Below are 57671 nucleotides of genomic sequence, written 5' to 3'. Positions count from 1 at the left end.
CACGGCTGGCAGGTCTTCCACCCACTGCAGGCACAGATTGCTGAAGATCACATCCACGCTGCCGTCGGCGACGGGCAGCGCGCGCGCATCGGCACACACCTGTGCGAATGGCTTCCACCAGCCAGCGGCCTTGCGCGCCTGGCGCAGCATCGGCAGGGCTTGGTCGACCGCGATGACCTGCGCCTTTGGCCAGCGCTTCTTGATCGCGCCGCTGGCATGACCCGGGCCGGCGCCGACATCGAGCACCACCTTGGGCACCTGCTCGCCCAGATAGTCGAGCGATTCGAGCAGGCGCGCTTCCGCTTCGCGCTGGAGCGCGGCGGCGGCAGTGTAGGTGCTGGCGGCACGCGCAAAGGCGCGGCGGACGTGGCGGGGATCGAAAGTGCTATTCATGGCGCCGCTATTGTCGCCGCTGGCAGGGGCGGAGGGAATCGATGCGTCGTGCGCGGCCCTGCGCTAGAACGTGCCGGGATAGCTGCCGCCGTCGATCAGCAGATTCTGCCCGGTGATGTAGCCGGCCTGCGCGCTGCACAGGAAGGCGCAGGCTGCGCCGAACTCGTCCGGCTCACCAAAACGCGCGGCCGGGATGCCCGCACGTTTGCGCTCGGCGATGTCGTCGGCGGTGCCGCCCTGTTGTTGCGCGATGGCGGCGAAATTGCCGCGCAGCCGGTCGGTAAGGAATTGCCCGGGCAGCAGATTATTGATGGTGACGTTGTCGGCCACGGTGCTGCGCGCCAACCCGGCGACGAAGCCGGTGAGGCCGGCGCGGGCGCCGTTGGACAGGCCGAGGATGTCGATCGGCGCCTTCACCGCGCTGGAGGTGATGTTGACGATGCGACCAAAGCGGCGGGCGCGCATCCCATCGACGGTGGCGCGGATCAGCTCGATCGGCGCCAGCATGTTGGCATCCAGTGCGCGCAACCAGTCCTCGCGTTCCCATTGACGAAAATCGCCCGGCGGCGGGCCGCCTGCGTTGTTGATCAGGATGTCGACCTGCGGGCAGGCTGCGAGTGCGGCGCTGCGTCCTTCCGGCGTGGCGATGTCGGCGACCACGCTGCGCACTTCGCCAGCGCCGGGAAGCGCGCGCACTGCGTCGGCAGCCTGTTCCAGTACATCACGGCCGCGTGCGGCGATCACCAGATTGACGCCTTCGCTGGCCAATGCGCGTGCGCAGCCCAAGCCCAGCCCTTTGCTTGCGGCGCAAACCAACGCCCAACGGCCAGCGATTCCCAGATCCATGCGGTGTGTCCTCGATCAGCGATGGCGCATGATCGACGATCCGCTCATGGCACGGACGCAACGAAGCGTTGCAGCGCCTCGCTCACCTGATCGGCATGACCGAGAAACGGTGCGTGGCCCCCGCCGGCAATGGTGAGCGCCTGCGCGTGCGGGCTGAGCGCGGCGGCGGCATGCATGCCGGCGGCAGGCACCAGGCGATCGCGTTGCCCGGCGATCCACAGGCTGGGGCGTGCGAGTTGCGGTACGGCGCGACGCAGGTCGGTGCGTTCGAGCAGGGTGAGGCCTTGCTGCAATGCCTCCGGCGCCGGTTCGCCGCGCGCGGTGAGCGTCTCGCGCAGGCTGCGCAGTTCGCTGCGTGCATGCGCCGAGCCAATCGTGTCCAGCGCAAGAAAACGCTCCAGGGTGCCGCGGTAGTCACGCGACAACTCGGTACCAAATTGCACGAACACCTCGCGCTGGACGGCATCGGGCCAATCGCTGCCGCGCACAAAACGCGGCGTTGCGGCGATCATCGCCAGCCCGCGCACCTGCGGCAGGGTGGCGGCCGCATGCAGCGCAAACAGCCCGCCCAACGACCAGCCGAGCCACACCGCTGGCGGCGTGGCGGCCGCAATCTCGGCGACCACGTACGGCAGCGCCAGCGGTGTGCTGTCGTCGCGACTGAAGCCGTGCCCGGGCAGGTCGACCAGATGCAATTGATAGTGTGGTGCCAGACGCTCCACCAGCGGTGCGAACACCCCGCCGTGCAGTGCCCAACCATGCAGAAGAACCAGCGCAGGCCCGTGGCCGATGACATCGATATGCATGCGCGCATTGTCGCCGATTGTTGCGGGCCGGTACGCGTTGAGTGAGTCGAGTTGCTGCTGCGACAGGGTTCAGAAAGACGGGATGGTGGTGGCCTTGGCGTCGATTGCAGTCTGCCGATGGGGGCTTGGGTATGTCGGTACGGCGCTGCTGCGGCACGCCCGCGTCAGTGCGTGGCGGCTGCACGCAGCGCGCCGATCTTCGGGGCCAGCAACGCCCACTGCGTGCGCGCGTAACCGCGCCAGCGCCAGCGCGCAGGCCAGCACCAGCGACGTGTGCGCCGCGCCTGGATCTTGGCCGCCAACCAGTCGGGATCGAACCCGTCCCACACGCCGGCCACGCTGCGCAGATTGCCGATCAGGACCGGATGCACTTCGTGCAACAACATCCTGCGTAACGCTTCCAGGGTGAACGGTGAGGCAGCCAGCACGCGCGCAATGCTGTCGTCGTCGCGCCTGTCACTGTCCAGGTACAACCGCGATAACGCTTCCCACACGCGGTGTTGCGCCGCAGTGGCTGTGCCTGGTGTCGCTGGCGACATGTCAGTGCACAGATGGGATTGGATGCGAGCGCGTACCCGCTGCACAGTCGGTGCAATGCATGCGATCCGTGTCGCACCGAAACATCACCACATGGTTGTCGCCTGACATGCGTGTGCCTTGTGCAGTCAATGCATTGCTTGAGTGGCTCGCGGTGGTTTCAGCGCAGGCCATGCACGCATTGCGGCTCGCTTCAGGCAGACGCACGCAGCGGCTGCCGGCTGACCACATCGCGCGCCTGCACGATGGCGTCGATCAGCGCCTGCACCTGCTGCGGCGTATGCAACGCGGATAGCGTCACGCGAAGGCGCGCCTTGCCTTCGGGCACGGTGGGCGGACGAATGGCGCCAACCATAAAGCCTGCCTGTTCGAGTGCGGCCGACATCGCCATGACGGTCGCTTCTTCGCCGCACAACACTGGCTGTATCGGTGTGTCGGAGGCCATCAATTCGAAGCCGTGCTTGCGCGCGCCATCGCGAAACGCAGCGATCAATTCGACCAGACGCGTCCGCCGCCAGTCGTCGCGACGCGCCAGGCGCACGGCTGCCAGCGTGGCAGCGACCTGCGCCGGCGGCAATGCTGTGGTGTAGATGTACGGGCGCGCGGTTTCGGCCAGATGGCGGATCAGCGCCTCGTCGCCTACGACCACGGCGCCGTAGCCACCGAGCGCTTTGCCCAGGGTCACCAATTGCAATGGCACTTCGGCCACGCCCAGCCCGGCATCGGCCACGCAGCCGCGACCTTGCGGACCGAGCACGCCAACACCATGCGCATCGTCCACATAAAACAGGGCTTCCTGCATGCGAGCCACCAGGCTCAACGCGCGCAGCGGCGCGACATCGCCATCCATGCTGAAAACACCGTCGCTGACCAGCATCGCCGCACCCTCGGGCGAGCCCTTGAGCTGACGCATCGCGCCTTCCACATCCAGATGTGGATAGCGCCGCAGACGGCAACCAGCCAGCCGCGTGGCATCGAGCAGGCTGGCGTGATTGAGCCGGTCCTGCACGCAGACATCGTCTTCTTCGCTGAGCAGTGCCTGTTGCACCGCCAGATTGGCGATGAAACCGCTGCCGAACAGCAACGCCGACGGATAGCCCAGCCATTCGGCGATTTCGCGCTCAAGCGTTTCGTGCGCGGTGTGGTGGCCGCAGATCAAATGCGAGGCGGTGGCGCCGGCGCCATCGCGGGCAGCGGCATCCTGCAGTGCGGCGACCACTTCGAACTGTTGCGACAGACCCAGATAGTCGTTGGAGCAGAAACCGGTCAGCCAGTGCCCGTCGATTTCCAGCCGCACGCCATCGCGGCGGCCGACCTGTCGCCGCACCCGCACCCGTTCCTGAGCGACGCGCAACTTGCGCAGCGACGAAATCCGTTCGTGCAGATCGGGGCGGGCCATGGGGGCGTTCAACGGCAGAGAAGGGCCGCTAGCGTAGCGTGCCGTGCTCAGCGCGCCCAGCCGGCACCGACGACCGGTGCCGGGCCCATGCTCAGGCGGCGTGCTCGCAGGCGGCGCTGCGGGTGATCTCCGCATGCACGGTGCCGGGGTGATCATGCTCGGCCGCATCGACCGTGATCTGCATCGGACGCAGGCCCAGGCGCTGGAACAGGGCCTGGTCGCGCTCGGTGTCCGGGTTGCCGGTGGTGAGCAGTTTTTCGCCGTAGAAGATCGAGTTGGCACCGGCCAGGAAGCACAGCGCCTGCAGTTCGTCGCTCATCGCTTCGCGGCCGGCGGACAGGCGCACCATCGAACGCGGCATCGTGATGCGGGCCACGGCGATCATGCGCACGAACTCGAACGGGTCCAGTTGCTGGGTGCCGTGCAGCGGGGTGCCGGGCACCTGCACCAGTTGGTTGATCGGGACCGAATCCGGGTGCGCGGGCAGCGTGGCCAGCGCCAGCAGCAAGCCGATGCGGTGTTCGCGGGTTTCGCCCATGCCGACGATGCCGCCGCAGCAGGTCTTCAGACCGACATCGCGCACATGTTCCAGCGTGTTCAGGCGGTCCTGGTACTGGCGGGTGTGGATGATGGAGTCGTAGTAATCCGGCGCGGTGTCCAGATTGTGGTTGTAGTAGTCCAGCCCGGCGTCCTTGAGCGCACGCGCCTGGCCGGCGTCCAGCATGCCGAGCGTAGCGCAGGTCTCCAGGCCCATGGCCTTGACCTCGCGGATCATCGCGGCCACCTTGGGGATGTCGCGCTCCTTGGGCGAGCGCCAGGCCGCGCCCATGCAGAAGCGCGAGGCGCCGGCGGCCTTGGCCTGGCGCGCCTTGGCGACCACTTCTTCGGTCTCCATCAGCTTCTGCGCAGTCACGCCGGTGTCGTAGCGCTGCGCCTGCGGGCAATAGGCGCAATCTTCCGGGCAGCCACCGGTCTTGACCGACAGCAGCGTGGAGACCTGCACTTGCGCCGGGTCGAAATGTGCGCGGTGCACGCTGGCCGCGTGATGCAGCAACTCGGGGAACGGCAGATCGAACAACGCCTGCAGCTCTTTGCGATCCCAGTCATGGCGGACGACAACAGACATCGGAGTTTCCTGACAGTCAGCGGCTTGGAAGCCAGGCAGTCTGGTGAGCATGGAAGAGGCTGTCAACTTCAACGGGGTGCGCTCGGTTTACAGGTGGCCGCAGCGGGTGCTGCGGCTACTACTGCCGAGCCTGTGTTTGGTCTGTGCGGAAGCCGGCACGCCTGACGGCGATCTCTGCCCCGCGTGTCGCGCCGCCTTGCCCGATCATGGCCATGCCTGCCTGTGCTGCGCCACCCAGCTGTTCGCCTGCGATGGGGTGGCGTTGTGCGGGCAGTGCCTGCAGGAACCTCCGCCGCTGCAGCGGGTGCATGCCTGCTTCACCTATCGCTGGCCGGTGGATGGGCTGCTGCGGCGGTTCAAATTTCATCAGGACCTGGCGGCGGGTCGTCTGCTTAGCGACCTGATGGCCCGGCGCTGTGCGGGGCTGCCACGCCCGCAGGCGTTGGTGCCGGTGAGTCTGCACCGGCAGCGCCTGCGCCAGCGCGGTTACGACCAGGCGCTGGAGTTGGCCAGACCGCTCGGCCGCGCGCTGCGGCTGCCGTGCCTGCCGTTGCTGCGCCGTGTGCGCGCGACCGCGCCGCAATCCGAGCTGGACGCGATCGAGCGGCACCGCAATCTGCGTGATGCGTTCGTGGCCCGCGGCCCGTTGCCGGCACATGTGGCGCTGGTGGACGACGTGATGACGACCGGCGCGACGCTGTACGCCGCGGCGAAGGCATTACGCAAGGCGGGTGTTCAACGGGTGGATGCATGGGTCTGCGCGCGGGTGCCGTGATCGAGGTTGTTGCGGTCTGCGGGTGCGGCTGCGTCCGTACCCTCACTCCAGCCCGAACCCCGCTCCCGTAGGAGAGGGGCTTTGTCTAGCGGCAGCGCGGTGGATGGCGATGCTGCTTCGGCGGGTGGATGGCGGAGGACTCGACGAGGAGTAGAGCCGTCAACGATGCCTGCACGCGTTGAAGCCTCACGCGCAATCTCGACATCCGATCCGTAATCGACGGATTCCCGAATGCGAATCCGCGCTAACGCCCCGCCACCGCCACTGCGATGCCGACGAAGATCGCCAGGCCAACCCAGTTGTTGTGCAGGAAGGCGCGGAAGCAGGGGCCGCGCTCGCGGTGGCGGGCGATGCGGAATTCGTAGGCCACCAGTAGCGCCGCAACGCCCAGGCCGGCCCAGTACGCAGCACCGAGATCAGCGCGCAGACCAACCAACACCAGCGTCGCGAACATCAGCGCATACAAGACGCCTTGGGCCACCAGATCGAATTTGCCGAACAAGATGGCGGTGGACTTGCTGCCCATGCGGATGTCGTCGTCGCGGTCGACCATGGCGTACCAAGTATCGTAGGCGGTCGCCCACAGGATGTTGGCGGCATACAGCAGCCAGCCCAGCAATGGCACGCTGCCCTGCACGGCGGCGAAGGCCATTGGAATGCCCCAGCCGAAGGCCATGCCCAGATAGACCTGGGGCAGGTGGGTGTGGCGCTTGAGATAGGGGTAGCTGGCGGCCAGGAACACGCCGGGCACGCTCAGCGTCACGGTCAGCCAGTTGAGTGTGAGTACCAGCGCGAAGGCCATCAGCATCAACACCACGAACACCCACAGCGCCTCGCGCCCGGAGACCGCGCCGGTGGCCAGCGGGCGCGACTTGGTGCGCTCCACATGCGGGTCCAGCCAGCGGTCGGCATAGTCGTTGATGACGCAGCCGGCCGAGCGGGTCAGCCACACCCCGGCGGTGAACACGAACAGCGTCCACAGGGGCGGCAGGCCATCGGCGGACAGCCACAACGCCCACCAGGTGGGCCAGAGCAGCAGCAGGCTGCCGATCGGGCGATCGCCACGGACCAGCTTCCAGTATTGCCCCAGCCGCTGCGGCCACGTCAGCGCGCCTGCTGCGGGCAGTTGTTCGACACCATGCTTGCTCATGCGGCAAAGGGTAGCAGTGCGGCTCGGCCATGGTCATGTGGGCGCGGGAGGCGCTGCCCGCGCGGCGATCCTGGGAATGCCCAGCTTCTTCGACGCCAGGCTGTTCATTAGAGTGCGGCTGGCCGCAGCGATCGAGGTTGCGAGCGGCAAGGGCCGCGGTTGGTTCAGGTGGGCTGCGGCCGGTGGTACGGCTGCGACGCACGCTCGGCAGTGACCGCGCTCGGGCGCGTGCTCAACCTTGCTGTCAGGTTGGGGACGTCGAGCAGGCTTGCGCTCTGGCGACTGCCGCTTGAGGCGGCGACAGGTTTGCACGGCCTGGACCCTATGCGCTTGCACCTGGGCGTCCTGCTCGGGCCGACAGGCCGGTGTCATCACGTCTCGAGCGACGCCGTGGCTTGCCAGGTCCCGTGTCGCCCAGCCCCGTCACGCGCACGCGCACGCCGGCTGTTCTGGCATAATGCGCGGCCAGGCGCTCGTAGCTCAGCCGGATAGAGTAGTGGCTTCCGAAGCCATTGGTCGGGGGTTCGAATCCCTCCGGGCGCACCAATTCGAGTTCAGGCTTGTCCTAGGATGTCCAAAAACCCTCGAGAAATCGGGGGTTTTTGTTGTCTGTACATTCGAAGGTCCACCCGGATGCATTGGCACCCAGGCTGGTCGGGATATGGATGTGCCAGACCTCAATGCAGAAGCGCAGAGATGGATGCCCCACGCAGTCAAGCGGCTTCATGGAACGCGTCAACGACGGCGACCAACGCGGCGTTTTGGATATGCACGGGTTGCGCAGTTTGAGCGAAGCGAGCAAACAGACTGATCGACTCTTGCCGGCTGCCAACGGCCAATAAACACGGCACAGACTCGGCGAGCAGACACCCGCCGGTTCAGCGGCCAACATCATCAGACAGACCTGTCTGTTTTGACTGCGGGGCGTGACATCGCTGGATGCCAGGGCCTAACGGATGTTCCATTCTCCCAGCAGTACACGCGCCCGCTGCTCGATGAAGCGGTTCGCGTTGGCCTGCGCCTGTTCGGACTCCTGCTTGGCCTCTGCTTCCCCGATGACACCCTCCTGCGCTTCTTCGAAGTGCGCCATCGCCCACGTGGTCGCCGCTTCCTGCGCTGCCGTCCCCTCCACATCGTGCATGGAGATGTAGGCCTTCAGTGGCGGCCACATCTCCACACGCCCGGTGAGTTCATTCCTGCTGCGCAGCAGCCTCTCCCTGGACAGCCCCAGGTCGGGATTTTGTAGGGCTTCCTGCAGCAGGCCCAGTGCGGTCTGGTGGTCCTGCGTGTGCATGAGCTTGTGCTTGAGCATCTCGGCGAACGCGGTCTTGACGTCTCCTTCCACGGCGGGCCCCGCATCGCCCACCTGCGTCATGCCATCCATATTGAGCGTCTTGACGGTGTGGTCGCTCAAAAATTGGCCGAAGCTGTTTCGGAATTCAGGTGATCGAATGGCCTCGGCCACCACCTGGTCCAGCAAGGACATGTCGGCCGATGTGATGGATGCGCCGAAGATCCTGGCATCTTGCGCCAGGCCTTGCGTCCACTTCTCAAAACGCTCGCCCAGGTCGGCATCGACACTGCGCAACACGCGGGTGAATTCGGGGACGCGGTTCCACGATGCCCCGGCCTGTCGCACCGCAGGCACCGGCGCGCGTCGCCTTCTGTCGGCCAGCCGCCGTGCCTCGCGCTGCGCGCGCTCCGGGTCGCGGATCTGCAGCAATTGGCCTGCCAAATGATCCGGCACCTTGATATCGCATTGAGCGGGCAGCCGGGCCAGCGACTGCGGAAGGGTCTGCAGGCCGGTGCCGCGCAGGTCCAGCAGTCGCAGCTGGGCGAGATCTCCCACGCTGTCGGGCAGCTGCCGCAGCGCGGCGCAATGTTTGAGCGAGAGTTCCGTCAAGCTGCGCAGTTGACCGATGTCTTCAGGCAGGTGCGCCAGCCGGCGGTTGGAGGACAGGTCGAGTTTTTCCAACCGATGCAGCCGGGTGAGGCTGCCAGGAAGTTGCTCCAGCTTGGACTGCGATGCCACCTCCAGTGACCTGAGTCCCTGCATGAGGCCGATGTTTTCAGGCAACTCGCGAAAATGCGACGAGTGCGACACGCGCAATTCGGTCAATCGGCTCAGTTCAACGATGCTGGCCGGCAGGCGCGCATAGTGCCCGCCTCCTAGCGTGAGGTTGCGCAGACCTTGCATGCGCCCCAGGTCGGCGGGCAACTCATCCAACGGGATCAACGCCAATTGAAGGGTTCTTAGATCGGACAGGCGCGTCACCGAGGGTGGCAGCTTTTTCAGGCCCGGCGCGCCAATGACCTGCAGATGACGGAGCTGGCGCAGCTGCCCCAGGCTGTCTGGCAGCGACTCAAGCCCGGTATGCATCAGCCTCAATTTCCGTAGCGCGTCGAGCCGGCCGATCGCATCAGGTAGCGTCGTGGCAGGGAGGCCGTAGTCGAGGGCAAGCTCGGTCCTGCCGTGGGTCGCTGCCTGACGGATTGCCTCTGCAACGCTTCGCAGCACCTGCCGCGACGTATCTCTCTGCCCGTCGTGCAGGTTGAAGCCCGTTCGCACCCGCTCTGCGATCGGCAGGCTGCGCTCAAGCCAATCGTCGATCTGGTGCTCGATGGTGCGCGGTGGCGCAGAAGACGAAGCCCCCAGCTCAACCTGTTGCATCGACGGACGCAGCGGTGATCGCAAAAGCCGGCCATCTTCACGATTTCTTGGCGGCGTGGCGTCGGCCGCCGATGTGCTTCCGCGTCGCCGCGGCCGTGCGAGCAGAGGGCTGAGCACGCCCTCTGCCTCGGAAGATGTGCGTGAAGAACTCGCTTCAGCCGGCGCGTGGTCGGCGCTGTCGTTACGCGGACGAGAGCGGAGTAAGCGGTTTACATTAAACATAGAGATCCACCCGGCGTATTCAGCAGGCTGCAACGTTCCCAGGCTCAGGCTACTTCCCTTTGATCTGCATCGCTGCGCGCACACGAAGATGTGTCATCACCAAGCGAACAAGGCGCTTCTTTGCGTAGACGCCCCGATCCTGAGCGTCTACGCGCCTTAAGCGGCGAATCAGTAACGATTCGACCCGGCCGATGATCAACTCGATCAACCACCCAGGCGTCTAGTTCTCGATCACGCCATGCGTGGTCTGCATGCCTGGCAGGAAGCGCGATATCGCTGACGTGCATCGTGTCCACACGAAAGCCGTCAAGCGACAACGCGACGCATCATCCCAGCGCGTTGGTGCAGCACGGCGCGGCCAATTGACAGGCGTTAGCGTGATGCATGCCTTATCGATCAGCAACGCCGGATGCGATGCGTCGCGCGCAATGATCTTGCTGAGAGGACTCTTACCGACGCCGCCCCCGTACATTCCTGAGATTCTGCCGCAAGTCTCCTTCGAAGTTATCGGCGATACCTTTGGGAATAAACTGCTTACCCACCGGGACGCCGCCGGCGTTTTCCATCTTCTGGTGGATCTCTCCGTCTTTCTGCTTGTCCAGTTGATATTCTTCGTAATGCAAGCCCGCCAAGATGGGGGCTTTGAGCATCTCGACCGATTTACTGATCGCAGAGCCGCCGACATACCCTTTTGCGAACGCTGCAGCGCTTGGCCGCTCGGCCGCCGTTTTACCGGCTCCCTTGGCCACACCCTTGGCAGTTCCCTTGGCCGCGCCCTCAGCTGCTTCCTTGGCCGCGGCTTCGGCGACTCCCTTGGCAACCCCCTTGGCCCCGATTCTGGCCGTGGGTCCGCCGACTGCTCCAACCACTGCCCCTGCCATATTGATGCCGGCCAGCTTCAACGCAAGCGACATATCCCCGCCTTGAATTGCGGTGTCGACCACCTGCGCGGCCTGTGCCTCGCTCTCCAATGCAATCGACGCCGCATCGGCAATTTCGCCGATTATGGGGATTCCGTTCAATGCGCTCAGGCCAACGGACATCCAGTCCATGATCTTGCTGTCCCACTTTAGGAACTCGTGCAAGCCGTGCTGGAACGTACCGATGTCCTTTTTGGGTTTCTTGATCGCGGGCGGATCGGCCTTGCCCACCAGCATGTCCGCGACCGCCTTCTGCTGCTCGGGCGAGGTTGCCTCGTGCGTGGCCGGCGTGTCCACGGTCTTGTTGGCCGCGCTCATGTGGTCGTAGAACTGCCGGAAATCGTCCTGGCTGATCTTGCCCGAGTCGACCACATGGCCACCACCGAAGAAGTGATGCGGCTTTTTGTAGCCGGTGATCGAGTTATTCAACAGGCCGAACAGCAGTGGATCGGCCAATAACTGCGTTGCGGCATTTTTGACGGCGGGATCGGCCTTGTCGTCCTTGGAGATTGCGTCGAGCTTGTCGCGCGTCACCTCCTTGCCATCGCCATAGAACGCATCTTGATGCGTATTGATGGTGTCCAGCGTCTTCTGCTCGTCCGCCGTCAGGTGCATCTCGGAGGTGGATTTCTGCAGGAAGTCCGGGGTGCTCATCGAGCCCGAGTCGCCCGCAAACGCTTTCCACTCGTCGGGGTGGTCGCGGAAATACTGCGCGGCTGCGATTAGCTGCGGAGGGCACTTGCTGGTCTTGCTGTCGCCATCGACGATCTTGGCGAATTCATCCTCGCTCAGATTGCCGGACAGATAGTCGGAGTAGCGATACAGCTCGCGCAGGGCATCGCTTTTGGTCATGACCGATGCTTTGCTTTTGTCGGGGCTATCGGATGCGATGTAGTTCTGCGTGTAGTCCTTGGCTTTCTTGTCGTTGTACTCGGCAATCTGCGGATGGTAGTACGAGAAGTCTGTCAGGTCCTGCGCCTTGATCTTGCCGCCGCACTTGCCGTCCTTCTGCGAGCCGATGGCAAAGAACAACCGTGGATCCTTCTGCAATCCTTTCAACGCTTCCTTCAAGTCAGGCTGCGTCGACGGATCATTTATCTTTGCGTCCAGCTGATCGAAGGACAACGAGTCGACCTGGTCCTTATGCCGATCCAGGACCGAGACAATCTCCAATTCGGATTGATTGAGCTGGCCGTCGTTCCAGGTGACCGTCGAGCCCTCCGCAGCCGGTGGCGGATTGGACCCCTTGATGTTCTTGGGGTTGAACTCGTCGTTCTTCTCGCCCAGCTCCTTGACCTGCGGATGTGAATCAGAGAAATCCCAGAGATCCTGCGCGCTGATCTTGCCGCCGCACTTGCCGTCTCCCTGGGAACCGATCGCAAAGAACAACCGCGGATCCTGTTTCAGCCCCTGCAATGCAGCCTTCAGGTCGGCGGGCGTGGAAGGGTCGTTGATCTTGTCGTCGAGATTCTTGTACTCGAGCGGCATCTGATCCTTGTGTGCATTCAGCGTCGAAACGATCTGAAGCTCCGACTTGGTCAGCGTGCCATCGTTCCAGGTAACCGTCGAACCTTCCAGCGCCGGCGGCGCATCCTTCCCCTTGATGTGCTTGGGATCGAAGTCGTAGCCCAGGGATGGCCACGAGGTGCGCTTTTCAATCGGCTGAGTGGCGTCCCAATCGGATGCGGACTGCTGGGTGTTGGCATCGTTGCTTGCCGTATTCGCCGGCGCATTACCTGATGTGCTGCTTGGCGTGTTGGCTTGGAGGGCCGCCAGCAGCAGGTAGATTTGCTGGAAGATGTTATCCATCGTCGGTGGCAGGTCGGAGCCATCCTTGGACGAATCCGATCCGAGCAGCTCCGATGAAGACGAGTCGTTTAAAGAAGTGCCCAGCAGTTGGCTGGGGTTACTCCCGGTAGAAAGCGTGTTGAGCGACATATGGGCGGCCTCGCTAATGACAGAATTGGCAGAGCACCTTCGTATAAGTCGATTCTTATACGGCCGCACGGATGCGCCCATGCGGGGTAGACCTATGTTGCCAGTCTGCGCAACGTGCACCCTGACCGACGAACTATTTTGGCGAAAAAAGCGCAAAAATTGAAGGGTCGATGCGTCGCCACCGAACGGTGCGGTGCGGCGCAGATGCTTGAGCGGCGATTGTTCCTGGCGCGGCCCGGCGCACTCATACACATCGATACCACGTGCACTGCCAGACGCGGATCGTCATGGTGTTTCGAGGCATATGCAGCGGTCACCGGTTCTCTCTCACACGGCGGCCGAAACCCCGAGTATCAGATTGTGGGTGCTGTTCTGACCGGAGGCCTGGGCTTGCTGAAAAACCAGGGGGACTCAACGGAACCTGGTTGCATGACGGTTCTGTCATTGCCCGACTGGAGCCATGAATCACGTCCATGAAGCTTGTTGGGATCATCTGGGTCGCTAGATGGGATTTGCACTGAAGCAACGCGATGGCAAACGCTGAGGCTGACACTGATGCTGTGCGCAGATAGTTAATCTCTCGGTAATGCGCATTGCGCACGTAAGCCGCCTGGATCTGAGATTGCCGGGCGGCACCTGCAGATGCATTTATAAAGTCCTGGATCCTGCGCCGAATCAGGGTCGCTCTCTTCCGCTTGTGTCCGCTTTGCAAAGCGTGGCGCAGGTTTTGGTCGGACAATCTACCCGCGTCCAACTTCGTGTATGGCGCGGGTGGTTCGCACTGCTTCGTTCGGGCGCATGTTCCGGGGCAAAACAATGTGTCGCGCGCTCTGGCGCGTAGCAACCCATCGAAATTTCCTCACGGAGTACTTCAGATGACGTTGGAATCGCACAATCAGAAAGCAGCGAATACCGCTTTTTTTATTGGCCTGAGCGCGTGCCTCGGGTTACCTGGTGAGATTGCGCAGCGGCTCGGCGAAGGCGAAACCATTCTGGGCCCTGCCGGCATGCTGTGCCGTGTCCACACGCAGGGGCAGCCAGGCGACCTGATGGCCTTCCCGGAAGTAATCTTGCCCCTGGCGGCACATGAGTTTGGAGGCGAGGAGGTGGTGACCCTGCTGTCGCTGCAGGAGCAACTGCTGACCGAGTATGGCTGGCGGCTCACGCTCTCGGATCTCGGCCTGCTATGCGTCTGCCCGCTGTTGCTCGTGCGCACGCCTGAAGAGGTGGCCGCTGCACTGGACCGTGGGCAGGTGGTCGCACGTGTCGTGCTGGACGCGCTGGCGACGCAGGTCGATACGACGAAGGAGGTGGCCTCGTGAAACTCTCCAGCGATATCGGCACCGCTTCCAGTAGCCGCGCAGCCTCGCGTCTTCCCGAACAACCAGCGCAGGTCGAAGAAGTCACTGCCCCGCGGGAAGAACGGGCACCGACCGGCCCGCTTGCAGGCTTGGCCTCTTCCAGTGCGACGCTGCGCGGTCGCCGCGCAGGTGGCGCGAGGACAGATGCAGATGAGGATGGGGCCACACACGGCGGCTCACATCAGCCCAGGTCTTCGCAATCGTCGGACGCAACGTTTTACACCGCGCACGTCGTGTCCTCACCTCCGGAAATCGAAACACCGGATGTGCCTGCCGCCGCCGCGACCTATGCCGAGCGCAGCACGGCGGCGGCCGCCGAGGTGAAAGCGCAGCTACGAACCCAACTGGACGCTCTGTCATTTGCTGCCCCCTCGGCAGAGCAGACTGCCCTGCAGGCCAGCTATCTGGAGTGGGCGGACGCACGCATACAGGAACGCATGACCGCCTTCGGGCCCGATGCCGGATATCAGGCTGTTGGTGACATGAAGACAGCGGGCAGGACAGCAACATTGCCGATCGCCTACGAATGTCTACGATCGTTCATTACCGGTGCGATGCGTAACCCGGTCGGTCTGGCCACGGGTACGGTCTACGCGCTCGCGCGCCCGGCTGGCGGGGAGGAGCTCAGTACAGCGATGGTTGCTGGTGCGGCCGCGGGGTCGGCGTCCTATACCAGCGAGACATTGTTGCTCCCGGCAATGGATCGACGCGCGCGCGTTGCCAACCTGCCGAGGTTTCAGGCCATCGACCCCAAGATCCTGGTGCCCGATCCACCACCGGTCATTCTGGAAGTTACCGCTGAGGGCAAGCGCTTCACGCGTCCGGGCGAGAACAATGCGCCCACACTTGCCGGACTCAAGGCCCAGACCTACGATCGCCGCCTGGCGATCACTCAACGCCAATCGACCTTGGAGGACAAGTCACTCGATACCTTGTTCCTCAAGCCAGTGATCAATGCAGGGTTCAATGCTGCGCGCCGGACTGGTAACCATCCAGGTTTACTGTCGCCTGGCGGCCAGCTGGGGTTGAGCGCGCTCGCCATTGGCGGTGCCGGGGTGGTGCAAAAGGCATTGCTTGAAACAGGCAAGGCCGTGGCACGTACCGGCCAAATGAGTGTCCCGGATCTACTTGGCGGAGAGCAACGGCTGAATCTGTTTGCATTGGCGTTGCCCGACAAAACGCGCCGGCCTGCGCAATGGTCAGACGCCGTGCATTTCCCGCCCAGATATTTACTGGAAACCGGAAAGGAAGCCTTGGCGTTGGCAAGGCAGGGTTTTACCAGCGCAAACGCGGTTGCCACGACGGCGCGCGACCTGCTGACCCGCCACATGCTGAGCAATGTCATGGCCAGCTTCGGCTCGATGGGGGCCGCGCGCATCATCACAGCGCCGTTGCGTGGGGGGAGCCACATCCGTGTTGCTGGCGAGCCAGCCAATTCCACGGCTGTGGTCGTGCAGCAGGCCGTGCAAAGCCTCTTTAACGATACGTTCTGGAATGCGCTCAAGGCCAGGAACGGCGCCAACACCTCTCAGGCGGCGCGTCTGGACAACGAACGTGCCGCGCTTGCAGCCGAGCATCAACGCACCATCGCACGAACGCTTGAGGCTCTGGCCGAGCCCGTCGACCAGGCGATCGCCAGGCTTTCGGGGCCGACTCTCGCCGAGACAGAGCGTGCCATGGAGGAGGGGGTAAGCGCTGCGCCTGGCCCTGGGCCGCATGGACAGACATTGCGTACGGCCCTGGAGACATTGCGTACAGAGATCGGCGCGCAGTCCGTCTCGATCGCGACCATCGATGCGGTACGCACTGCACTGCATGAGGGGTGGAGTCAAACGCTTGGCGGGGTCCCACGAGACGAGGCCACACAGGCACTGGAGGGTCAGCTGCAAACGCTCAAGCGTGCATTGAATGAGAGCGAGGAACTTCGCCAGTGGCAAAGCGGGCGAGCATGAGCGCTCAGCTGCCGCGTTGATCGTTATGCGTGATGCACTCCGCCGCTACAGACGTCGCTGTCGTCGCGTCTGTGGCTCGGTGGTGGTGCCTGGCAGGTTAGCCGTACCAGCAAGGATGGAATACCGTGGCCCCGTACCTCCAGCAGCCTCGCAAGCCGCTCGCTGCACGGACGCAGGCATTGCATCTGCGACTCGATTGCGCAGCTTCGGACCGCGTGAGATCACCGCGGAACTCCAACAGCGGAAAGAACTCGTCGCAAAGGCGGCCGTGTCCCTCGTCAGCGCCAACAGCATCGATGCATAAGGTATCGCAGCGGATGTGCGCGACGTGGAAGATCAGTCCGCGCCTGTGTTTTTTTCTGTGCAGTGTCGGCCATCGCGGTGAACTGGAAGGACAGACCCGCGATCGCTCCGCCAAGCGTATGCCGTGGAACACGCCAGGGCAGATGCAGGCACGTCACGCGCGAGATTCTCAAGTGAACTTACGTCAGAGCCACTGGTGCCATGAGGCAGCGAGAGTGCCAAGCCGGGTGGAGGTGGCTGACCAGCCGGGTTTCTGATCCATGGCAGATCGATGTCGCTGTCGCCCTGATTGACGCTGCGGCAAGCTGCCAACCAGCCTGCATCAGGCGCGTAACCACAGATAGTTGCCCGTTGCGATTCCTTCGAACATCTCGTCGTGCGCAACGAAGATATTATTGTTCCAGTAACGGCCATGCTCGGCATAGTGGGCAAGCAGATCGCATATCCACGCGCCATCCACGTCGTCGTCCAGTGGTACCCGCACGATCAACACGATAACGCCGTTATCGTTCAGTCCAAGCTGTGCCTGGTCCTGCGCATACACTGAGAGATTGGCTTCGAGCAAAAGCCTGAAAACGTTCAATGTCCGCCCGGCAGGTGGTAACCCGTAGGCGATGCGCAAATACAGCGCCTCTTCTTGCGCGTCGTCTTCGGACTGTGGCGTCGGCAGGTGCAGATAGACCTCAAAGCCTTCTACCCAAAGCACACGCCGGCTAAGCACCGACTCCACATCCGGCAGGTCCAGTGCCTCGCAGATCTGTCGAACGATGGTTTCGAATCGCGCGCCGCTCATCTTTGGTAAGGCATGCACAGGGCCCCCTACAAGCCCTGCGCATCCCTGTGCCGATTACTGGCCAACGAGCTGCTTAGCGTTGTCGCCCGCCTTGCCGATGAACTTGTTCAGCGCCACGTTGAAGTCCAGATCGTTTTTGAGCATCGTGATCTTGTTGTTCATGGCTTTCTGGGCCTCGTCCGAGGCAGCCATGTCGCCGAGCATCGAATTCATCTGGCCGCTCGCGCCAGACAATCCGGCAGCACCGGAAATTCCATTGGACAGACCTCCGGTAATGCCGTCCATGCCTTGGCCGAAACGCGAATTCATTGAGCTTATTTCAGGGAAAAGTGGCATACCAATACTCCTTCGTAGTGAGCGTGTAAGGGTGCGCCTGCCGGCGCGTTTTGCTTGGTCGGAGCGACCAAGAAATCGAATTACGGCATGCTTGCGATGTGCGCGACAATGTTGCGTGCTGCAGTGATGCCGTCATGCAGGACGTTGAAGTCATTGCGCGCAGTCTGGTCGCTCGCCGCAGACCAGTGCACGCGAATCTGTTGCGCAGTGGCATCGAGTGCTGTCTCTACGTTACGCAGCCGCTCCCCAGACAGATCCATTGCCTTGGTCTGCAAGATCTTGCTCATATCCTGGGTCACTGCATCGGTCATGGCATCGAACATGGTGGTCTCTCATTGCGCCGCTTGCTGCGGCAGGGATGTCATGTGTTTGGTACCGTCCGGCGTTTCGACATAATGCAGGCCGTCGGCGAGCAATGCCGCGTCGTAATTGTCCGGCGGTTTCACGGACGGGTCTTGCTGGCTGATCTCGACGTGCAGCGCGCGGACCTCAGGACCCAGGTCGCTGCGGACATCGGCAATACGGCGGCTTGCACGTTCTGCATAGTCGCTGCTGCCGGAAACCGAAAAGACGCCATTGCCCGCGTAACGTACGCTGAGTGCGGGGTCAGCCAGGGTGTCGCGCAGCGTCGCCACGACCTCGTCCACCACGGCCACATTGACGGCGACGCCTGGATGGTCGCGATGCACCTGCGTACGCAAGCGTGCAGCATCGGCGCTGCTGGGGACCAGGCCTTCGATCAGCACGCGCGTGCCCACCTGTTCTACATGCGCTTCGCGGAAGCCCAGCCGTTTCACCAAGGCCTTGGCCTGATTGACCGCATTTTCCGGATGTTGCCGGGTGGCAGCATCGGACAAAAACGCCGGCTGCAACGAGGGGAGCAACGCTGCAGCGGCAAGCGCTAGCACGGCACCCACCGCAGTACGCAAGACGTTGCGCCTGGACGTGCGCGGCTCCGGCGCGGATGCTGGGGAAAGCAGCCGCTCCAGCAGCGCCACATCGTCAGGCCAATCGGCACCAGCATCGCCAACGCATAGCACCAGGGGGCCGAAGCGGACTGGTTGAAACGCAACAAAGGACGTTTCTGGCACCGTGTCGTTGCTATAGCGGATCTGACCATCATGGTCTACCTCGATAATGAGTGAGCAACCAGGCCAATCGTCTATTCGGATATCGGTTTGGGGATCGCTACCCAGGGTATAACGACCCTGTGCCAAATCTAATCGCGCTCCTGCGTGGGTTCCTGTCAGTACGCGAAGCTGCATGGTCATGTGCGAACCTCCTGAGCCGCCTGTTGTGGTTGCTCAATCAGCAGTGTGTTCAGACGTGTGATGGCATGTGTACGATCGACCTGCCTGCGCGGTTTTTCCGCATTCAGCAGTATCAGTGGAAGCAAGAGATGAAAATTGCGTAGCGCTGGCACCGGTTCCAACTCCGATGGCATCAACTCCAGCAATCGGGCCCGCAAGGCCTGCAGGTTTTCCGCCGCGGTGGCCTTGTCGTACGAGCGTAGATGTTCGCGCATCAACCTCCAGACCGTCGCAGTCAACGGGGCCACGGCAGGATGCGAAACGCCGATGGCGCGCAGCTCGACAAGCGCAGCAGCCAGCGCGTGTCGCTTGACCATCGGATCGGCGTCGCGGCTGGTCACGTAGCGATCGAGAATTGCGTCGATGCATGTGCGTACGCTGTCGCTCAATTGCGCTGGAGCGGCGCCGTGCCACGGACCCGCCTGCGGATCGTCGGCATGCGCGTTGCGGTCACCGCCGTGCTGATCGCCCTGGCCATGCTCACGGCCCTGCGCCGGAGCGATTGCCACGCTCACCCGCCCGCGCAGAGCACACTCGCGTTTGGCTTCGATCTCTTCCTGCTCGGTGGCGTCGAATTCATCCTCCTGGCCGTCAAGCGACCGGATGCCGCGTCGTCGCCTGCGCGGTGGGGCAGGGCGCAGACGCAGAGTGCGTGCCGCAGCGTCGGTGGGCGGCCCTGCACTGGTACCTGCTGCATCGGCATGCTGATGCGAAGCGCCATGCTCAATCGAAACCGAGGGCCGCAAGGTGCCGGAAGAAATGCGACGGATCATGGGAACGCCGCCTGCATCAATGCCTGGCCGAACTGCATGATCGCCGAAGCACCCCACGGCGCAGTCACTGCAATGGCAGTCACCACCACCACCAACTTGAGCGCAAACGAAATCGATGCGTCCTGCAGCGACATCACCGCCTGGATGAAGGCGATCAACAGCCCGGCCAGCGCAGCGACACCGACCACCGGCAAGGAGACCTTGAGGCAGAGCAGCAACGCTTCGGAGGTGAATCGCACTAGATCGTCGTGGTCCATGGCGTCACCGATAGCTCAGAACCAGACCATGAATCAACATCGACCAGCCATCCATTGCGACAAACAGCAGCAGTTTGAATGGAATCGCCACATTGGTCGGGGTGACCTGTGAAAGGCCCATCGCCATCAGCGCGTTTGCCACCACCAGGTCGATGACGATAAACACCAGATACAACAGAAAGCCGATGCGGAAGGCTTCGGTCAATTCGCTGAGCGTGAATGCCGGTGCCAAGACAAGCAAGTCGTCCGACTTGAGCGTGGCGGCCTTGTCCTTGGGCCAAATCTGCTGTGCAGATCGCATGAAAAAGGTCTTTTCGCGTTCCCGTGTGTGTTTGAGGAGGAATTGCCGAAACGGCTCCCGGCAGGCGTCGAGCAGTACCACGACGCGGCTGTTATCCGACCCGGTACCGTAGTTCTGTGCGGCTTTGAATGCCTCCATGCCGACCGGTGCCATCACAAAACACGACACCAGCAATGCAACGCCATTGAGGACCATGTTGGGCGGCACCTGCTGTACACCGATCGCATTGCGTAGCAGGCCGAGCACGACCACGATCTTGGTGTAGGAGGTGACCACCATCGCTGCGAAGGGCAGCAGGCCCAGCATGATCACCACCAGCAGCAGCGAGCCAACGTCAGGCATCTGCATGCGTGCTCTCCGACATGCTGAGGATCTGCACACCAAGATGTTCGCCCACTGCCACCAACCTGCCGGTGCCGATGGTCTGGCCGTAAACGACCAGGCGGATGTCGGCTTGATCCACCGGCACCGACAACTCCAGGATCTGCCCGGGCTGTAAGCCCGACAACGTCGATAGGGACAGCGCAAGTTGATCCACTTCCAGCTGCACCGGCAGTTCCAGGTCTGCCACGTTGCTGGTGGACTGCGCGACTTCGGGCTCAAACGTATCGTGCTGCATGGTGGGGGTGGCCTCCAGAATCATCTGTTGCAGGTTCAGGCGCACCGGAGCGCGCAAGACCACGCCTCCCGCGATACCCCAGAGCACCTCGGCGCTGGTCACCGCAGCCGAGGCGATGCAATGCAGCAAGACATCGCCAGGCCGCAACGACTGCAGCAACGCCGCCGATGCGGTGCGCTCGCCGATGCGCAGGCGCGTATTGACGCGCAGCGCAGCCAGCCAGGCTGGTAGTTGCGCAGGCGCTGTCAGTGCGGCAACTACGGTCTGCAGCGTGGCCAGCAGCGACGCGCTTGCCGTCAGCGGAGTCGCATCAAGATCGCCCAGTGTCATGCCGACGCCGTGGCAGTGGTCTGCCTCTGCATCCCGCTCGAAGGCGATAACCTCGGCAGCGCCCAAGCCAAGCGGCGCAAAAGCGCCGAGGCGATCGGCCAGTAACATTCCCGCGATCGAAACGCGGAGTGCGTCGTCGTCCTCATTCAATAGCAGCGCCAGGCCGTCGCGCGCGGCAATCCGCAAATCCATCTGGCCGGTGTCAAACTGCAGGCGCAGGCGGGCCGCATCATTCGGTGAGATGGCACGGCAATGCGTGGCGAAGCCGCATTGCCGTGCTGCGCGTGGATCGCCGAGCACCCTGCTCAGCTGCGCGCACGGGGCAGGAACGCGCGTCAACGCCTGAGAGAGTGAACGTGCCGTTGGAGCCTGGCTCTGCTCGGTTAGCAAGATGGAGTCCTCCAAATGGCTTTCTGTCGCCAGTGCCGCGTTAGACGACCTCGATGCTGATCTGGAGCGTGCTACTCAGCGTGGACTTCAGTGCAGTCTCCAGACGCTGCCTTCCACACCAAAGTACCTCGCGGGCGTCTGGCGAACTGGTATTGAAGCGAAGCGATAGCTGGTCCGGCGAAAGCCGCAAGAACAAGGTCGTCTGTGCGACGACCTCTTGATCGATATCTAGCCACGCTTCCCAGCTACCTGCGCTGCGCACTGGCTTGGCGTTGCAGAACTCGGCCACCCGCAGCGCGATGTGGTCGATCGCCATCTGGGCCCGTTGCGTGCGTATCCACTCGGTCGCGATATGTCGCCCAACTGCGCCATTGTCGGTGCCTTGGGACGGCTCTTGGTGTTTCGTCCCATCGATACGTAATGACGGGTCCGTTTGGACTGGCGCGCCGTCATGCGCTTGAGTGAACCTATCCTCGGCATCAGGTTCCGGTCGATCCTCGTCGCACTGCGGTGGCAACACCATGCAGGGAAGCGCGAGCTGCGCGCTGCGCAGGCGCTGGCGCAGTTGCAGGAAGCTGGAGCGCTGCGCCGACCGAGCCGGCGTGGCTGGAGCCGCCGGCCGCTGCAGTGCGCCGCTGACCGGCAAGATGCGCACATGGCGGAGGGGCGGCTTGCGCATCACACCACCACTCTACCGATCGGCTGCAGCTGCACCTCCGAACCCAGCTCCTGGAACGAATAGACCTGCAGCCAACTCAGCCGTGCTTCGATCATGCGGCGCACATATCGGCGCACGTCCATCGACGCGACCACTGCCAGCGGATGCTGCGCCTGATCGCCCACGATGCGTTCCACCTGCTCGACAAGCTGGTTCGCCTGCTCGGGCGGAAGTGCCAGGAAATTGCCGGCGGCGGTCGCGCGAATTGATTGCCTGATCAGTTGTTCCACAGCATGGTCGAGCATCACCGCAGGCAGCTGCCCGGTGCCTGCGGTTGCGGTATGCGCAAGATAACGGCCGAGATCGCAGCGCACATATTCGGTCAACATCAGAAGATCCTTTTCCTTCGGTCCCCATACCACCAGACTCTCCAGAATGCTCTTGATATTGCGCACTGGAATCCTTTCTTCCAGGAGACGCCGCAACACATCGGCAATGCGCTGGGCGGGCATCGCCTTGTTGACCTCCGCAACCAGCCCGGGATAATCCACGGCCACCTGCTCCAGCATCCACTGTGTCTCCTGGATGCCGACGAACAGGTGCGCGCGTGCATGCAGGGGGGCGATGGCCTGCCGGGCCAGTGCTGCTTGCATGTCGTCGGTGTCTTCCAATTCGGCGCGTGTCTCGGGGACATCGTGAATCAACACCTCGTATTGCATGTCTTGCAGGGACTCGCTCTGCCATATCGCAATCCCGGGAAACGGCAAGCCCAGCAACTCGACCAATTGGCGGCGCTCGCTTTCGATCGCCTGATCCAGCCGTGCGGGGTCGAGCAGAGCGGCCAGCTGCGGCGACAGCCGCATCGACAAGGGTGAGGCGAAATCAGGGGCGTTTTTGCGAATATGTGGCGCCTCGCCTTTGGCGCCTTTACGGCTTGTTGAGGGCAACTTGCGCTGATCGTTGCCGCTGATGTCGCGTTGCTTGCGCCAAATCGTATAGCCGCCGGCACCGACGGCCGCTGCCAGCAGCAGGAACAGCACCGCTGGAAAGCCAGGTACGAACGCAAAGCAGGCCAGCAGTACGCTCGCTGCCATCAGAGCACGCGCGTTGCTGGTGAGTTGACGGCCGATATCGAGCCCGAGCGAACTGAGCCTGGTCTCGTTCTCATTGGCCACGCGGGTGATCATGACGCCGGCAGCCACCGATATCAGCAGTGAGGCGATCTGCGACACCATGGCATCGCCCACCGACAGAATCGCAAAGCGGTTAGCGGCTTCGCCCGCGCTCATGCCGTGGTACGTCACGCCGACCACGATGCCGGCCAGGATGTTGACCATGGTAATCACCAGGCCGGCGATCGCATCACCCTTGACGAATTTCATGGCGCCGTCCATGCCGCCATGCAGTTGGCTTTCAATGGCCAACCGTGCGCGTTTGCGGCGTGCCTCATCTGCGGTCAAGTTGCCGCCGCGCAGGTCGGCATCGATACTCATCTGCTTGCCGGGCATTGCGTCCAACGTGAAGCGCGCCCCGACCTCGGCAACGCGTTCGGAGCCCTTCGCGATCACGATGAACTGCACGGTGGTGATGATCAAGAAAACGACCAGGCCGACCACCAAATTGCCGCCGACCACCAGCTCGCCGAAGCTCTCAATAATATGGCCCGCTTCGGCATGCAGCAGAATCGATTTCGTCGAGGCGATATTCAGCGACAACCGCAGTAGCGTGGTGAACAGCAGCAGGGAGGGAAACGACGATAGCGAGATCGAGTCGGGCACATACATCGTGACCATCAACAGCACCACGCTCAGGGTGATGTTGATGCCCAGCAGCGTATCAATCAGTGGCGTTGGCAGCGGCAGGATCATCAGCCCGATGACCGCCACCACCAAGGCGGCGATGGCCACTTCGCCGCTATAAGCGAAATACCTTGTCGCTCGCACGCGATCTCCTAGCATGGCAGAGCTCCATCGCCGTCGTCGTGGTCGCGACCGAGTTCATCGACCCAGCGCAACACCACCGCAACCGTTTCGAACAGTGGCTCGGGGACTGCGTCGCCCAATTCAACCTGATACAGCGCACGTGCCAGTGGCGGATTGGCAACGATCGGAATGCCCTGGTTATGCGCGAAGGCACGCAGTTCCAGTGCGCCGTCATCCACGCCCTTGGCAACGACCTGCGGCAAGCCGAACTCATCGGGCTCGTAGGCCAATGCCACCGCGTAATGGGTCGGGTTGACCACCATCACCTTGGCCTTGGCGACGCGTTCGCGTGGGTCGCCAAAGACCAGTTCCTTGGCGAATTCCTTGCGTTTTCCCTTGATTTCGGGGTCGCCCTCGCTTTCCTTGAATTCGCGTTTCTGCTCGTCCTTGCTCATCCGTTTGTCGCGGATGAACAGCCAGTGCTGCACGCTCCAATCTGCAGCGCCGACCAGTACGAACAGCAATACGCCCAATGCGAATAGCATCCCCAAGATTCGCCAGGCGATTTGGGCGATGTCAGCTGGTGTCGCGTAGGCAAGCCCAATAATCATCGGCATGAGGGCGCGGATACCCAACCACAGCACCACACCAATCAAGATGGCCTTGATGATCAACTTCAGTAAATTGATGAGACTTCGCAACGAAAAGAGTTTCTTCACCCCGTTGGCGGGATTGAGGGAATCGAACTTGGGCGCCACCGGCTTGAGCGAAGCATTCAGGCCAGTCTGGAACGCACCTCCTACCACGCCCGCCACCAGGCAAGCAACCATGAATGGCAGCATCAACAGCAATCCCTGGATGCCGATATGACCGAGTGCGCGGTTGATTGCCGCTGCATCGCGTGTATTTTCCGAAAAATCGAAGCCGATCGTCATCAATGCGCGCATATGCTCGGAAAAGTAATCGCCGGCCGATTTCATCACCAATAGCGCGCCGAAGAGCACCGCGGCTGCAGTGACGTCCGGGCTGACCGCAACTTCCCCGTCCCTGCGCGCATCCCGCAGTTTCTTCTCGGTCGGCTTCTCGGTTTTTTCTTCCGACATTGCCCTCTCCTTCCGCGATCACTGCGCCCCCGATTGTGGTGAGCTGTGGTGGAGCGATCCGCTTGCCAGGCGAATGTGTGAGTGGCCTGGCGAAGCCGGAATGATTTGTTCGCCAGCGAATTCCGATATTCGCTTCCGAAAGGATCTGCCCAGCGTGGTGCGCGTAGTTTTCCCCACGTGTACGGTCCGCATGCCATTAAAAACGAGGTGCAGTGTGGAAAAGATTCAGTGTCCCGGAGCGGTCGTGAGTGGGCTCATCGAACTGATCACGGTCGGACTCACCCATGACAAGATTCATGACGCTGCCGCTGTCCTGGCCGCAGTCCGAGTCCTGCGGCCAGAGCTGAAGGCGCTGGACACGTTCGATGCATGGATTTCCATCAAGCGTGGAAATTACGTGGAAGGTGCACGTCTGTTGCGCGAGCTGGAGGGCGACGCTGGCTCCAAGCCGCTGTGCAGGGCCCTGTACGCCTGCTGTCTCTTCGCGATGGGGGACCCATCGTGGCATGGTGTTGCAGAGGGACTGATCGAAGAAGACGCCGATGCCGACGCCGTTGCCTTGGTCAAGGCGCTGTCCGGACGCAGCACCCCAACGTCCGTGCCGCCGGAAGTGCCGGTTGAATCTTCAGCACCGATGGAAGCTCCAAATTCGCAGTACCTGCGTGCCTGATCGACGCCAGCCCAGACCCCATAGGAGTATGCGATGACGCTCATTCCTCCTGTCCAAGCGATCGGTAGCACCAGTGCTGCCGCAACCCAGGCGCTGTCGCCGGTGGCAGCGCCCAACCAAGCGCTTGTGAATCGCTTTCAAGCGCTGATGCAGTCCTCAAGCCCTTTGCCGCCTGCCATGCAGCGGGTGGGCAACCCGAGCATGATGAGCCGGATGGTCGATGTGCAAGATGATGGCGTGCGCGCCATCTCCGAGCATATCGATGCCTTCGGCATGCAGGCACCGACCATGGGGCTGCAGGAAATCGCAGCGCAACAGATGAAGTTGATGCACGAGCTGACCATGGTCGGCTTCAACCTCAATGTCAGTGTCGGCGTGGCGCAATCGGGAAAGAACGCCGTGCAGACGCTGGTCAAGAACCAGTAGCATGCGCGCGCTGAGATATCTGGTGGTGCTGCTGGTGGCGTTGCTACTGTCTGCGTGCAGTCAGCAGCTGTATTCCGGGCTCACCGAAAATGATGCCAACGACATGCTCGCGGTGCTGCTGCATGCTGGCGTAGACGCGGCCAAAGTCACGCCAGACGACGGCAAGACCTGGGCGGTGAACGCACCGCACGATCAGGTGTCCTATTCGCTGGAGGTGCTACGCGCGCACGGATTGCCACATGAGCGGCACGCCAATCTCGGCGAGATGTTCAAGAAAGACGGGCTGATCTCGACACCCACCGAAGAACGCGTACGTTTCATCTATGGCGTATCGCAGCAGCTATCGCAGACCCTGTCGAATATCGATGGAGTCATTTCAGCCGATGTGGAAATCGTACTGCCCAACAACGACCCGCTTTCCACCTCGGTAAAACCTTCCAGCGCTGCGGTGTTCATCAAGTTCCGCGTCGGTAGCGATTTGACCAGTCTGGTACCCAATATCAAGACGTTGGTCATGCACAGCGTGGAGGGACTGACCTACGAAAACGTCAGTGTCACGTTGGTGCCGGGCGGAGCGGAGAGCGATGCGCAGTTCACGGCATTGGCACCGCCGAGACCTTCACCGTGGCCGTGGTTGGTTGGGTGTGCGTTGGCGCTGTGTTTGGCGGTTGCAGCGGCGCTGTATTGGTGGCCGAACCCGCAGGCGGGCCGTTGGGGTGGCTGGCAGCGCCTGCGCGAGTTGACGAAAGGCAAAGCCGGGTGAGCGCGGGATGGACAACACGCGGATCGACAATGCGGCACGATGTGTTCAGCGCTGGACGGACGCGTTGGCGCAACTGGCGGAATCGTTGGACGCCGCACGGGTGGCGCATTGGCTTGGCCCGGTGGCAGCGTCGGGCTGGGCGGCGGCGCCTGTCTACCGTCGTATGCGGGTGATCCAGGCGTGGTCAGGGTGGTCGGGATTGTCGCCGTCTGCACTCGGCCTGCATGCCAACCAACTCGCCCTGCTGATGCCCGCGCCATTGGCCAAGGTTCTTATCGCGCGTGCGCTGTTCTCGCGCGGGTTGGCGGTGCGCCGTTGTATCGAGCGCGACCGTCTGGACTGGCTCGAACAGTGCGTGGGGCCGGCCGTGCTTGAGCACGCGCGCCAGCACGCGTCCGCCGGCCGACCCTTGCCCCTGTTACCGCGTGATGCCGATCAAGCGGCGTGGGTCGGTGACGGTTGGCGTCGGATGCTGGCCGATGGCGTCTGGCCCAACCCGGTTGTTGCCAAGCTGCTGGCGCTGTCCTTGCCGTTGGGCGCCGCGCAGGTGGCGGCTGTCGCAGCAGACGGTGCGAGCGATGCATTCCTGACCGCGCTTCCCACCCTGATGCCGGAGGCGTCATGCGTCTCTGGTTGAGGTCAACGTCCGATGCGATCGGCCTGGATTGCGATGTCATCCCGCGCGAGACATTGGCCTCGGTGCTGGCACTGGATGCTGCCACTGCCGAGGTGCACGCACGCTGCGAGCAGGCCCTGAGTCAGGCGCAGACACGTGCACAGACGCTGATCGACGAGGCACAACAGCAGGCCGAGGCGATCCTTCACGATGCGCGCCAAAAGGCAGAGCGCAGCGCACGCCTGGGATATGCAGCCGGCCTGCGACGTCAGCTCGATGAGTGGAACGAATCCGGCCTGCGCCATGCCTTTTCCGCCGAAACGGCCGCGCAGCGGGCACGCGAGCGCTTGGCTGAGATTGTGGCGCGCGCCTGCGAGCACATCATCCTCGGACACGATCCTGCAGCGCTGTATGCGCGTGCGGCGCAGGCCTTGGAAGGTGCCCTGGACGAGGCCAGAGCCCTGCGCGTCAGCGTGCACCCCGACGCGGTGGACGCGGCGCGGCGCGCCTTCGATGCAGCCGCCGCCGAGGCGGGCTGGACCCTGCAGGTAGAGCTGTGCGGCGATGCCGATCTCGCTGTGGGCGCCTGCGTGTGCGAATGGGATACGGGAGTGTTCGAGACCGATCTGCACGATCAGTTGCGCAGTCTGCGGCGCGTCATTCGCCGCGTGTTGGCCGCACCCCAGGAGCCCGCGGATGCTGGCTGAGACGCCTCTGCTGGAGACAACGCTCGAGCGCGAGCTGGCCATGCTCGCGTTCGGCCGTCGCTATGGCAAGGTGGTCGAAGTCGTCGGCACGATGCTCAAGGTGGCCGGCGTACAGGTCAGCCTGGGCGAGGTGTGCGAGTTGCGCCAACGCGATGGCACCGTGTTGCAGCGTGCCGAAGTGGTGGGGTTCAGTCGTGATCTCGCGTTGCTGGCGCCGTTCGGGGAGCTGGTCGGGCTGTCGCGCGAGACGCGCGTGATCGGATTGGGGCGCCCGTTGGCGGTGCCTGTTGGACCGGCGTTGCTGGGGCGCGTGCTCGACGGTCTGGGCGAGCCGGCGGACGGGCAAGGAGCAATCGCCTGCGAAACCTGGGTACCGATCCAGGCGCAGGCGCCCGACCCGATGCGTCGGCGGCTGATTGAACACCCCATGCCGACCGGCGTGCGCATCGTCGATGGCCTGATGACGCTGGGCGAGGGCCAACGCATGGGCATCTTCGCCGCAGCAGGCGTCGGCAAGAGCACCTTGATGGGCATGTTCGCGCGCGGTACGCAGTGCGATGTCAACGTGATCGTGCTGATCGGCGAGCGCGGACGCGAGGTGCGGGAGTTCATCGAGCTGATTCTTGGTGCCGATGGTCTGGCACGCAGCGTCGTGGTCTGCGCAACCTCCGATCGCTCATCGATCGAGCGTGCGAAGGCCGCCTACGTCGGCACCGCCATCGCCGAGTATTTCCGCGATCGGGGCCTGCGCGTCCTGCTGATGATGGACTCGCTGACGCGGTTTGCCCGTGCGCAACGTGAGATCGGTCTGGCTGCCGGCGAGCCACCTACACGCAGGGGTTTTCCGCCTTCGGTGTTCGCCGAGTTGCCGCGCCTGCTCGAACGTACAGGCATGGGCGAGAGCGGGTCGATCACCGCGTTCTACACCGTGCTGGCCGAAGACGACACCGGCAGCGATCCGATCGCCGAAGAAGTGCGCGGCATCCTCGACGGGCACCTGATTCTCTCGCGCGAGATCGCTGCGAAGAACCAGTACCCGGCAATCGACGTGTTGGCCAGCCTGAGCCGGGTGATGAGCCAGATCGTCCCGTCCGACCACTCCCAGGCCGCCGGCCGGCTGCGGCGCCTGCTCGCCAAGTACAACGAGGTAGAAACCCTGGTGCAGGTGGGTGAATACCGTCAGGGAAGCGATGCCGTCGCCGACGAAGCGATCGAGAGAATCGAGGCGATTCGCGACTTTCTCAGCCAACCGACCGACCAGCTCAGTGCATACGAAAGCACGCTGGAACAGCTGGGCAGCGTGACCGACGATGCGTGAGTCTGGCCACACCTGGTCGGTGCTGCATCAGCTCAAGGCGCGCCGCTGCGAGCGTATGCAGGAACGTTTGAGTGATTGCAGGCGTGCATTGGAACAATGCGACCGTGAGCTTGCCAGTTGCAGACAGGAGGCGGAGGCTTGCACCACGCGCGTGGCCGATTGCGATGCCGCACTGATGGACAAGACCGGTGTGGGTGGTTCGATCGATATCGACACGATCCTGCAGCATGAACGCTTCCGCACGGTGCTGGTAGAGGCCTGTCGCGCTGCCGAGCAGGCGCAGGCAGCGGCGAGCCAGGCGTTGCAGAGCGCCCGCGATGAGCTCGCATCCGTGCAACAGGCACTGAGCAAGCTGCAGGCACAGGCGCAGGTGTATGCAGACAAAGCCGCCACTGCGAGACGCGCCCGACAGGCGCAACGCGACGCAGCGGAAGAAGAGGACGCGATCGAGGCGCTGGTCGCGCTGCGTTCGCACCGCGCCGCGCAGGGGGGCGCGCGATGAACGACACCACCGATGCCTTGCTGGCCATCTCCTCGCAGGGCGTGTCGCTGTTGACCCTGCTGGCACTGTGCGGCGTGCGTGTCTTCGTGATGTTCACGGTACTACCGGCAACGGCGCAAGACAGCCTTCCCGGAATTGCACGCAACGGCGTGATCTACGTCCTGAGCTCGTTCATCGCCTATGGGCAGCCGGCCGATGCGCTGGCGAAGATCCAGACGGTCGGCCTGGTCGGGGTGGTGCTCAAGGAGGCTTTCATCGGTCTGCTGATCGGGTTTGCAGCATCGACGGTGTTCTGGATCGCCGAGAGCGTTGGCCTGCTGATCGACGACCTCTCCGGTTACAACAACGTGCAGATGACCAACCCGCTCAGCGGCCAGCAAAGCACGCCGGTGTCCACGGTGTTGCTGCAACTGGCCATCGTGTCGTTCTACGCATTGGGCGGCATGTTGATGTTGCTCGGCGCGTTATTCGAATCGTTTCGCTGGTGGCCGCTGAACCAGCTGGGGCCGAACATGGGGGCGGTTGCCGAATCGTTCGTGATCCAGCAATCCGACGGCATGATGGCCGCCGTCGTCAAACTGTCCGCACCGGTGATGCTGGTGCTTGTGCTGGTGGATCTTGCGATCGGCCTGGTGGCACGAGCGGCCGACAAACTCGAACCTTCGAATTTGAGTCAGCCAATTCGCGGAGTGCTGGCGTTGTTGCTGCTCGCCTTGCTGACCAGCGTCTTCATCGCGCAATTTGGCGAAGCACTTGGTTTCCTGCATTTCCAGCAGCAGTTGCACGATGCCGCCAACGTGGGTGGCAAGGGAGGCGCGTCGCACTGATCTTTATTGAGACATTCCCGGCTTTGCACTTCCTACACTGTTCGCCACCGACTTTATTTTCACTTGCCTAGCAGAGGGAACGCCATGGCTCCTGCCTGTACCACAGCCCACCGCCGACGTGCTCCATTGGCCGCCCTACTGATGCTCAGCCTGCTGCCGCTGTTGTCGCCTCATGCCGACGCCGCCCAGGTCCCGTGGCATTCGCGCACGTTCAAATACGTTGCCGACAACAAGGATCTCAAAGAGGTGCTGCGTGATTTGTCCGCCAGCCAGTCCGTCGCCACCTGGATCTCGCCAGAGGTAACGGGGACGCTGAGCGGCAAATTTGAAACATCTCCGCAGAAATTCCTCGACGACCTGGCGTCCACCTACGGCTTCGTCTGGTACTACGACGGCGCCGTGCTCAGGATCTGGGGTGCAAACGAGCCAAAAAGCGCGACCTTGAGTCTGGGCACTGCATCGACGAAGTCACTGCGCGACGCACTTGCGCGCATGCGTCTGGACGATCCGCGCTTTCCGGTGCGCTACGACGAGGCCGCGCATGTGGCGGTGGTCTCCGGACCGCCAGGGTATGTGGATACCATTTCGGCGATTGCCAAGCAGGTCGAGCAGGTCGCCCGTCAGCGCGATGCCACCGAAGTGCAAGTGTTTCAGCTGCATTATGCGCAAGCGGCCGACCACACGACGCGCATCGGCGGTCAGGATGTGCAGATTCCAGGCATGGCCAGCCTGTTGCGCAGCATGTACGGCGCACGTGGCGCGCCCGTCGCGGCGATACCCGGGCCTGGCGCCAACTTTGGTCGGGTGCAGCCGATCGGCGGGGGATCCGCCAACACATTCGGCAATGTCGCCCAGCGTCAAGGTGGCGGAGCCAACGGCATTCTCGGACTGCCTTCGTCGTGGTTCGGGGGGGCATCGTCATCCGATCGCATGCCGGTCAGCCCGCCGTTGCCCGGTAGCGGAGCTGCTGCGGCTGCAGGGTCGCCCGCCAGCGTATGGCCGGAGCTCAGCAAGGGACGGCGCGATGAGTCCAATCCGATCGATGCTGGTGGTGGAGCAGAGCTGGCCTCCGATGCACCGGTGATCGAAGCCGATCCGCGTACCAACGCCATCCTGATCCGCGATCGACCGGAGCGGATGCAGAGCTATGGCACCCTGATCCAACAGCTGGATAACCGGCCCAAGTTGCTGCAGATCGATGCCACCATCATCGAGATCCGTGATGGCGCCATGCAGGATCTCGGTGTCGACTGGCGCTTCCACAGCCAGCACACGGACATACAGACCGGCGACGGCCGTGGCGGTCAGTTGGGCTTCAACGGCGCATTGAGCGGCGCTGCCACAGATGGCGCGACCACGCCGGTTGGCGGCGCCTTGACGGCCGTGTTGGGAGACGCCGGACGCTATCTGATGACGCGCGTGTCGGCGTTGGAGACGACGAACAAGGCCAAGATCGTGTCTTCGCCGCAGGTTGCGACGCTCGACAACGTCGAGGCGGTCATGGACCACAAACAACAGGCATTCGTTCGGGTCAGCGGATACGCATCGGCCGATCTTTACAACCTCTCCGCCGGGGTGTCGTTGCGGGTATTGCCCAGCGTGGTGCCAGGCTCGCCGAACGGTCAGATGCGTCTGGATGTGCGTATTGAGGATGGACAGCTTGGATCCAACACCGTGGACGGAATTCCGGTCATTACCTCCAGCGAGATCACGACCCAGGCCTTCGTCAACGAAGGGCAGAGCCTGCTGATTGCGGGATACGCCTACGATGCCGACGAGACCGATCTGAATGCGGTGCCGGGTCTGTCAAAGATTCCGTTGCTCGGTAATCTGTTCAAGCACCGTCAAAAAAGTGGGTCACGCATGCAACGGCTGTTTCTGCTGACCCCGCATGTGGTGTCGCCCTGATGGTCTTCTAAAAAGACATCGGTGAGCGGTGATGACGTTGCTGCGAGTGCCTGATACTCGGTGAATACCATAGGCCGAATAATGCCGGGATTGTTTTGGCAATCGTCAGACGGGCCATGCACTCGGCGTGTGCATGTGTATTCACCCAGAGCGCCTAAGACCACCACTTGGATGGTAATAGGGCGGTGCCGGGAACCAGCATGTGCCACTCGCACATGCTGGTTCTTATGCGTCGCCCGAGCCTGCTGGGTGATCACATGGCAGGCTTGTCACCTACGACAGGCGACTTTCTGGCAGTCAGTTCGATATCTGCGGTAAACGGTAAGAGGGCAGAGCGGCGTCTACGCCTTGAATTGGAAGCGGTTGCGCGTGATCTTGTCACGAGAGCCTAGGCCGGCCGGATTGCGCATGTCCGGTGCGTGGGCACAGAGGCTCTTGTCGAGCGACAATGGCGTAATGGTTTGCGATTGCACGCCGAACAAAAGTCACGCCAGCAGCGAAGAGCCACGTGAGAAGGCGTGTCCCGGAACAAAAGATCTGACCATTGACTGCCGCGTTGAAGCCGGAACGGCTCTGCTCGCATGCCGGTGGCTGCATGTCAGGCACCTGCTGCGCGAAAGAAACAACCGCGCGCCTGAAGTGGGTAGCGAATGTTCGCGGTTACAGCAATTAAGGGCGCCTGCAGGCTGACGCATGAAGCGGCAACCTGCAGGCCGTGGTCGGTAGGGGCGACCAACAGTTCGTTACTGCATCGATCCGCTGTCGCTCGCAAGGCTGGTGCCGAGGCCGCCACCAAAGCCACCGCCGAACCCACCACCATTCTGCGCCTGGAGAATGTCGCCGACGATATTCATCAGCATCTGGGTGTATTGCGAGGGGGAGCCATTGGACTGCCCAGCTTGCTGGTTGCCGCCCTGACCACCAGAGTCACCACCCTGGCCCTGACCCTTACCCTCATCAGCATTGTTGCTCTGCTGAAGCAGGGCCATGATGAGCTGGGTCAGCAGCTGGTCCAGCTGCTTTTCCGAGATGCCTTGATTGCCCTGGTTCGAACCAGATTGCGAACTCTGGCTGGGGTCGACCTGAAAGAAGGACGAGTTGGCGCCGATCTGTGTGTTCAAAGAATTCATCATGACGATTCCTCTCTGATTAACTGGAGTTTGTCTTTGTATCAACTGCCGTGCCTAGGCAGCGGCAGCTGCGGGGCGCGTTTTGCGCCCCGATCGAACAGTAGAAGCGGCAGTCCATTATCGTCAGGAATTTTGCGAAATTGCGCTTGTACGCGCGAAGAGGGTGGGTGAAAAAATTTTTTAGGATCGATAAGAAAATCCGCGGTGCGTTGTTGAAAAGGGGTTGTTTCGCTTGCCTGTTAAGTGTTTCGTCGGTTCCGAGTAAATCACGTACAGGTGGCGTTATGGTGCCGCCGTCGAGCGTCGTGAGTCGTTGTGTGCCGGCGCTCTACTCACCTGGAGACCTGTATTCAATTGAGATCGAGGTAACGAAAAATGATCGATTCAACGATCGCATACCAGTATGTCGATAAAAAATCCAATTGGCATTTGGAGCCCTGGTCCGAGCCATCGCCAAAGCGACACTTGCGCGCGAAAAGGTCCGGGTGTGGTCGTCGGGCAGGAGCCGGGCCGCAGCGTCTTTTGTTTGCAGTAGCTCTGGCATGCGCGGCGCCTTTCGCACGCGCAGATTGCTTTGAAGAGGCTGCCGGATATCAGCACGTCAACCCTTGGGTGCTGCGTGCCATTGCCTGGCAGGAATCACGCGGTCGTGCCGACGCAATCCATCGTAACAACAATGGCACCGTTGATTACGGGAAGATGCAGATCAACTCCATCCATCTGCGGCGGTTATCCAGCTATGGAATCTCCAGGGATGCATTGATGCATCCGTGCATCAGTGTGTATGTGGCAGCCTGGCGGCTGCGCGAGATGACCAACAAATATGGAAATACCTGGGCTGCAGTAGGGGCCTACCATTCCGAAACGCCGGGGGAGCGTGATAAATATGCGCATGCCATTCATTCGATTCTGATCAGGCGCGGTGTGATTGCTGAATAGCGTGGGTGCCACTGCAGGAGTGCGTAGATGTAGCCCAAGTTGTGTGGAGGGGCCCTGGCATGAAGTGAGCAGGATTGCGCAAGGTGGGAGCACGCTGACACGGAATTATCTGCGGAAATATAGTGCGTTTACCTTGTCGTCGCGCATGCGGTGATTGAAATGACGACTGCCCCGGCAGCATGCGTTACCACATGCCGACAACGTGCGTGACGCGTCTGGGTACCTGCTGTACTGAGGCTAGGTAGCCGCCACCTGAGACAGAAATTGGCAGGCCAGGCGTGGTTTGCGGTTAATCTGCGCCGTTCGTCGCCACGTCATGGTTTTCAGTAAGTGCCGAAGGCTGCCCGTGGAGTCATTGAGCACGCACTGCCGGTGAGCGCGCAGTGCGTGTACGCCCGTCGAATGCTGGCCTCACCGACGGTTGCTCGATAGCCAGCGCGGCTGGCGGTCAGGCTTACTCAGCTTGCGTGCGAGCTGCTTGGGCTTCGCGAACTGCCGCTGCAGCCTGCCAGGTGCCGGCAATGACCTTGTACTGCATACCGGCGGCCATGCCGGCCAACGTATTGGAGAGCAATGCGCTGCGTGCTGGCGACAAACCGAGCCAGTTGCCAATCATGTTGACCGCTGTACCAAATGCGATGTTGGAATTGATGGCGGCCGTGCGCGCGACCGAATGATCCATGACACGCTCATAGTCCTCGCGCCTGGCCTTCAAGGTTGGTTCCCAGATCTGCTGCGTCCCGGCTTCGTCGGCCTCGTGTTGGGTGACATTGATCCAGTCAGCCGTCTCCAGACCGACATTCAATGCCGCGTTCACTGCCGCTTGCTGAAAGACGACTCTGGTCGCCTCTCCCATGTTGAAGGGCGACATCAGTCCTGCCCAGCGTTGCCTGGCCGATGCAACGTCTGGCGCCTCCAGCTCATTCGATGCCAGGTTGATCAGGACGTTGGCCATGCCGTAGAACCTGCCTGCACTGGTGACGTGGGGATCGCTGACGCCACCGTTGGTAGGCGCCCGCATTCCGACCATGCGGAACGTCGCCTGGATGGCATCGCGGGCCGCAGCATAAGGGGCGATCTTGAGCTCACTGGCCAGCAGCCTGGCCGCCATCTCCGGTCGGCCAGAGGCCTTGCCTGCAGCGCCTACGGCGATATTGCTCAAGATGCCGGCCAGCGCGAGCCGGGTGACCAGATCCGAATAATGTTGCTGCTCGCTCCTCTTGTGATGACGTTCGTCTTCGGACAGCGCTTCCCATTGTTCAAGGTTCAGGTTGTGAAAACCTCGGGCGGCGGCGTCCGGATTGCGGTTCTCGCGGTTGCGACGCAGCGTATGCAGCGCCAGATGCAGCGTGCCCGACACCGCCTGCAAGGCGACGACCGCTTCGGGTGGGAGTTGGCGAAGCGCGGCAAACAGTCCTTCGCCCAGCAACTCGCGCACGAAAGTGGTTGGGCCCACGGAGGTGGTCTGGTGCACGAGATGTCCCAGCGCAGCGCCCAGGTATTGTTTGTCGAAGCTGATCGGCAGTACACCGCGCGCCGCAGCTGCGACCGCTGTCGCGGTGGGTCCAAGTAGGGTGGTGACTCCTCGTGTTGCACCTGCCCGGACTGATGCAGCCAGTGTGCCTAAGCGCGCAGCGCCCGTCGCTGAGGTGGATGCATGCGCTTGGGAACCGTGTTGTGCAGCGTGTTCTTGGGTAAGTGATGGTGGAGCTGATGGTTCAAAGGAGTCTTCAGCGTCATGGAATGGCTCGCTGCTGCTCTCTTCCCCGCGCAGGGAAGCATGCAGCCGTGGACTTCCATAGGGGGATCGGTCTGCGTCAGTGGCGGTTTCATGCCCGCTGTCGCTTCCTGCGCTACTGCGTCGTCCCGAAGGTCTGGGCGGCAGGGCGGATAGAGAAGAATCGATCCTGGGCGTCGATGTGGCGTGGCGTGTTTGTGCCGGTATATCGATCACAACGTCGCCGCTTGTCGCTTGCGGTTGCTGGGAGGTACTGGATGAAGGGATCTTCGTCACGGCATGTCCTCGCGTTGGTGGGATATCGGCATGCTTTCGCCCAGGCTTGCAGGGCGATTGATCGATGGCGCCGGACGATGGCTACCTCATCAAGACGGGTCTGGCGGCGAGAGTCCTGATTGCAGCGTGGCATCGCCAATCGCAGCGAGGCGCGTCGACCGGACAAATGCGTGATGTGCGGCACGCCGCACCGTCATGGTGCATATGCTGTGCTCACCTGCCCTTGCAACGACAGCGTGACTTCTTCGCTCGCAATCGAAACGCCCAGGCGTACCTGCTATCCACGGCCACCTTGCGTGGTATGTATCATCGTCGTAGGCGAGCTTGAAATTCGCATAAATCCAGAGAATCTGGACGCGCGCCGTGCGAAACGATCATTCTGCATCCGAACAATCAATTCGCGTGTGCGGGCCAAATATGTTTGCCTCTGCGGCCGTCTTCGCACGGCCGAATACCGTTGCGCGTGTGCGGGCAGCGCTGCGCGATGCATCGGTGGGCCGACGCCGGCGGCTCTGGTGCGGATTGATGGTGGAGTGGCGGGGTTAGCTTGTTTGAGCGATCGCCCAGGGCGCGTGGTGTGGACTTGAAAGCAGATGGCTGCATTCCCGAGTATGAAGATCACGAAGCCAGCAAGGTGCAACCTCGCCAAGGTTCCAGGGAGCTGTCTGGAGCCGCGCTTGGCTTCCCAGCGTTCCGATAATATGCTTGTGCGCATATCCTTACTTGCATGCAGCCACACGCCATCGAACCCCGCTGACCAGGTCGAGCTTCCCTGGATTGGGGGATCGAGCGAATGCATCGGTCCGCTGGCGACGCCGCTGTCGAGCGATTGCATTGCTGCGATCACGGAAAACCGCAGCAGGAGTTGGCGATGTTTTCCAGGCCTGCAATTACCGTCATCGCACCTGCCCGGAACCTGGACGGCCTGACCTACGCATCCACCGGCAAGCAATGGATATCGAAACCCGAACGGTTCAAGGCCAGTCCGATCCGCTTGCCGCAGGACTCACCACATAATGCAGTGCTGCTGTGGGCAGCAAACCAGACGCGTATCTTCAGCGATGCCGCGCAATGGGCGAAGGCATCCAGACATACGTTGCACTTGGCTGGTTCGGCTCAGCCGATCGCTGCGCGCGTTATCCCAGTCGCCGGTAAGTGGCCCGGTAGTCTGCCGCCGCTGGCGTAAGAGCCAGATTGCAGATCGACACGCTTTATAACAGCGCCTGGTGCTTGGGATTGCAATCTTTCCGCAAGCACCAGTAGATTTAAAGCATTCGGCCCGCCGCAGGGTGAGTGCGACGGGCCGATGCCGTTCAGGGTTACAGCTTTTGCGGGCGCTTCGCGTAGCGCCAGATGACGTACCGCGATGCCATCGCCGCAAACGTTGGCAGCGGCCCAGGCCATGTGCCAACCGCCAGATCAGATCAAAGCATGTCCGGCGGCGGGGCGGTGGCCTTGGAGTGCTGCTTGCCGCGTGCATGTTCGATGGCAGTGCGCAGCTTGCGCGCAGCCCCGGTCACGGCAGAGGCTGTCGTTTCGGCGCTGTTGGTGGCCGCGATCGGCGGTAGGCCGGCGACGTGCGCTTCGATGCTGCAGGTTCGATCCGCCGCGCCGCCGCGCTGACCGTTCTCATCGCGCAAATGCACTTCCACACGGGTGATGTCGCTGGCGAAATGCGCCAACTGGGCGGTGCAGGTCTTTTCGACATGCGCCACAACAGACGGATCGTGCGGCACGTGCTTGTCGGTCTGGATCTGAATCTGCATAGAGGATCTCCTTCGCGGTCATCCGCTGCGTCTGCCGCAGCGGTGGTTCGATTCTGCGTCAGCCGAGTGTTGTCGCAAAGTGACAACCCCGCAAGCCCATTCATGTGCTGGTCGGGTGGTCAGGTTGCGGTCTCCGACTCGGTCGCCGCCGGTGCCGATGCCGGATGGTCGATCCGTGCATACGCACGATCTGTCGTGGCTGAATCGCCGGCACCGGGCCATCTGCTGGATCAGGAGTGGTGCCTTAAGATGCCCGCACCCGCGGTGGTCCGCGCCTGTTCGATGCCTGCCTGTGTCCGAATTCCGATTTGTCTTGGGTGCCCATCGGGGCGTGCTGCAGCGCCTGCTGCTGCTTGCCGCGCTGTGGATGGTCTGCGTGGGCGCGGCTGTGGCCCAGGACGAGGACACGTTGCTGGAGACCGCGCAGACCGAACTGGACAGCATGCAAAAGGTGCTGACCCAGGCTGAAGCGGGGATGGAAAAATCCGATACCGACCAATTGCGCAAGCTCGCTGACGATGTCACCGGCGCGCAACGCCAGGCCCAGGATCTGGCGCGCTCGCTTGAGCCGCCGTTGAAGGAGCTGTCTGTCCGGCTGGCAGGGCTGGGCGAAGAACAGAAGACCGACCCGCCCGATCTACGCGACCAGCGACGCGCGCTCACGCGCGAGCGCAATGGGCTGGATGCCGAACTCAAGCGGGCGAACCTGTTGGCGCTGGATGCCAAGGATCTGGCCGACCGGCTCGAGGGCGAGCGTGCCCAGCGCTTCAGCGAGAAGCTCTCCGCGCGCGTGGCCTCACCGCTGTCGCCCACGCTGTGGAATGAGATCGCGCAGGAATGGCCCGACGACCGCGCGCGCCTGCAGACGCTTTCCGACAAGGCTGTACAGGCGGTGCGGACGGGCACATCGACCAACGGCATCGCCGGTCTGGTGATCGGGACGCTGGCGGCATTGGCGCTGGCGTTTCCGTTGCGCATCTTCCTGCGTCATCTAGGGCGGCGGTATGCGGCCTCGCGTGCGCCCGGTGGACGCTTGCGTCGCTCCGGCCTTGCGTTGTGGTTTCTGTTGGTGGGCACCCTCACGCTGGGCATGGCGGCATGGGCATTGGCCGAAAGCGTGCGCGCCCTGAGCGAGCTACCGACGGATCTGGAGCAACTGCTCAGTGCATTTGTGGTGATCAGTTGTGTGGCCGCCTTCGTCGGTTCGCTCAGTGCCAGTTTGTTGATGAAGCACCAGCCCACCTGGCGTCTGTTCCCGTTGGACGATGCCACCGTCAACCGTTTGCGCGTGCATTGCCTGGCCACGGCTGCGGTGAGTTGGTTCAGCGGCATGGCGATCAGGATCAACGATGTAGCGCGCAGCAGCGGCGCATTGACCATCGCCACCGATGCGGTTGCTGCGCTGTTGTATGCGGGTTTGATTCTGTCGGCGCTGGCTGGCCTGACCCTGTCGTTGCGCGCTCACGCCGCAAACATGGGTGCTGCCGACGCGGACAGCAGCGCACCGCCGCCAGTGGTGTCGCGCGGCGGCGGTTACATCGTGCTGATCCGTCTGCTGGGCCATCTGGCGGTGATCTTCGCGTTGGTGGCGGCGTTGTTCGGCTACATCAATCTGGCGCTGTTCGTCGAGCAGCAGATCATCTGGATCACCCTGGTCTGCAGCGTGCTCGCGCTACTGGTGATGTTTGCCGACGACCTGACGACCTGGGTATTCAAGCCGGAGAGCCGGTTCAGCCGTGCGCTGTCGCATGTATTGACTGTCGGCAGCGGACGGTTGGTGCAGGTGGGCTTGTTGATCTCCGCGGCGGTGCGGGTGCTGCTGGTACTGCTGGGCATCGCCGCGCTGGTGACGCCATACGGCGCAAATATCGCCGCGGTGACCGGCTGGCTGGAAAACGTGTCGCACGGAATTGCCATTGGCAAGGAGCTGGTCATCACGCCCAGCGATGTGGCCCGGGCGCTATGCGTCTTCCTGCTCGGCATGGGTCTGGTGCACGTGGTGCAGAAGTGGCTGGTCAACACGTATCTGCCCAAGACCGAGCTGGATGCCGGTGCGCGCAATTCGATCAGCACGGTGGCGCGTTATCTGGGATGGTTGATCGTGGCAGTGTGGGGGCTCACTGCGCTAGGTCTGGATCTGAGACGGTTGGCGCTGGTGTTGAGTGCATTGTCGGTGGGTATCGGTTTCGGTCTACAGGCGATCACGCAGAACTTCGTGTCGGGACTGATCCTGCTGGCCGAGCGGCCGGTGAAGATCGGGGACTGGGTACGCATTGGCGATCAAGAAGGTGATGTGCGCAAGATCAGCGTGCGCGCGACCGAAATCCAGGTGGGCGACCGTTCCACGTTGATTGTTCCCAACTCGGAGTTGATCACCAAGAGCGTGCGTAACATGACGCTGTCCAATCCGATGGGCCGTGTGCAGTTGCAGTTCTCGGTGCCGCTGGAAACCGATGTGGCCAAGGTGCGCGACATGCTGCTTGAGCTGTTCGCAGAGCATGAGAAGGTGCTGGCCGAGCCAGCACCATCGGTGTTCATCGATTCGCTGGCTGGCGGGCACGTCAATTTCAATTCGTTCGCCTATGTGAGCAGTCCGCGCGATTCGTATGGCGTGCGCAGTCAGCTGTTCTTCGCACTGCTGCAGCGCATGGAGACGGTGGGCATTGCGTTGCAGTCGCCACAGGAGATTCGCTTCAGTCGCGCAGGTGCGGCGGTGGCGCGCGACGCAGGCGACGGCACGTCTGTGGCGGAGCAGTGAAGTGGCGAGCGCTGCGTCGCTAGCGTAGTAGCGAGTAGAGGGTGGGTTGACAGTGGAGTGCGCTGATCGCGCGGCCATGTCTGACTGCTTATCTGGATGTAGGCAGTTGCTCAGTTGAAAGCCTGGTCAGTCGAGGGCGCGATGCCCTCACCGCTCGCGGGACACGCCGTGAACCCATCCATGCCGCCAACGACCACGCAATCGGTAAGGGCATCGCGCCAGCATGTCCACCCTCCACGGGAGTGCAGCGGCTCACATCAGGAGCGGTCTGCCACCGGTATGTCCTTGACCAAGGCCAGATCGTCCACGCTGACGTCTTCGGTGTAATCCAGCCAGGCGCGGATCTCCAGATCTTCGACTGCATGTTCCAGGCCCACCGGCATCCGGATACGCCCGGCGGCGTCTGGCACCACCCATTGCTGTGCCAGCACGACTTTTCGTTCCGAGGACACCGCTTCGACCCAGAACGCGCGCGTGGGTCGGCGCTTGGCGTAGAGCTCGAGCATGTAGCGGCCGGCGTCGGTCTTGCGGGCAGCCTGGGTGAGCATGATCGGCTGGCGTATGCGTGGACGCGGGCCTTGCTGGGTGGCTTCCAGCGGCGCATCGACGGCGATGCCGCGCGTGAGGTCCGGATCGCGATACAGCTTCATGTTCTGGTGGCGATCCACCACCAGTGCGCACCAGTCGCCATCGGCCGAGCCGTCTTCGAATGCAGTGCAGCGATCCACATAGGCCAGCGTGCCTTTGGAATGCGTGCGATCGAATTGACGCGAGGTATTTTCCAGGTACACCGTCTTCAGGTTGGTGTCCTTGTCGTATTCCAGCAGCACCGGTGGGCGCACCTGTTGTACGCCGACCACGACATCGCCATTGCCGTTGATGCGCAGCATGCGCGTGCTGCGTCCGGTCCATAGTGTGCGCGCATACGCCAGATAGCGCGGATAGTCCTTCCCGCTGTCGCGGCTGGCGGCAACGCTGGCACTGGGCGGGGCATCGCTGGCTAACAGCGAGCGGCCAAAGCCTAGCGTGCGCATGCCTGGTTCCAGCAATTGCAGCAGCGTCGCGCCTGAATCGAGCGTGCTACCTGCACGCGTCACCACTTGTTGTGGGGCGATGTCCTTGCCCAGGAATAGGAGCAGGTTCTCGCGCTTCTGCTCAGCCAGCACGTCGCTCAGATCGTTGGGCATCGCCAGATGATCGGAGGCAATGACGATGATGGTGTTCTTGCCGTAGCGGCTGTTGCGAATGCGCGCGACCAGTTCGCCAATCAAGCGGTCGCTGCATTTGATTGCATGCAGCAGGCCGATATCGCCCAGTGCGCTGTCGTAGTGCTGGTCCTTGCATGCCAGCGGCAAGTGGCCGGCCGGATGATGCGTGTCCATCGTCAGCGTGGTCAGCATGAAGGGTTGGCCAGCACGTGACAGCGTCTGGAAGCTGTCCCAGGCATCGTCCAGCAAGACATCGTCGTGCACGCCCCACGCGGAAAAATGCTTCGGTGCGACGCCTCTGTCGTGGAAATAGTGCACATCGTGCACCACGTCGAAGCCATGGCTGGACAGGAAACGGCCCTTGCCAGCGAAGCTTGCATCGGCGCCGCCGACGTAATGATTGCGGTAGCCCTGATCCTTGAGGTAATCGCCCAGGCAGCGCGCTTCGGGCAGGAACATGCCCATGCGGTCCATGCTGTTTTCATCACCTGGCGCGGTGGTGAGCGGCACGCCGCACATCGAGGCAACCATGCCGGCGATGGTCCAGCCGCTGCCTTCGGTGGAGGTGAGATTGCGTACGTCCACCGCTTCGGTGGCAAGCGCGCGCAGGTTGGGCATCAAGCCTGGAAACACATTTTCGTCGAAGTAGGTGCGCTCCAGGCTTTCGCCATAGATCCACACGATGTTCTTGCGCTTCTGCAGCGGTTGCTGCGGCACCTGGTATTCGGGTACGACGGTGGCGTAATCGACCGGGCGCAGCTGGTAATACAGGCGCTTGCCATCGCGATACAGCGGGCTTACTGCGATGCTGACCAACAACATGCTCACGAAGCCTGCGAACACCGCACCACCACCGCGCGGACGTTGAAAGCGTCGCACCCGCACCAGCAACAGCGGGCTCAGCGAAAGCAGCAGCATGCCGACGAACACCGCGATATAACCGGAAAAATCGCTGACGCCGGCGCCATCCATGTCAGCGCGCAGGTGGTACAGCGTGGCCGCATTGATGCCATCGCCGCTGAATCGATCGATCAGTCCCCAGGCGCTGAGCAGCAGCAGAAATACCGACAACAAGCCAGCCTTGAGCCATGCCAGGCGCGGGGAGGCGGCCAACAGCCACAGCAACAGCAACAACGAAACCAACAACATCCAATGCATGCGCAGCGTCCGTGGGGGGATGATGCGAGCGCGTGCCGGACGCCTTGCTCGCCATGTCCTGTGCGCCACCTGCAATGTGACACCCGGATGACGGACTATGCCGCGCCGAAGCTGACTGAAATGTTTGTTGCCACTGAGATCCAGGCCCATCAGCCCGGTTACGCATCTGCCCGCATCCATCAGAGCGCCGATGCTGCAATGTGGCCGTGGGCAGGCGCAATTGCACCCATATGTGGTGTTGGGTGTGCTTGCTGCAGTAGCAGCGCCGTGAGGTGGGTGGGAGCGATGCGTCTGTGCACAGCGCGCGTGCAATCCACGATGCCGAGCGCCATACGACATGCGCGAGCGACGTTAGCGCTCGCTCGTACAGGCCGTTGCGTGTCGCAGGCTGCATGGAATGCAATGCACCCCAAGCGACGCGGCTGACGCGCGATCGCTCAGATCCGCTGACACGTTGTAAGTGACTGCCGAGAAGTAGCGGGCAGTCGGCCTTGAGCGTGGACGGCGCGCGGGAACCCGCGTGCGCACGTGCCGCATGCCGGTGCCGAGAGTCAGCTGCGCCCGCGCAATTGCTGCATCTTGATTTTCTTAGGCGCGCTTCTTTGCAGGCAGTGATGGCTTACGAAGGATTGAAGGTGCCTGGCTGCTGCCGACCATCGAGCCCCGATGGTCTGCCACAAAAAACAGCCGCTAGCGATGCCCGCGCTCTTCACGCGCACGCACGCGGCGGTCGAACAGCAGTGCGCTGACCACAATGCCGAGCCCCAGCACAACGCCGAGCAGGAATAGCACCATCGCAATGGCGGGATATCCCCACAGCTTCAAGCCGGTTTCGATACGCATCATCTGCGCCGATGCCATGATCAGCGCGGCAGTCACGATGCCTGCCGCAACGCGGTTGGCGATCTTCTGCAGGCTTTCCATCAGGTGCGATTCTTCCAGCCCGGTGACGCGCATCTGCAGGCGGTTTTCCGCAGCCAGCGACAGAATCTCCGACATGCGGCGCGGTCCTTCGCGCACCAGGTGCTGGAGTTCCATCGCCTCGCTGGCCAAGTTGGCGGCAGACAGAGACTTTTTCAGGCGCGCCCGCATCACGTGCTGCAGATGGCGCTCGACGATGCGGCGCGTATCCAGGTGCGGCGACAGCGTGCGGCACACGCCTTCCAGGTTCAACAAGGTCTTGCCGAGCAGGCTGAGCTCAGGCGGCGTCCGCAAGCCAGTCGAGGTGGCGATGCGCACCAGATCCAGCACCACGCGACCTTCGGAAGTGGTGTCGTGCGCGGCGTAGCGGGCGATCATCTGCCCGGTTTCGCGCTGATAGCGGTCTTCGTCGTAATCCTCCAGCCGCGTGCTCAGCGCGATGGTCTCTTCGGCGACTTCTTCGCCACGGCCGTCGACGGCGGCGAACAGCAGCTTGAGCAAGCGCTCGCGCAGGCGCGGCGGCACGTGCGCGACCATGCCCAGGTCGAAGATCGCCAGGCGCCCGTCCTGCAGCACGCGCAGATTGCCCGGATGCGGGTCGGCGTGGATCTCGCCATGCACGAACATCTGGTCCAGGTAGCCCTTGACCAGCTCTGCGGCCAGCTTGTCCATCGGCTGCTCGGTGCGGCGCAGGCCGGAGATCTTGTCCACGCGCACGCCTTCGGCCAGCTGCATGGTCAGCACCTTGCGGCTGCTCAGGTCCCACACCGGTTGCGGAATCCACAACAGCGGAAACGGCTTGAGATGCTTGCCGAAGCGCACCAGGGTCTCGGCTTCGTCTTCGTAGTTGAGCTCGGCGCGCAGGGTCTTGCCGAATTCGCCCAGCCAATCGGCAAAGCGCACACGCCGGCCGATGCCGGTGAGGCGGTCGGCCGCGGTGGCGAAGCTCTTGAGCACGTCCATGTCCGAACGCACTTGCGCGGCCACTTCCGGCTTCTGCACCTTGATCGCCACCGGCGTGCCGTCGCGCAATGCGGCGCGGTGCACTTGCGCCAGCGAGGCGCAGCCCAGCGGGACCGGGTCGAAATGCGAGAACGCCTTGTTGACCGAAACCCCGAGTTCTTCCTCGATGATCTGGCGAATGCGTTCCACCGGCACCGAGCTGGTGTTCTCCTGCATGCGCTCCAGCGCGGTGGCGAACTCCGGCGGCACGATGTCCGGCCGGGTGGACAGCATCTGGCCCAGTTTGACGAAGGTGGGCCCGAGCGATTCCAGGTCGGAGACGAACTGATCCGGCGTGCCTTCCGCGGGCACTTCGTATTCGTTGATCGCCGCCGGATCCAGATTCATGCCGGCGAACACCCCCGAGCCGCGATAGCGCAGCAGCAGGCGCAGGATCTGCGTGCGCCGGCTCATGCCGCCCACCACGGCATTGTCTGCCGGGCCTGCGGCCTGGGCCGGTGCGCGGTGCGGGTCGTTCTGACTCAAGGCCATCTCCGGGGCGTGATGCAGGCGGCGAGTGTGGCCAGCGCCGGGTCGTCGCGTGGTGAATCCGAGCGCTCCCAGATAACGCAGGCAAGCCTGCCCAAGGCTGGCACGACCGACCGCAGGCGCACACGCAGCGATGCGGGCATCGCCCCGGCAACGGCACGCAACATCCACGCAATGGCGGCTCATCACCCCACGCGGGCACCGGATCGGCGAGAATTCACCCACACCCAAGAAGGATCTCTGCATGGCCGGTGCCAGCCTGTTCACCCTGCTCGACGACATCGCCACGCTGCTGGACGACGTTTCCATCTTGACCAAGGTTGCGGCCAAGAAGACCGCAGGCGTGCTCGGCGACGATCTGGCGCTCAACGCGCAGCAGGTCACCGGTGTCACTGCCGACCGCGAGTTGCCGGTGGTGTGGGCGGTGGCCAAGGGCTCGCTGGTCAACAAGATGATCCTGGTGCCGGCGGCGCTGGCGATCAGCGCGCTGGAAGCCTGGCTGCGCGGGCGTGGCTACAACGTCCCGTTGGTGATGCCGTTGATGATGATCGGTGGCGCCTATCTGTGTTTCGAGGGCGTGGAAAAGCTGGCGCACAAGGTCCTGCACAACGATGAGGAAGAAGCGCAGCGGCATGCCGAACGCACCCGCGCGCTGGCCGACGAGAGCGTGGACGTGGTGGCGCTGGAAAAGGACAAGGTCAAGGGCGCGATCCGCACCGATTTCATCCTGTCGGCGGAGATCATCGTGCTCTCCCTGGGCGTGGTCTCCGAAGTGTCGTTCGGGCAGCAGGTGGCAGTGTTGGTGGCGATTGCGCTGGCGATGACCATTGGCGTGTACGGTCTGGTCGCGGCGATCGTGAAGCTGGACGACCTGGGTTTGTACTTGACCAAGCAGGGCGCCGGGCTGGCTGCGTTCGGTCGCGGCATCCTGGTGGCGGCGCCGTGGCTGATGAAATTCCTGTCGGTGGCCGGCACGCTGGCCATGTTCCTGGTCGGCGGTGGCATCCTGGTGCACAACATCCCGGCGCTGCATCACCTGGTGGTGGATCTGGCCAAGTCGGCCGGCGGCATGGGCTGGCTGGTCGAAGCGCTGGGCAACATGCTGGTCGGCGTGGTTGCTGGTGCGATCGTGCTGGGCGCGGTGATGCTGTTTCAGAAGCTGCGCGGGAAGAAGCCGGCGCATTGATGCCGCGTCACGGCCGCCGGGTTGGGAGGGGGCTCGGCACCGGTGTGGCATCGTTAGCTGGCGTCGGTCGAGCGCAATGGCGATGACGGTGGCTGCCAATGATTCGCCAGTGACCGTTGGCCGTTTGCGAGCGCCCATCTGCGCGATGGCGCCGCCGTTTCGGGCCGTGCGTCACGGCGGCTGCGTACCTGACGAAGCGAGGTTCTTGATTCCGATGTCGCGCGCGCGTTCCGGCGGTCGCCGTTGCTAGGGTGTGCCTGGTGGGTGGTATCGGAATGTGCCGGATGACGGCAGCCGGGCCTGGCATAGAGGCCCGGCCACGACTGCAGCAACGCGATGCAGGAGGGATGCGTGAAGAAGACCTCTGAAGAACACGACGACACGCGTGCGGCGTTGCCTGCCGTGCAGCAGACGGATCAGGCGCTCCAGGCAATGCCTGCAGCGGATCGGGATGCGGCACCGGCCAGCGGCTCCCCCGCGATTGGTCGGCGGCGCTTTCTGGGTTTGGGTTCGGCAGCAATGGCCGCGGCCATCGTGGGCGTTCCAGCCAGCGCGGCCACGCTCCCGGGCGTCCAGATGCGCGCAACCTGGATCACCAGCGTGTTCAATCTCGACTGGCCAAGCGCCGCATCCGCGCGGATCGTCGACCCTGCCGAACGCATCGAGGTGCAGCAGCAGGAATTGCTGGCAATCGTCGATCAGGCCCAGTCACTGCATCTGAATACCCTGGTCTTTCAGGTCAAGCCCTGTGCCGATGCGCTGTACCGTTCGCGCATCCTGCCATGGTCGCCGGTCATGACCGGCGTTCTAGGCAAGGACCCGGGTTTCGACCCGCTGGCATTCCTGCTGCGGCATGCACATGCGCGAGGCATCCAGGTGCATGCCTGGCTCAATCCCTATCGTGTTTCGACCGGCCTGGACCAGGCCACGCTCGATGCCTTTGCCACTGCGTCGACCGATTCGCCCCAGAGCGTGTATCTGCGTCACCCCGACTGGGTTGGCGTGGCGGCCAATCGGCTGGTGCTCGATCCAGGCATGCCGGCCGTGCGCCGCTGGATCTGTCGCGTGGTCGCGGAACTGGTGGCCTGCTACCACGTGGATGGGGTGCAGTTCGATGACTACTTCTATACCGAATCGGCGCAGTCTCCCCTCGACGACGCACAGAGCTATGCCGCCCATGGGGCCGGATTTGCCGACAAAGGGGATTGGCGCCGCGACAACACCTATCGATTGATGCGAGAGGTAGCCAGGACCATTCGGGCGATCAGGCCGGGGGTGGCATTTGGGGTCAGCCCGGCCGGGGTGTGGCGCAATCGTCAGGATGATCCGCTGGGCTCGGACACACAGGCCGGTGCGCCCGCATTTGATACCAGTTACGCGGATACCCGCCGTTGGGTCCGCGAAGAACTCGTGGACTACATCGTGCCGCAGATCTACTGGCCGCTGGCCCGCCAGGCTGTGCGCTACGACACCATCGCACGCTGGTGGGCGGACACCGTGCGCGGTCGGCGCGTGCAACTCTATATCGGTATGGCGTTGTACAAGGTCGGCACTGCCAACGCACTGGAGCCGGATTGGACAGTGGAGGGCGGTGTGCCCGAGATCGCCCGCCAGCTGGACGTGAATGCGTCGCTGCCTGAGGTTGGCGGCTGCATGTTGTTTCGCCACGGATTTCTCGCCGCGGCCCAGACGCAACAGGTGGTGGACTATCTCACGCTGCGCTGGCAGCACCCTTGAAGCGATTGGCAAGACGCCTGCCCCGCCAATGAGCCGGCGGAGGGCGCCGGCTCTGCCTGTCCCACGCAGGCGTCGGATCCGGGGCGCGGGCACTGACCTGTCGGCACCTGCCGCTAATCCGCGCTGATCACGCGATTCTTGCCGGCCGCCTTGGCGTCGTACATGGCGCGGTCGGCACGGCGGATCACATCGTCCTGAGCCTCGTCGAGATGGCGCAGTGCCACGCCGCCGCTGAAGCTGACGAACACGCGCACGTCCTCGTGTAGCAACGAGCGCTGGGCCAATGCGCGCTGCAGACGGATCACTGCCGCGCTGGCTTCGAAAATGGTCGAGTCCGGCAGCAGCAAGACGAATTCTTCGCCGCCGAAGCGGGCGATGGCGTCAGTGGTGCGCAGTACGGCCTTGGCCACGTCCACGGTGTGACGTAGCGCGGCGTCGCCACCGGCATGGCCGTGGGTCTCGTTGAGGCGGCGGAAGTCGTCCAGGTCCAACATCGCCACGCACAGCGGCTGACCGCTGCGCTGGGTGCGTACCGCTTCGCGCTGGAACAGTTCTTCGAAGCCGCGCCGGTTGAGCGCGCCGGTGAGCTGGTCTTCGCGTACCAGGCCGGCCACATCCTTGAGCTCCTGCTCGAGCGAGGCAATGCGTTGTTCGGAATCTTCCACCTGCCGCCGCGCCGCAAGCAGTTCGTCGCGCGCAGCCAAAGCCTGTGCCTGCACACCGGCGGTGTCTTGCAGCAGATCCTGCAGCAGCCGGTTGAGGTCGGGAATGCCACGTGCTTCGCCGATCGCCTGCGAATAACCGGCAACGCGGTCGTGGTATTGCCCGGTGCTGGTGGCCATGCCGTCGAGCCGGTCGACGAAGGACACCATCATCTCGCGCATGGCGGTCTTGGAGTCGGCGATGCCCTGCTTGAGCAGGCCTTGTTTGTAGATCACCTCCCGCAGGGTGCCGCGGGCTTGTTCGATGGAGCCGACGTCCAGCGGGCCGGAAATCAGCTGCCGCACGACCGAGATCTGGCCCTGCAGCCAGCTGCGATCGTCGAGAAGTTCGCCGACGTTCTCCAGCAATAGGTCGAATAGACCGAGTAATAGGTTCTGTTGCTCGCTGGCATCTTCAGCACGTAGGCCAATCTGATGGCTGAGTTCGCGCAGGCGCTGTTCCAGCGTGATCAGCTCGTGTCCCGGGCGCCAGTGGCGCAGTGCCGATGCCAGCGTCTGCGCTTCTTCGGCCAGCTCCGGGCTGCGTTGCAAGAGGGTGGCCAGCGCGTTGCCCAGCGCGTGTCGCAGCAGGTCGCGCAGCTGCTCGGCCTCGGTGCGGCCTTCGGCCAGCGAATCGCCGGTGTCGATGGTGCGGATGTACTTGTCGATCAGCTGGCGCAAGGCACGGCCATAGCCGGGCCAGTCGCCGGCCGCATACGCCGCGCTCAGGCGCACGCCCATGTCGCCGAGCTCGCCGTGCAGGCTGGCGATGCCTTCGGCGAAGGCGAGCAGCAGTGCCTCCGGATGCGCGGCATGCGAAAACAGCCGCATCAGCAATGCAGTGGCGGCAGCGGGATCGTGTGCGCCGGACTTGGCTTTGGCGGGCACCAGCTGATGCGCGGCCAGGCCCTGCGCGCTGCGCTCGCCGTTGATCACGGTGGGCAGGGTCGTGGCCATGCGCGCGGTGTCCGCGCCGCCCCAGGGCAGCAGGCGGCGCAGCCCGCCACGTGGACGGCTTGGGTGTTCGGGCTGGTCTGCCATGCGCCAGGGTCTCGAAAAGTCTTGTGCTAACGGTCGTTATCGGCGCGCCCATGGGGTGCTTGAGCAAGCCGGGCCGCAGCGCGTACCGACAGCATGCAGGCAATTGGCCAAGCAAGGTCGCGACAGAGGACGCGAAGGCATCAATGAACAAGTTACCCAGATGACGACGAACGCGGCTGCATTCTCCCGCATTCGGTGCATCTCACTGTCTTCGCACCGATACGGGGATGTCATCGCACTGCAATGTCGCGCTTATGCCTCCGTGCGCGCGCAACCGTGCGTAAAGGAATGTGGCCTGTCGCAGAAAAGTCAGCACGTGTTCACGCATATTTTATTTGGTCGGGGTGTAGATTCATCACCAAGGACGACTGTGGATTACCGCGTTGTCCTTAGCTCCTCATTCGTAGCATCTCGCCTGGCCACATCGGCAGGCGATGGTTTTCGCTTCGCCGTTTTCCGTCTCCACCCACTTTACGACGGACGTTTAGATGGTTGCCACGATGCCGCTTCACGCCAGCACTGCACGCCTAGAGCGCAGCACGATGATCCCCACGCTGAAGAAGAGCGGGCGTCCGCGTGATGCGCGCGGACGATTCATCCGCCATCACGAGCGTTTGCCGGTGTCGCTGGCCGATACACGCGGTGCTTTGTTCGTGGTTTCGGAGATGGCCGACTTCATCAAGGCGGGCGGTCTGGGCGATGTTGCGGCAGCGCTGCCGCGCGCGCTGCGCCATCGCTACGACGTGCGCGTGTTGATCCCCGGCTACCGTGCCGTGCTCGAGCGTGCCGGCAAGGTGGAGATCGTGGGCCGCGTGCTGGCGCATGCCGCGCTGCCGGCCTGCGACATCGGCCGCATCGTGCAGTCCGATGGGCTGCCGATCTATATCCTGCTGTCCAGGGAGTTGTTCGAACGCGATGGCTCGCCGTATGTGAGCACCAGCGGTTCGGAGTTCGAAGACAACGCGATCCGTTTCGCCACCTTGTCGCATGCCGCCGCGCAAATCGCTGCCGGTCATGCCGGTCTGGGCTGGAAGCCGCGCCTGCTGCATCTCAACGACTGGCCGTGCGCGCTGGCCGCCGGCTACGTGCGTTGGTCCGGCGGCACCACGCCGTGCCTGCTGACCATCCATAACCTGGCCTACCAGGGCCTGGTGCCGTATTCGATGGCGTCTGCGCTGGGCATCCCGGCCGAGCGCGTGGCCGAACTGGAGTTCTACGGGCAGATGTCGTTCCTGCGCGGCGGCATCGTCAATGCCGACCACGTCAACACCGTCAGCGTCAGCTATGCCAAGCAGATCACCGGCCCGGCGCAGGGCTGCGGGCTGGACCGGCTGCTGGCCGGACGCGCCGCCAAGGGCGCGCTGACCGGCATCGTCAACGGCATCGACGCCAGCTGGGACCCGCGCACCGACGAATATCTGGACACGCACTTCAGCGTGAACCAATGGCAGGGCCGGCAGGTCAATGCCGCCCAGGTGCGCAAGGCCCTGGGGCTGCGCGACAGCGCCGGGCCGCTGTTTGCGGTGGTGTCGCGGTTGGTGCATCAGAAGGGCCTGGACCTGATCTGCGAGGTTGCCCCGCAGATCGTTGCGGCCGGTGGCCAGATCGCGGTGATTGGCGGTGGCGAGCCGGAGATCGAACAGCAGGTCGCCGAGCTGACCCGACGCTACCCCGGTCAGGTCGGCGCCTTCATCGGTTTTGAAGAGGGCCTGGCGCGGCGCATGTTCGCCGGTGCCGACTTCCTGCTGATGCCCTCGCGCTTCGAGCCCTGCGGCCTGAGCCAGATGTACGCGCAGCGCTTCGGATGCCTGCCGATCGCGCATGCCACCGGCGGGCTGATCGATACCGTGGACGACGGCGTCACCGGTTTCCTGTTTCAGCATGCCAGCGTGGAGGCTTTGCGCCGCTGCCTGGAACGCGCGTTCCGCACCTTCCGCTTGCCCAGCCTGCTGTCGGCCATGCGCCGCGCGGCCATGCTGCGGCCCAGTGGCTGGGATGTGGCCGGCAAGAAGTATCTGTCCCTCTATGAGCACACCGCTGCAAGCGCACCTGCGCTTGCGATGGTGTCATGAGCGAACGGTTGGGCGTGCAAGGGCAGGCAGCGGAAGGCGAAGGTGTGATCAAGGAAGAAGTCTCCGATAGCGCGCCTGCCCTGCAGGCGCTGGCCGATGCAGCGCCCACCGATGCATTCGCGGTGCTGGGCCCGCACCTGCAGGCCGATGGCCGCCGTCGCGTTCGGGTCCTGGCGCCCGGGGCCGAGGCGATGGGCCTGATCGATCCACGCGGCAAGTTGCTGGCGCGCATGCAGGTCGGCGCGGTCGATGGCGTGTTCGAAGGCGAGCTGGCAGTCGATGGGCCGTACCGGCTGCGCATCGTCTGGCCGGACGTGGTGCAGGAGATCGAAGACCCGTACGCGTTCGCCCCGACCCTGGACGAATCGTTGCTGCTGCAGATCGCCGCTGGCGACGGGCAGGCATTGCGCAGCGCCTTGGGCGCGCAGCATCTGCGCTGCGGCGACGTGCCAGGCGTGCGCTTTGCGGTGTGGGCGCCGCATGCGCAGCGGGTTGCGGTGGTCGGCGATTTCAATGGCTGGGACGCGCGACGGCATCCGATGCGGCAACCCATCGGCGGCGTCTGGGAGCTGTTTCTGCCGCGCGTGGAAGCCGGCGCCCGCTACAAATACGCCATCACTGCCGCCGACGGCCGAGTGCTGCTCAAGGCCGACCCGGTTGCGCGGCAGAGCGAGCTGCCGCCGGCCACCGCCTCGGTGGTGCCCGATGGCGCCGCGTTTGCGTGGACCGATGCCGAATGGATGGCCAGGCGTGCGGTGCAGGCACCGTCGGCGCCGCTGTCCATCTACGAAGTGCATGCCGCCTCGTGGCGTCGCGATGGGCGCGACCAGCCGCTGGACTGGCCCAGCCTGGCCCGTGAGCTGATCCCGTACGTCCAGCGGCTGGGCTTCACCCATATCGAGTTGCTGCCGATCACCGAACACCCCTTCGGTGGTTCGTGGGGCTACCAGCCGTTGGGCCTGTATGCGCCCACCGCGCGCCACGGCAGCCCGGATGGCTTTGCGCACTTCGTCGACGCCTGCCATCGCGCCGGCATCGGCGTGATCCTGGACTGGGTCAGCGCGCACTTCCCAAGCGATGCCCATGGCCTGGCGCAGTTCGACGGCGCTGCGCTGTACGAGCATGCCGACCCGCGCGAAGGCATGCACCGCGACTGGAACACGCTGATCTACAACTACGGCCGGCCCGAAGTGACCGCATTCCTGCAAGGCAGCGCGCTGGAATGGATCGACCATTACCACCTCGACGGCCTGCGCGTGGATGCAGTGGCCTCGATGCTGTATCGCGACTACGGCCGCGCCGAAGGCGAGTGGGTCCCCAATGCGCACGGCGGCCGCGAGAATCTGGAGGCCGTCGCCTTCCTGCGCCAGCTTAACAGCGAGATCGCCACACGGTTTCCCGGTGTGCTGACCATCGCCGAAGAGTCCACCGCCTGGCCGGGCGTGACCGCGCCGATCAGCGAGGGCGGGCTGGGCTTCACCCATAAATGGAACATGGGCTGGATGCACGACACGCTGAGCTACATGCAGCGCGATCCGGCCGAGCGCGCGCAGCATCACAGCCAGCTCACCTTCGGCCTGGTGTACGCGTTCTCCGAGCGTTTCGTCTTGCCGCTCTCGCACGACGAAGTGGTGCATGGCACCGGCGGCCTGCTCGGGCAGATGCCGGGCGACGACTGGCGCCGCTTCGCCAACCTGCGCGCGTACCTGGCGCTGATGTGGGCGCATCCGGGCGACAAACTGCTGTTCATGGGCGGCGAATTCGGCCAGTGGGCCGACTGGAATCACGATCAGTCGCTGGACTGGCATCTGCTCGACGGTGCGCCGCATCGCGGCGTGCAGCAACTGGTGAGCGATCTCAACGCCACCTTGCGCCGCGTGCCGGCGCTGTATCGCGGCACGCATCGTGCCGAGGGGTTCGACTGGAGCGTGGCCGACGACGCGCGCAACAGCGTGCTCGCCTTCATCCGTCACGACCCCGAAGGCGCCGCGCCGCCGTTGCTGGCGGTGAGCAACCTCACCCCGCAACCGCTGCACGACTACCGCGTGGGAGTGCCGCGTGCCGGCATCTGGCGCGAAATCCTCAACACCGACAGTGCCCACTACGGCGGCAGCAACCTCGGCAACAGCGGTCGTCTTGCGACCGAGCCGATGGGCATGCATGGGCATACGCAACGTCTGCGCCTGACCCTGCCGCCGCTGGCCACGATCTACCTGCAAGCGGAGAAATAACGATGAACCAGCGCAACGACATCATCCCGGCCTGGGGCGCCTGGCCAGCGGGTGAGGGACAGGTGCGCTTCGCGCTCTGGGCACCGGCTGCCAACGGCGTGGATGTGGTGTTTGACAACGGCGCGCGCAGCGCGCTGCAGGCCGGGCAGGACGGCTTCTTCAGCGCGATGATCGACTGCGCGCCCGGTGCACGTTATCGCTACAGCATCGACGGCGGCGAGCCGGTGCCGGACCCGGCCTCGCGTTGGCAGCCCGAGGGCGTGCACGGCCCCAGCGCGGTACAGCCAACCGATGGCTACACCTGGCAACACACCCGGTGGCAGGGGCGGCCGTGGGACGAAGCGGTGATCTACGAATTGCATGTGGGCACCTGCGGCGGCTACGCCGGTGTGCAGGCGCAACTGCCGCAACTGGCGGCGATGGGCATCACCGCCATCGAGCTGATGCCGCTGAGCGCGTTTCCCGGTGCGCATAACTGGGGCTACGACGGCGTGCTGCCGTATGCGCCGGCCGACGCCTATGGCACCCCGGATCAATTGAAGGCCCTGATCGACGCGGCGCACGGGCACGGCCTGATGGTGTTGCTGGATGTGGTCTACAACCACTTCGGCCCGGACGGCAATTACCTGCACAGCTACGCCGGCCCGTTCTTCAACGACGACAAGCCCACCCCATGGGGTGCAGCGATCGATTTCCGCAAGCCGCCGGTGCAGCGGTATTTTCTCGATAACGCACTGATGTGGCTGCACGAATATGGCTTCGATGGCCTGCGCCTGGATGCGGTGCATGCGATCTCGCCGAATGCCTTTCTGGACACCTTGCGCGAGACTATCGAGACCAGCTTACCGGCGGGTCGGCATGTGCATCTGGTGCTGGAAAACGAAGCCAACCAGGCCTCGCAATTGCAACGTGGCTATACCGCGCAATGGGATGACGACTTCCATAACGCCTTGCATGTCCTGCTGACCGGCGAAGAGGAAGGCTACTACGCCGCGTTTGCCGACAAGCCCACCGACCACCTGGCGCGCGTGCTCGGCGAAGGCTTTGCATACCAGGGTGAGCCCGATCCGCGCGGGCATGTGCGGGGCGAGCCCAGCGGCGCGTTGCCGCCGCACAAGTTCGTGGTGTTTGCGCAGAATCACGACCAGATCGGCAACCGCGCACGCGGTGAACGGCTGAGCGTGCTGGTGTCGCCGCAACGCTTGCGTGCGGCCTTGGCGCTGACCGCGCTCACGCCGATGATTCCGCTGTTTTTCATGGGCGAGCCATGGGGCGCCAAGCAGCCGTTCCTGTTCTTCACCGACTTCGGCCCGCCGCTGGATGACGCAGTGCGCGAAGGGCGCCGGCGCGAGTTTGCGCATTTCGCTGCGTTCGCCGACGCAGCACAGCGCGCCACCATTCCCGACCCGAACAGCCATTCCACATTCGCGGCGTCGCGTGCGCCGATCGCCGACGCAGCGGACGGCGACGGCGCGCAGTGGGCGGCCTGGTTCAAGGCTTTGCTGGACGTGCGGCGTCAATGGCTGGTGCCGGGCTTGGCGCAAGCACGCGCCGTGCGTGCCAGCGTCCTTGCCGATGGTGCGGTGATGGCCACGTGGGAATTGCCGGGCGGGTTGTGGCATATCGCCTTCAATGTGGGCACCCGTGCAGTGCCGCTGCCACCGGTGCGCGGACGCGTGGTGCATGTTGAAAACGTCGTTGCCGACGCACGGCAGCTGCCGGTCGATGGCTTCATTGCCTGGCACGAGGCGCACTCATGAGTCCGCGCGCTCCTGGCAGTGAGGACCTCAACACCCTGGCCGCTGCAGCCGGGGTGATGGTGGATTGGGTGGATGCCAGTTACCAGCGGCGGCAGGTGTCCGAGCAATCGGTGCATGCCGTGCTCACCGCGTTGGAGTTGCCCGCCGCCACTGCGGCGCAACGGGCCGACAGCCTGCGTCGCTGCACCGCGCAGGCCGCCGAGCCGGCACCGCTACTGACCGTGCAGGTGGGCGAGCCGCTGCCGTTGCGCGTTGCAGCCAATGCCAGCGGCCGCTGGACCGACGACCGTGGTACCAGCGAAGACGCACGCGTGGATACGCAAGGGCACGTGCGCGCTCCGCAGCGTTTCGGTTACTGGACGCTGCAGATCGGCGCGATCACCCAGCAGGTGGCAGTAGCGCCATTGCGTTGTTTCAGCGTAGCCGATGCCTGCGGCCAACCATCGCCGCGTGCCTGGGGCATGGCGTTGCAGGTGTATTCGGCACGCAGTCTGGACGACGGTGGCATCGGCGATGCGGCCGGTACCGTGGAATGGTTGCGGCATGCGTCCTTGGCCGGCGCCGATGCCTTGGCCTTGAGTCCGGTACACGCCTCACGTCCGGTGACGGGTGGCTACAGCCCGTATTCGC

General features: G+C 63.5%; 47 protein-coding genes and 1 tRNA gene (2 of these 48 cut by a window edge). 22 read left to right on the top strand and 26 right to left on the bottom strand.

The genetic code is table 11. The features are described 5' to 3' along the window. From bioC to bioB, 6 genes are all read right to left on the bottom strand, one after another. A protein-coding gene (bioC, locus tag XpruCFBP8353_RS09725; RefSeq protein WP_101363013.1) for a malonyl-ACP O-methyltransferase BioC crosses the window boundary here: on the bottom strand, nt 1-393 show its 5' portion. It extends 492 nt beyond the left edge of the window; 393 of the gene's 885 nt are visible here — the first part of the coding sequence; the start codon lies at nt 391-393; the stop codon falls past the left edge of the window. 63 nt (nt 394-456) lie between these two features. Then, nucleotides 457-1239: an SDR family oxidoreductase gene (locus XpruCFBP8353_RS09720; RefSeq protein WP_101363012.1), complete on the bottom strand. Its 783-nt coding sequence runs from the start codon at nt 1237-1239 to the stop codon at nt 457-459. Between the two features lie 44 nt (nt 1240-1283). Next, nucleotides 1284-2045, bottom strand: coding sequence for a pimeloyl-ACP methyl ester esterase BioH (bioH, locus tag XpruCFBP8353_RS09715; RefSeq protein WP_101363011.1), 762 nt, complete (start codon nt 2043-2045; stop codon nt 1284-1286). 164 nt (nt 2046-2209) lie between these two features. After that, a complete protein-coding gene (locus XpruCFBP8353_RS09710; RefSeq protein ID WP_101363010.1) occupies nt 2210-2584 on the bottom strand; it encodes a DUF7079 family protein in 375 nt (124 codons plus the stop codon). A 191-nt stretch (nt 2585-2775) separates the two neighbouring features. Then, complete coding sequence (gene bioF / locus XpruCFBP8353_RS09705; protein ID WP_207759612.1) at nt 2776-4149, bottom strand: 8-amino-7-oxononanoate synthase; 1374 nt, start codon at nt 4147-4149, stop codon at nt 2776-2778. After that, nucleotides 4073-5107, bottom strand: coding sequence for a biotin synthase BioB (bioB, locus tag XpruCFBP8353_RS09700; protein ID WP_101363008.1), 1035 nt, complete (start codon nt 5105-5107; stop codon nt 4073-4075). The genes bioF and bioB overlap by 77 nt, the downstream gene beginning before the upstream one ends. Before the next feature lie 49 nt (nt 5108-5156). On the opposite strand from bioB, the gene XpruCFBP8353_RS09695 reads away from it, so the two are divergent. Further along, nucleotides 5157-5882, top strand: a complete 726-nt coding sequence (locus XpruCFBP8353_RS09695) for a ComF family protein (RefSeq protein WP_207759611.1) — start codon at nt 5157-5159, stop codon at nt 5880-5882. Nucleotides 5883-6126: 244 nt separating this feature from the next. Here the strand turns inward: XpruCFBP8353_RS09695 and ubiA are convergent, their stop codons facing one another. Beyond that, nucleotides 6127-7032: a 4-hydroxybenzoate octaprenyltransferase gene (ubiA, locus tag XpruCFBP8353_RS09690; protein ID WP_101363006.1), complete on the bottom strand. Its 906-nt coding sequence runs from the start codon at nt 7030-7032 to the stop codon at nt 6127-6129. A 469-nt stretch (nt 7033-7501) separates the two neighbouring features. On the opposite strand from ubiA, the gene XpruCFBP8353_RS09680 reads away from it, so the two are divergent. Continuing rightward, a tRNA-Arg gene (locus XpruCFBP8353_RS09680) sits at nt 7502-7578 on the top strand. Between the two features lie 403 nt (nt 7579-7981). Here XpruCFBP8353_RS09680 and xopAE read toward each other — a convergent pair. Together xopAE and XpruCFBP8353_RS09665 are read right to left on the bottom strand one after the other, a co-directional pair. Beyond that, nucleotides 7982-9613 carry a type III secretion system effector XopAE gene (gene xopAE, locus XpruCFBP8353_RS09675; protein ID WP_101363111.1) on the bottom strand — a complete coding sequence of 544 codons (1632 nt, stop codon included), beginning with the start codon at nt 9611-9613 and terminating at the stop codon, nt 7982-7984. A 761-nt stretch (nt 9614-10374) separates the two neighbouring features. Continuing rightward, nucleotides 10375-12783, bottom strand: coding sequence for an HrpF/NolX family T3SS translocon protein (locus XpruCFBP8353_RS09665; protein WP_101363004.1), 2409 nt, complete (start codon nt 12781-12783; stop codon nt 10375-10377). 875 nt (nt 12784-13658) lie between these two features. Between XpruCFBP8353_RS09665 and hap3 the strand changes: the two genes are divergently transcribed. Then, nucleotides 13659-14105, top strand: coding sequence for an Hpa3 family type III secretion system protein (hap3, locus tag XpruCFBP8353_RS09660; protein ID WP_101363003.1), 447 nt, complete (start codon nt 13659-13661; stop codon nt 14103-14105). Beyond that, nucleotides 14102-16096 (top strand): type III secretion system effector XopF1, encoded by a 1995-nt coding sequence (gene xopF1, locus XpruCFBP8353_RS09655; protein ID WP_101363002.1) that lies wholly within the window; start codon nt 14102-14104, stop codon nt 16094-16096. The genes hap3 and xopF1 overlap by 4 nt, the downstream gene beginning before the upstream one ends. Nucleotides 16097-16721: 625 nt before the next feature. Here xopF1 and XpruCFBP8353_RS09650 read toward each other — a convergent pair. The 11 genes from XpruCFBP8353_RS09650 to sctU all read right to left on the bottom strand — a co-directional run bounded on the left by XpruCFBP8353_RS09650 (nt 16722) and on the right by sctU (nt 25191). Beyond that, nucleotides 16722-17192, bottom strand: a complete 471-nt coding sequence (locus XpruCFBP8353_RS09650; RefSeq protein ID WP_101363001.1) for a CesT family type III secretion system chaperone — start codon at nt 17190-17192, stop codon at nt 16722-16724. Nucleotides 17193-17246: 54 nt separating this feature from the next. Continuing rightward, nucleotides 17247-17528 (bottom strand): HrpE family protein, encoded by a 282-nt coding sequence (gene hrpE / locus XpruCFBP8353_RS09645; protein WP_133126079.1) that lies wholly within the window; start codon nt 17526-17528, stop codon nt 17247-17249. Nucleotides 17529-17608: 80 nt separating this feature from the next. Further along, nucleotides 17609-17851: an HrpD6 family protein gene (gene hrpD6 / locus XpruCFBP8353_RS09640; protein WP_101362999.1), complete on the bottom strand. Its 243-nt coding sequence runs from the start codon at nt 17849-17851 to the stop codon at nt 17609-17611. A 9-nt stretch (nt 17852-17860) separates the two neighbouring features. Continuing rightward, on the bottom strand, nt 17861-18799 hold the full coding sequence (gene hrpD5, locus XpruCFBP8353_RS09635) for an HrpD5 family protein (protein ID WP_101362998.1): 939 nt from the start codon (nt 18797-18799) through the stop codon (nt 17861-17863). Further along, nucleotides 18796-19611 (bottom strand): 4-hydroxyphenylacetate catabolism regulator HpaA, encoded by an 816-nt coding sequence (locus XpruCFBP8353_RS09630; protein ID WP_101362997.1) that lies wholly within the window; start codon nt 19609-19611, stop codon nt 18796-18798. Before XpruCFBP8353_RS09630 ends, hrpD5 begins: the two co-directional genes overlap by 4 nt. Then, a complete protein-coding gene (sctS, locus tag XpruCFBP8353_RS09625; protein WP_089113261.1) occupies nt 19608-19868 on the bottom strand; it encodes a type III secretion system export apparatus subunit SctS in 261 nt (86 codons plus the stop codon). Before sctS ends, XpruCFBP8353_RS09630 begins: the two co-directional genes overlap by 4 nt. Nucleotides 19869-19872: 4 nt before the next feature. Continuing rightward, on the bottom strand, nt 19873-20517 hold the full coding sequence (gene sctR, locus XpruCFBP8353_RS09620; RefSeq protein WP_101362996.1) for a type III secretion system export apparatus subunit SctR: 645 nt from the start codon (nt 20515-20517) through the stop codon (nt 19873-19875). Continuing rightward, complete coding sequence (gene sctQ, locus XpruCFBP8353_RS09615) at nt 20504-21457, bottom strand: type III secretion system cytoplasmic ring protein SctQ (RefSeq protein ID WP_101362995.1); 954 nt, start codon at nt 21455-21457, stop codon at nt 20504-20506. The genes sctR and sctQ overlap by 14 nt, the downstream gene beginning before the upstream one ends. Nucleotides 21458-21548: 91 nt before the next feature. Next, on the bottom strand, nt 21549-22187 hold the full coding sequence (gene sctP, locus XpruCFBP8353_RS09610) for a type III secretion system protein SctP (protein ID WP_101362994.1): 639 nt from the start codon (nt 22185-22187) through the stop codon (nt 21549-21551). Continuing rightward, nucleotides 22187-24124, bottom strand: coding sequence for an FHIPEP family type III secretion protein (locus XpruCFBP8353_RS09605; protein WP_162300999.1), 1938 nt, complete (start codon nt 24122-24124; stop codon nt 22187-22189). Before XpruCFBP8353_RS09605 ends, sctP begins: the two co-directional genes overlap by 1 nt. Continuing rightward, nucleotides 24118-25191: a type III secretion system export apparatus subunit SctU gene (sctU, locus tag XpruCFBP8353_RS09600; protein WP_101362993.1), complete on the bottom strand. Its 1074-nt coding sequence runs from the start codon at nt 25189-25191 to the stop codon at nt 24118-24120. Before sctU ends, XpruCFBP8353_RS09605 begins: the two co-directional genes overlap by 7 nt. A gap of 214 nt (nt 25192-25405) precedes the next feature. Between sctU and XpruCFBP8353_RS09595 the strand changes: the two genes are divergently transcribed. The 9 genes from XpruCFBP8353_RS09595 to sctC all read left to right on the top strand — a co-directional run bounded on the left by XpruCFBP8353_RS09595 (nt 25406) and on the right by sctC (nt 32928). Next, complete coding sequence (locus tag XpruCFBP8353_RS09595) at nt 25406-25861, top strand: HrpB1 family type III secretion system apparatus protein (protein WP_101362992.1); 456 nt, start codon at nt 25406-25408, stop codon at nt 25859-25861. Nucleotides 25862-25894: 33 nt separating this feature from the next. Continuing rightward, nucleotides 25895-26287: a type III secretion protein HrpB2 gene (locus XpruCFBP8353_RS09590; protein WP_101362991.1), complete on the top strand. Its 393-nt coding sequence runs from the start codon at nt 25895-25897 to the stop codon at nt 26285-26287. Nucleotide 26288: 1 nt separating this feature from the next. After that, a complete protein-coding gene (gene sctJ / locus XpruCFBP8353_RS09585) occupies nt 26289-27050 on the top strand; it encodes a type III secretion system inner membrane ring lipoprotein SctJ (RefSeq protein ID WP_101362990.1) in 762 nt (253 codons plus the stop codon). A gap of 7 nt (nt 27051-27057) precedes the next feature. Continuing rightward, the gene (locus XpruCFBP8353_RS09580) at nt 27058-27687 is read left to right on the top strand and encodes a type III secretion protein HrpB4 (protein ID WP_101362989.1); all 630 of its coding nucleotides are present in this window, start codon (nt 27058-27060) and stop codon (nt 27685-27687) included. Beyond that, nucleotides 27672-28373, top strand: a complete 702-nt coding sequence (gene sctL, locus XpruCFBP8353_RS09575; RefSeq protein ID WP_101362988.1) for a type III secretion system stator protein SctL — start codon at nt 27672-27674, stop codon at nt 28371-28373. The genes XpruCFBP8353_RS09580 and sctL overlap by 16 nt, the downstream gene beginning before the upstream one ends. Continuing rightward, a complete protein-coding gene (gene sctN / locus XpruCFBP8353_RS09570) occupies nt 28363-29691 on the top strand; it encodes a type III secretion system ATPase SctN (RefSeq protein WP_101362987.1) in 1329 nt (442 codons plus the stop codon). Before sctL ends, sctN begins: the two co-directional genes overlap by 11 nt. Next, nucleotides 29684-30193 (top strand): type III secretion protein HrpB7, encoded by a 510-nt coding sequence (locus XpruCFBP8353_RS09565; RefSeq protein WP_101362986.1) that lies wholly within the window; start codon nt 29684-29686, stop codon nt 30191-30193. Before sctN ends, XpruCFBP8353_RS09565 begins: the two co-directional genes overlap by 8 nt. After that, nucleotides 30190-31020, top strand: a complete 831-nt coding sequence (gene sctT, locus XpruCFBP8353_RS09560; protein WP_101362985.1) for a type III secretion system export apparatus subunit SctT — start codon at nt 30190-30192, stop codon at nt 31018-31020. Before XpruCFBP8353_RS09565 ends, sctT begins: the two co-directional genes overlap by 4 nt. A gap of 84 nt (nt 31021-31104) precedes the next feature. Next, nucleotides 31105-32928, top strand: coding sequence for a type III secretion system outer membrane ring subunit SctC (sctC, locus tag XpruCFBP8353_RS09555; RefSeq protein ID WP_101362984.1), 1824 nt, complete (start codon nt 31105-31107; stop codon nt 32926-32928). Nucleotides 32929-33671: 743 nt separating this feature from the next. On the opposite strand, the gene xopA is transcribed toward sctC, so the two are convergent. Then, a complete protein-coding gene (gene xopA / locus XpruCFBP8353_RS09550) occupies nt 33672-34058 on the bottom strand; it encodes a XopA/Hpa1 family type III secretion system protein (protein ID WP_101363109.1) in 387 nt (128 codons plus the stop codon). Nucleotides 34059-34433: 375 nt separating this feature from the next. On the opposite strand from xopA, the gene XpruCFBP8353_RS09545 reads away from it, so the two are divergent. Continuing rightward, nucleotides 34434-34997 (top strand): lytic transglycosylase domain-containing protein, encoded by a 564-nt coding sequence (locus tag XpruCFBP8353_RS09545; protein ID WP_101362983.1) that lies wholly within the window; start codon nt 34434-34436, stop codon nt 34995-34997. A gap of 454 nt (nt 34998-35451) precedes the next feature. Here the strand turns inward: XpruCFBP8353_RS09545 and XpruCFBP8353_RS23405 are convergent, their stop codons facing one another. Then, nucleotides 35452-36471: a hypothetical protein gene (locus XpruCFBP8353_RS23405; protein ID WP_243391085.1), complete on the bottom strand. Its 1020-nt coding sequence runs from the start codon at nt 36469-36471 to the stop codon at nt 35452-35454. A gap of 1333 nt (nt 36472-37804) precedes the next feature. Here XpruCFBP8353_RS23405 and XpruCFBP8353_RS09535 point away from each other — a divergent pair. Further along, nucleotides 37805-38197 (top strand): hypothetical protein, encoded by a 393-nt coding sequence (locus XpruCFBP8353_RS09535; protein WP_101362981.1) that lies wholly within the window; start codon nt 37805-37807, stop codon nt 38195-38197. A 238-nt stretch (nt 38198-38435) separates the two neighbouring features. Here XpruCFBP8353_RS09535 and XpruCFBP8353_RS09530 read toward each other — a convergent pair whose 3' ends face one another. After that, nucleotides 38436-38777, bottom strand: a complete 342-nt coding sequence (locus XpruCFBP8353_RS09530) for an HPF/RaiA family ribosome-associated protein (protein WP_007974834.1) — start codon at nt 38775-38777, stop codon at nt 38436-38438. 157 nt (nt 38778-38934) lie between these two features. Between XpruCFBP8353_RS09530 and XpruCFBP8353_RS09525 the strand changes: the two genes are divergently transcribed. Continuing rightward, entirely contained in the window at nt 38935-41535 is a 2601-nt protein-coding gene (locus XpruCFBP8353_RS09525; protein WP_207759610.1) for a DUF3772 domain-containing protein, read from the top strand. A gap of 257 nt (nt 41536-41792) precedes the next feature. Here XpruCFBP8353_RS09525 and XpruCFBP8353_RS09520 read toward each other — a convergent pair whose 3' ends face one another. After that, entirely contained in the window at nt 41793-43901 is a 2109-nt protein-coding gene (locus tag XpruCFBP8353_RS09520; protein WP_101362980.1) for a phosphoglycerol transferase I, read from the bottom strand. 690 nt (nt 43902-44591) lie between these two features. Further along, nucleotides 44592-46499 (bottom strand): ABC1 kinase family protein, encoded by a 1908-nt coding sequence (locus tag XpruCFBP8353_RS09515; RefSeq protein WP_207759620.1) that lies wholly within the window; start codon nt 46497-46499, stop codon nt 44592-44594. 58 nt (nt 46500-46557) lie between these two features. On the opposite strand from XpruCFBP8353_RS09515, the gene XpruCFBP8353_RS09510 reads away from it, so the two are divergent. After that, on the top strand, nt 46558-47499 hold the full coding sequence (locus XpruCFBP8353_RS09510; RefSeq protein WP_101362978.1) for a DUF808 domain-containing protein: 942 nt from the start codon (nt 46558-46560) through the stop codon (nt 47497-47499). Between the two features lie 432 nt (nt 47500-47931). After that, nucleotides 47932-49236 (top strand): glycoside hydrolase family 10 protein, encoded by a 1305-nt coding sequence (locus XpruCFBP8353_RS09505; RefSeq protein ID WP_162301011.1) that lies wholly within the window; start codon nt 47932-47934, stop codon nt 49234-49236. Nucleotides 49237-49349: 113 nt separating this feature from the next. Here XpruCFBP8353_RS09505 and XpruCFBP8353_RS09500 read toward each other — a convergent pair whose 3' ends face one another. After that, nucleotides 49350-50978, bottom strand: a complete 1629-nt coding sequence (locus XpruCFBP8353_RS09500; protein WP_101362976.1) for a GGDEF domain-containing protein — start codon at nt 50976-50978, stop codon at nt 49350-49352. A gap of 488 nt (nt 50979-51466) precedes the next feature. Between XpruCFBP8353_RS09500 and glgA the strand changes: the two genes are divergently transcribed. The 4 genes in view from glgA to malQ are tightly spaced (at most 2 nt apart) and all read left to right on the top strand, a layout consistent with a single transcriptional unit that may run on beyond the window. Beyond that, a complete protein-coding gene (gene glgA / locus XpruCFBP8353_RS09495) occupies nt 51467-53050 on the top strand; it encodes a glycogen synthase GlgA (protein WP_101362975.1) in 1584 nt (527 codons plus the stop codon). Then, a complete protein-coding gene (locus tag XpruCFBP8353_RS09490; protein ID WP_101362974.1) occupies nt 53047-55281 on the top strand; it encodes a 1,4-alpha-glucan branching enzyme in 2235 nt (744 codons plus the stop codon). Before glgA ends, XpruCFBP8353_RS09490 begins: the two co-directional genes overlap by 4 nt. Nucleotides 55282-55283: 2 nt before the next feature. Beyond that, entirely contained in the window at nt 55284-57041 is a 1758-nt protein-coding gene (gene treZ / locus XpruCFBP8353_RS09485) for a malto-oligosyltrehalose trehalohydrolase (RefSeq protein ID WP_101362973.1), read from the top strand. Then, a protein-coding gene (gene malQ / locus XpruCFBP8353_RS09480; RefSeq protein WP_101362972.1) for a 4-alpha-glucanotransferase crosses the window boundary here: on the top strand, nt 57038-57671 show its beginning. It continues 1316 nt past the right edge of the window; the window shows 634 of its 1950 coding nt (coding positions 1-634); it begins with the start codon at nt 57038-57040; its stop codon lies off the right edge, out of view. The genes treZ and malQ overlap by 4 nt, the downstream gene beginning before the upstream one ends.

The sequence above is a fragment of the Xanthomonas prunicola genome (genome assembly GCF_002846205.1).
Classification (GTDB): Bacteria; Pseudomonadota; Gammaproteobacteria; order Xanthomonadales; family Xanthomonadaceae; genus Xanthomonas; species Xanthomonas prunicola.
The sequence above is the reverse complement of the archived record's forward strand: the minus strand, read 5'-3'. Positions and strand labels throughout refer to the sequence as shown.

Coding starts and splice junctions, on each gene's coding strand:
- bioF (WP_207759612.1), bottom strand. CDS start 4,149: ATGCGGCCGAGCATGATCACCCCGGCACCGTGCATGCGGAGATCACCC.
- bioH (WP_101363011.1), bottom strand. CDS start 2,045: ATGCATATCGATGTCATCGGCCACGGGCCTGCGCTGGTTCTTCTGCAT.
- XpruCFBP8353_RS09530 (WP_007974834.1), bottom strand. CDS start 38,777: ATGCAGATTCAGATCCAGACCGACAAGCACGTGCCGCACGATCCGTCT.
- XpruCFBP8353_RS09695 (WP_207759611.1), top strand. CDS start 5,157: ATGGAAGAGGCTGTCAACTTCAACGGGGTGCGCTCGGTTTACAGGTGG.
- XpruCFBP8353_RS09580 (WP_101362989.1), top strand. CDS start 27,058: ATGGACAACACGCGGATCGACAATGCGGCACGATGTGTTCAGCGCTGG.
- hrpD5 (WP_101362998.1), bottom strand. CDS start 18,799: ATGACCATGCAGCTTCGCGTACTGACAGGAACCCACGCAGGAGCGCGA.
- sctT (WP_101362985.1), top strand. CDS start 30,190: ATGAACGACACCACCGATGCCTTGCTGGCCATCTCCTCGCAGGGCGTG.
- XpruCFBP8353_RS09710 (WP_101363010.1), bottom strand. CDS start 2,584: ATGTCGCCAGCGACACCAGGCACAGCCACTGCGGCGCAACACCGCGTG.
- sctR (WP_101362996.1), bottom strand. CDS start 20,517: ATGCAGATGCCTGACGTTGGCTCGCTGCTGCTGGTGGTGATCATGCTG.
- ubiA (WP_101363006.1), bottom strand. CDS start 7,032: ATGAGCAAGCATGGTGTCGAACAACTGCCCGCAGCAGGCGCGCTGACG.
- XpruCFBP8353_RS09565 (WP_101362986.1), top strand. CDS start 29,684: ATGCGTGAGTCTGGCCACACCTGGTCGGTGCTGCATCAGCTCAAGGCG.
- xopA (WP_101363109.1), bottom strand. CDS start 34,058: ATGAATTCTTTGAACACACAGATCGGCGCCAACTCGTCCTTCTTTCAG.
- sctS (WP_089113261.1), bottom strand. CDS start 19,868: ATGGACCACGACGATCTAGTGCGATTCACCTCCGAAGCGTTGCTGCTC.
- XpruCFBP8353_RS09500 (WP_101362976.1), bottom strand. CDS start 50,978: ATGGCAGACCAGCCCGAACACCCAAGCCGTCCACGTGGCGGGCTGCGC.
- hrpD6 (WP_101362999.1), bottom strand. CDS start 17,851: ATGTTCGATGCCATGACCGATGCAGTGACCCAGGATATGAGCAAGATC.
- hap3 (WP_101363003.1), top strand. CDS start 13,659: ATGACGTTGGAATCGCACAATCAGAAAGCAGCGAATACCGCTTTTTTT.
- bioB (WP_101363008.1), bottom strand. CDS start 5,107: ATGTCTGTTGTCGTCCGCCATGACTGGGATCGCAAAGAGCTGCAGGCG.
- XpruCFBP8353_RS09490 (WP_101362974.1), top strand. CDS start 53,047: ATGAGCGAACGGTTGGGCGTGCAAGGGCAGGCAGCGGAAGGCGAAGGT.
- XpruCFBP8353_RS09650 (WP_101363001.1), bottom strand. CDS start 17,192: ATGAGCGGCGCGCGATTCGAAACCATCGTTCGACAGATCTGCGAGGCA.
- sctL (WP_101362988.1), top strand. CDS start 27,672: ATGCGTCTCTGGTTGAGGTCAACGTCCGATGCGATCGGCCTGGATTGC.
- XpruCFBP8353_RS09665 (WP_101363004.1), bottom strand. CDS start 12,783: ATGTCGCTCAACACGCTTTCTACCGGGAGTAACCCCAGCCAACTGCTG.
- sctN (WP_101362987.1), top strand. CDS start 28,363: ATGCTGGCTGAGACGCCTCTGCTGGAGACAACGCTCGAGCGCGAGCTG.
- XpruCFBP8353_RS09505 (WP_162301011.1), top strand. CDS start 47,932: ATGCCTGCAGCGGATCGGGATGCGGCACCGGCCAGCGGCTCCCCCGCG.
- glgA (WP_101362975.1), top strand. CDS start 51,467: ATGGTTGCCACGATGCCGCTTCACGCCAGCACTGCACGCCTAGAGCGC.
- sctC (WP_101362984.1), top strand. CDS start 31,105: ATGGCTCCTGCCTGTACCACAGCCCACCGCCGACGTGCTCCATTGGCC.
- XpruCFBP8353_RS09720 (WP_101363012.1), bottom strand. CDS start 1,239: ATGGATCTGGGAATCGCTGGCCGTTGGGCGTTGGTTTGCGCCGCAAGC.
- XpruCFBP8353_RS09515 (WP_207759620.1), bottom strand. CDS start 46,499: ATGAGCCGCCATTGCGTGGATGTTGCGTGCCGTTGCCGGGGCGATGCC.
- sctU (WP_101362993.1), bottom strand. CDS start 25,191: ATGTCGGAAGAAAAAACCGAGAAGCCGACCGAGAAGAAACTGCGGGAT.
- XpruCFBP8353_RS09590 (WP_101362991.1), top strand. CDS start 25,895: ATGACGCTCATTCCTCCTGTCCAAGCGATCGGTAGCACCAGTGCTGCC.
- hrpE (WP_133126079.1), bottom strand. CDS start 17,528: ATGCCACTTTTCCCTGAAATAAGCTCAATGAATTCGCGTTTCGGCCAA.
- sctJ (WP_101362990.1), top strand. CDS start 26,289: ATGCGCGCGCTGAGATATCTGGTGGTGCTGCTGGTGGCGTTGCTACTG.
- XpruCFBP8353_RS09630 (WP_101362997.1), bottom strand. CDS start 19,611: ATGATCCGTCGCATTTCTTCCGGCACCTTGCGGCCCTCGGTTTCGATT.
- XpruCFBP8353_RS09535 (WP_101362981.1), top strand. CDS start 37,805: ATGCATCGGTCCGCTGGCGACGCCGCTGTCGAGCGATTGCATTGCTGC.
- XpruCFBP8353_RS09545 (WP_101362983.1), top strand. CDS start 34,434: ATGATCGATTCAACGATCGCATACCAGTATGTCGATAAAAAATCCAAT.
- XpruCFBP8353_RS09520 (WP_101362980.1), bottom strand. CDS start 43,901: ATGCATTGGATGTTGTTGGTTTCGTTGTTGCTGTTGCTGTGGCTGTTG.
- XpruCFBP8353_RS09510 (WP_101362978.1), top strand. CDS start 46,558: ATGGCCGGTGCCAGCCTGTTCACCCTGCTCGACGACATCGCCACGCTG.
- treZ (WP_101362973.1), top strand. CDS start 55,284: ATGAACCAGCGCAACGACATCATCCCGGCCTGGGGCGCCTGGCCAGCG.
- XpruCFBP8353_RS09525 (WP_207759610.1), top strand. CDS start 38,935: ATGCCGGATGGTCGATCCGTGCATACGCACGATCTGTCGTGGCTGAAT.
- XpruCFBP8353_RS09605 (WP_162300999.1), bottom strand. CDS start 24,124: ATGCTAGGAGATCGCGTGCGAGCGACAAGGTATTTCGCTTATAGCGGC.
- sctP (WP_101362994.1), bottom strand. CDS start 22,187: ATGCGCAAGCCGCCCCTCCGCCATGTGCGCATCTTGCCGGTCAGCGGC.